Raw genomic sequence first — 57671 nt, 5'->3', positions numbered from 1 at the left:
CGACAACAACGTAACACGCCAGCTACGAGCCCCCGCACCCAGACTCACGGGACTCACGGCCCCCCCTGCACCCGCGTCCCCGCCGCCTAGCTATCGCCCCCGCGCCGGCGTAAACAAACTCAAATCCCACTCCGCAAGCCAGTGCAGCTCCATCTCGCCGTCCTCGGTGATCGTGATGGGCAGCCAGACGTACTCCGACTCCGTGCGGCCGCGGCCGTTCCAGCGGTCGCCCATGTAAAGGTAGGCATTGCGGTAGCCGGGGATCTTGAAGATGAAGCAGGGCTGGGAGTTGAAGCTGTTGTTGCCGGCGTCGCCGACGAAGGGGTGGCCACGCTCGGTGTAGGGGCCCATGACGCTGTCGGTGGCGGTGTAGTAGGTGGCGGGGTTGGGCGTCCAGCCGGAGCACTGGCTGGTGAGGAGGTAGAAGGTGCCGTTCCGCTTCAGGATGCCGGGGCCCTCGCAGTGGGCCTCGATGTCGACGTCGTTCTCGGTGACGCTGAGGTAGTCCTCCGAGAGCTCCACCATGCGGACGGTGCGGTTGACGTGGTCGGCCGCGTAGCCGATGTAGGCCCGCCTGGTATCGGGCTCGAAGTAGAGACCGATGTCGCGGGATTCGTGGCCGTTGGGGCGGTAGTGGTCCACCAGCTCGAAGGGGCCGGTGGGGGAGTCGCTCACCGCCACGCCCAGCTCGGCGATGGAGTAGCGGTCGCCGTCGTAGTGGAACCACATCACGTAGCGGTCGTTGGCCTGGTCGTAGATCACCTTGGGCCGCTCGAAGACCTCGATGTCGCCCTTCTCGATCACCACGCCCTCGAAGGTCCAGTTGTAGAGGTCCTGGCTGGAGTAGCAGGCCGCGCCGCGGGGTTGGGCGTAGTGCTCCCCGTACCAGTAGTAGGTCTCCAGGCTGTCGACGTAGATGATGTTGCCGCCGTGGGCGTCGATGTGGTTGCCGTCGGTATCGAGCCACTGGCCGCCGGGGGTGAAGGAGGTGCGCTGGGCGGTGAGGGGGAGGGAAAGGAGGAGTAGGAGGAGGTAGCGCATAGCAAGGAGAATAGGAGGAAAGTTGAGGTAAAGGAGGTTTACCGCGGAGGAACGGAGGGACGCGAAGGTTCGCGGAGGAAATGATGCACCTGCTTTGCGCACCTCAGCGGTACTCGGTGCCTCTGCGGTTAACCTTTGCGACCTCCCCTCCCTCACTTCTGGGCCTCCAGGAAGGTAACCAGGGAGGCCAGTTCTTCCATACTCAGCGCGTTGACCAGCCCCTCCGGCATCATGGAGGTGGGCAGTTCCTCGCGGTTGGTGATGGATTGCTTCTGGAGGGTCGTGCTCTTTCCGCCGATGTCGCGGAGGGTCAGGGCCTCGGCCGACTCGGCGGTGACGAAGCCGACGTAGGCGTTGTCGCCCGTTTCGATGAGGTAGGAGGAGAAGCCCTGGGAGATGGAGGCGTTCGGCTTGAGGATGGATTCGGTGATCTGGTCGCGGGTCATGATGGAGCCGATCTGGCCCATGAAGGGGCCCTTCATGGCGTCGCCCTTGTCCACGGCGTGGCAGGCGATGCAGCCCTGCTCGGTGAAGAGTTCCTTGCCCCGGGCGGGGTCGCCCGCGTGCTCGGCCATGGCCAGGATGACGTCCTCGATGGAGGCCTTGCCCACCTCGCCCGTCCCCTGGGTGATGGCGGCGAGGTCCACGTCGCTGTTTTCGGCGAGCTGCTGCTCCTCCACCGTGCCGAGTTGGGGCAGGTCCAGGCGGTTCCGTTCGTTCAGCCGGGCAAACAGGGCGCCGCGCCGCCCATCGTCGCTTCCGGCTGCCTCCAGCAGGAAGTCGCGGATCCGCCCGCTACCCCGCCAGTCGACGGCCTTGTAGTAGGGGCCGTGGGTATCGGGGCGGGTGCTCCACCACCAGTCGCCGGCGTAGGGCGCTTCGGTGTGGTAGAGGCGGGCCAGGGTGGCCAGGATCCCGTCCTGCACGGCGCGGTCGTCGGTGGTTTCGTAGGCGGCGATGAGGCCCTCCACGGCCTCGACGTCGTGCAGGTAGCGCAGCGTCCAGAGGGCCAGGTCGGGGTTGGTGGCGATGGCGTCCACGGCCGGACCGACCGCCTCCAGCGCCACCAGGGCGCGCACGGCCAGGTGGGGCAGCACGATCTCCGCATTGGGGGTGGCGTGGGGACCTTCTTCGTCACCCTCCGGGGCTTCGGCCGAGGCGGGTACCTCTACGGTGAGGAGCGTCTCCGCGGCGGCGGGGTCGCCGATCCGGCCCAGGGCCACGACGGCGGCCGCCCGTACCCGCGGATTGGGGTCGTTCACGGCCTGCAGGAAGGGCGCGAGCGGCACCGCCTCCAGGCATTCCTTCCGGTCGGCCAGAGCCCGGAGGGCGAACTCGCGCATGCGGGCCTCGCGGCTCAGTTCGGTCAGTTTCTCCACGCCGTCCGCGCAGCTGAGCTGGGCGTAGGTGTACACCCCGGCCACGCGGGCTTCCAGGGGCCGGGCCGGGTCGTTCGCTACGGTCCAGGCCGCCGCGGCGGCCTCCGCGGCGGGGCGCGTCAGCAGTTCCTGGGAGGCGTGGAAGCGGGCCACCGCGTTGGGGGCCGCGAGCAGCTCGCCGAGCTCCGCCACGGTGGCTTCGGTCAGGTCGGGGAACGGTGCGTACGACCAGCCCTCGGGCACCACCCGCACGACGAAGCCCCGGTCCGGACTGCCCCGGTAGCCGGCGCCGTCCCAGGCGGCGAGGAACATGCGGCCGGAGCCGTCGAGGTCCACGTCGGTGATCTGGGGCAGGGCGATGAATTCCTCCTCCGCCTGCGTGAAGGTGGGCCCGTCGCGCTCGACGCGGTGGATGTAGAGCTGGTTGCGGCCCCAGTCGGCCATCATCGGCACGTGATTGTAGCGGGCGGGCCAGCGGTCGTCGTCCATGAAGTAGCTGCCGACGCCGGAGCCGCCGCCCACGTCGACCAGGGCGGGAATGATCTCGTCGGTGAAGTGCTTGAACAGGGTGGGGTAGCCCAGCTCGCCGCTCTGCAGGTGGTGGATGAAGCGGACGTTCCAGCCGCCGCCGTCGTTGGTGTTGCCGCGGGTATAGACGTTCATGAAGGGGTCGATAGCCACGTCGTAGATGTTGCGGGTACCGTGTGTGTACACCTCCATTCCGGTGCCGTCGGGCCGCACCCGCACGATGCCGCCGCCCAGCATCGTCAGTTGCGTGCCGTCGCGGTCGGTGGCGTTGTGGAAGCCGAAGTCGCCGACGGCCACGTAGATCCAGCCGTCGATGCCCATGCGGATGCCGTTGGTGGCGTGGTCGGTGCCGCGGTCCTGCAGCGGGGCGGGGGAGCTGATGTTCTCGATGAGGGGCTCGGAGGGTCCGTCGGCCACGCCGTCGCCGTCGGCGTCCTCGAATACGACCAGGTCCATGGTGCTGGCCACCTCGGCCCCCTCCTCGAAGCGGGTGTGCAGCACGTACACCTTATCGCCCACCGGCATGATGCCCCGGGGGTTGTCCACGGCGGCGAATTCCGTGTGCGACTCGTAGGTGCCGTCTTGGTCGGCGTCCACCAGCCGCACGATGCTGCCCGCCCCCGGCTCCTTGCCGAGGGAGCCCATCTTGTCTACGCCCACGAATACCTCGCCCGTCGGCAGCGCGGCCAGGCAGGCGGGACTGGGCACGAGCTCCGGACCGGCGATCGTATCCATCACCAGCCCGGTACCCTCGGTGCCCGTGCTGTCCGCGGGCGTGAAGTAGGCATCCAGGGCCTCCAGGTCCGCGCCTGCCGGGTCGGCCCCACCGCCGCAGGCGGAAAGGAGGGCCAGGAGCAACAAAAGGGTAGGGTGGAAGCGGAAAAAACGGGTGCGGGTCATCGGGAAATGTCAGGTTGACAAGAATGACCAAGGTAATAAATTACCCGCGTGCCGCACGGCTACCGCAGCAGGGCGTTCGTATACACTTCGTCCGCCCGCAGCCGGCGGGGTTCCAGGCCGCGCGCGGTGATCCAGTCCAGGAAGGCGTTGACCCGGTCGGCGTCCATCCGGCCCCAGGTATCGGGGTCGCCCAGGTAGGGGCGGGTGCGGTTGAGGGCCTGCTTGAGGTTGATGTTGCGGTCCGCGGCCGGGATCGCCGGTTCCAGCAGCGACAGCGCCTCGCCGGGGTTTTCCTCCGTGAAGAGGTACCCCCGTTTGGTGGCCTCCAGGAAGGCTACGTAGGTGTCCCGGTCGCGCTCCACTGCGGGCTGCCCGGCCGCGATCACGGGCGAGTAGCCGTAGGGGATGGCGGAGTCCCGGAGCGCGAAGGTGCGCAGCTCCACCCCCTGCCCTTCGGCGGCCACGCCCTCCCAGTTCTGGAAGATCCAGGTGGCGTCGTGGGTGCCGTTGACCAGCGTCTCCCAGATGCCGAGCTTCTCCGGGTAGGCCGGTTGCAGGTCGCCGTCGCCGCCATCGGCGCGGATCATCTCCTGCACGATCGCGTCTTCGTAGCGCGCCCGGTAGGAGGCGTAGGAGCGCCCCGCCAGGTCGCGCGGCGACCGGATGTCGCTGTCCGCGCGTACGGCGATGGCGCTCAGGTCCTCCTGCAGCAGGGCAGCGATCGCCAGCAGGGGGAAGGGCTCGGCCTTGGTGCGGTAGCTGATGACGCTCTCCATCGGGCACAGCGCCAGGTCGGCCCGGCCGAGTTCCACGCGCTTGGCCGGGGTGGTGGCGTAGCCGTCGGCGGCGGGGTCGGCCAGCGTCACCTCGAGATCGTGGTCGCGGTAGTAGCCCTGCGCCATGGCTACGTAGAAGCCGATGTGGTTAATGTTCGGGGTCCAGTCGAGGGCAAGGGTCAGGGGCGTCATCGTGTCGGTTTGGGTTCGTCGGAAGAACGGCGGGCGGCGGGCGATGTTTGGGGCGGCGGCGCGCGGGTGCCGGGCTGTCCGGAAGAGTAAGGCACCCCTGGCTTTAGAACAAAATACATATGTTTCAGAACAAAGCGGTACGCTTTAGTACGCTTTTGGTAGTCCGGTGCGCTTTATTGCTGTCACAACGCGGTTACCCGGTTCGTCGCAACCGCGGGCACAGTTTCTTAAGGTTTAGAGAGATGAGAGAGATTTGACCTATCGTGCGTTATTCCAGTATTCACCGGACCGTAGCTGCGCCGGTGACCAAGAATTGAACTTAAGAATAATCATCTTCGATAGGTTTTTGGCCCGGGTTACCCACCCGGGCCTTTTTTGTGCCATGCTCCCGAAGCACCTGCGGCCCCGCCGACGGCTCGTAAAGCGCCCCGATCCACGCCCGGGAGCGGTCGATGGCTTCCAGGTCGACGTCCGCCCGCAGCAAATCCTCTTCCTCTTCCGACCCCCGCGGCAGGATACTCCCGTCCGGATCGACGCGTTTTACTTCCAGGTCCTCGTTCGGTAGAAGCCGTGGTGCTGGGCGACAAAGAATCCGACGTGATGAATGATCGGGGTCCAGTCTGGGGCCAAGGTCAGGGGCGTCATATAACGTGCCGGGTAACCTCCAAGAAATGGGTCGACTGCGGATGTTTATGGCGGGGCATCCCCATACCCATCGTAACCGGGTCAATGCGGACGTGTAGAATCCTAGCATGTTTGGGTTGATACGCCACGCTCTCACCCGGTGGCGGATAGTACCGGGCGACCAATAAAATTGACCAAAGATCAGTCCTCCGCCCTAAATCATTCTTCGGATACCGAATCGCATACCGCCGGCGTACAGCCGTTCTTTCAGCGTTTCATGCTGCATCGGAACGATCTGGTATCGAAAGGTAGGTTGGCCAAACAACTGCCATTCTTCTCCGAGGCGGTAGTTAATGCCCACGGACAGCTGTCCGGAAAGACTGTAAGCATTGAATCGCTCGGGGCAGTTGTCTTCGCGGCGGATGACAATTTCCTCGTCCCCCGTAGTCCGGTAACGGGTGATAAGATACAAACCTGGTAGCAGGTCCGCCGCGACGAAGGGTTGCCATCGGCCGGTACCGAACTCTCTTCGTAGGCCGATAGGAATTTCCAAGAAATGGTGGTTTACCCGCGGCGTGTATTCGTGGGGTAGGCCGGGATTAGGGATCAACACCCCAGTAGCAAATTCGGAGTTCCAATACACGTCGGTCCGCGTCTTTTGGCGATAACCCAAACTGGCCAACTGAATGCCGGCCCGTACTACGTAAGACTTTCCCAGCCGCTGATTGTAGGCTAAACTAAGGTTCCAGTTCAAATCGGGAATGTCCTGATCCTCCCGGTAAAGGAAGAAGTTGTACTCGTCAAGTTCGCCTCCATTACAATCGAGGGTGGGAAAACTGGACAGTAATTCACCGGATAGTTCTACCGATGAACCCGATTGAGCTCCAATCCCCGACACTGCGAGTATGAGAGCAAACGGGACCGCTCCACGCATGAGGATTGTTTATTGAGACAACAGATCTCGTTACTAAGGTGCACCTCAAGCTAGAGTTCTACCGGGCCTTTGCGGTCCGAGCTGTACAGCTCGGGCCGCCGCTCGCCGAGTGCCCCGATGTGGGCGCGGGCGCGATCGATGTCGGCCAGGTCGATGTCGGCCTGCAGCAGGTCTTCCCCGGTGGCGGAACCTTCGGCCAGAACCCGCCCGGTGGGGTCGATGATGAGGCTGTGCCCCGAGAATTGCGTGCCCGCGTCCGTACCGACCCGGCAGGAAGAGACCACGAAAATCTGGTTCTCGATGGCGCGGGCCCGGAGCAGGGTGGTCAGGTGATCCACGCGGCTCAGGGGCCAGGCGGCGGGTACGAAAAGCACCTGTATGCCCCGCAGCGTGAGGGTCCGTGCCACCTCCGGGAAGCGCAGCTCGTAACAGGTCATTACCCCGGCCCGCAGGCCCGACAGCCCGAAGTAGCCCAACGCATCGCCCGGCGTAAGGTGGAGGTGCTCTTCCATGGGCCGGATGGACACGAGGTGGGTCTTGCGGTAGGCATAGCGTAGTGAGCCGTCCGTACCGATGATTGCGGTGGTGTTGTAGATTACCTCACCCACGCGTTCGCTCACTCCGATCACTACGGCCGTACGCAGCTCGCGGGCCAGGGTCCGTATACGGTCGAGGTGGTTGGCTTCCCAGGCGACGGCGTGCTCCACGATGGCGGCCATCCCGTAACCGGTATCGCACATTTCGGGAAAGACCAGAACGTCTGTTTCCCCGGGACGCAGGGCGGCCAGGCGGTCGGCTACCCGGCGCAGGTTGGCCGGGACCTGCCCCAGGTCAGCATCAAACTGGCAGGTGGCGATCCGCATCGGCTACTGGGGCTTCAGCAGGCGGCGCACCTGTGCCTTCAGTTTCCAGTAGTGGATGCGGTTCCGTACCAGGGGGCCGAGGCCATCGGGCAACTTGTACTTCTGGGCCGTCTTTTCGAGCTGGGGAGTAGAGTGGCGGTAGCCTCCGAGTTCTTCGGCAAAGGCGAGGATGTCCGGGTGCTTCTCGTAGTTCCGCCATTCCTCGCCTACGGGGAAGGTTTCCCGCATGAACTGGGCCAGCGGGTTCTGCTCCACCTCGGTGGTCTTGAGCTTGGCGGGGTCGAGTTGCATGAAGGCGAGCACCTCGTCGAGGCGTTCCAGGGAAAAGATTTCTTTGGACTTGACGATCTTGTGGGGCACCTCGGGGTGCTTCTCCAGGAACTCCAGGCCCTCCTGGTAGATGACCCACCACCAGTACATGCAGCGCTCGAAGTGATTCATCTCGGCCCACTGGCCGCGTTTCTGGGGGGCGATGCTGAAGGCATCGAAGGGCGATACCTCGTGGGCGCTATCGTAAAAGGTATGGGGGTGGTAGTTGCCCATGTTGGCGCGGGAGAACGCGAAACTTACCGGGTCGCGGTGCATCACGATGATCTGTAACTGTTCGCCGAAAATCTCCAGCAGTACCGGGCAGAGGTGGTAGGACGTCCAGCCGGTTTCAATTACGGGGTGCTTCTTGAGTTCCGCCTCCCAGCGGGACAGCACGGCACGCAGGGACTTGTCGGCCAGAACCTCTTCCCGCCGTTCCGCCGTATAGGCCCGGTTGTACAGCTTGGGCTTGGAAACCTGTACGGGGATGTCCTCGTGGGCGATGTAGCAGTCCCGGGCAAAGCTGGTGCGCAACAGGTGTTCCAGATAGGTGCTACCGCTCCTCCCGGCGTTGAGGACCAGGGTTATCTTGTTCATAAAGGCCGAATTAGTGTGTGTAAAGCAGTGTGTGAGGATGTCTAAGGGTGTAAACGCTGTGCCGTATGCCAATGGAAGCCCACCGGGTGGCCAGGCGGGGGCAGCTAAACAATCACCTGCGACCCGCAAAACTTTCCAAAGCACAAAAATACAGAAGTTTCTTGTTTCCCCGGGCTCCCGGCCCGATGTAGCGGGGGCCGACGCGAGTCTTCGCGCCGGCCCCCGTACGGTAAACCTGCTCCCGGAAATGGGGGCTAGTTGTCTTTGACGTCGTAGCGGTCGAGCATCATGACCTTGTCCCACACCTTCACGAAGTCGCGCACCAGGCGCTCGTGGCCGTCGTTGGCGGCGTACACCTCGGCGATGTTGCGCAGTTGCACGTTCGAGCCGAAGATGAGGTCGCAGCGGGTGGCGGTGTACTTCGTCTCGCCGCTCTTGCGGTCGACGATATTGAAGATCATCTCCTTCTCGTCGGTGGGTTCCCACTTGTAGTCCATACTGGTGAGTACGCGGAAGAAGTCGTTGGTCAATTGTCCGGGCCGGTCGGTAAACAGCCCGTGCTTGGAGTGGTCGAAGTTCTGGTCGAGCACCCGCAGTCCACCGGTGATGGCCACCCATTCGGGGGCGGTCAGGGTAAGCAGTTGGGCGCGGTCGAGGAAGATCCGCTCGGGCTGCACGCGGTAGCCCACCTTGTCGTTGTGGTAGTTCTTGAAGCCGTCGGAAACGGGCTTCAGCCACTCGAAGCTCTCCACGTCGGTAAGTTCGGCGGTGGTGTCCATGCGACCGGGAGTGAAGGGCACTTCAATGTCGACGCCGGCGTCGCGGGCGGCCTGCTCCACGGCGGCGCAGCCGCCGAGGACGACCAGGTCGGCCAGGCTGGTGCGTACGTTACCGGACTGTGCGTTATTGAAGTTGTTGCAGATGTTGCGCAGGCTGCTGAGCACGCGATTCAGTTCCTCGGGGCGGTTGAGCTCCCAGTTATTCTGGGGCTCCAGGGCGATCCGGGCGCCGTTGGCACCGCCGCGCTTGTCGGTGTCGCGGTAGATGGCGGCGGCCGACCAGGCGGCGTTCACCAGCGCGGAGACGCTGAGGCCGCTGTCGAGGATACGCTTTTTGAGGTCGGCGATTTGCGCGTCGTTGATCACTTCGTGGTCGCGCTTCGGTACGGGGTCTTGCCACATGAGGTCCTCTTCCGCTACTTCGGGGCCGAGGTAGCGGTCCTTAGGTCCCATATCGCGGTGCACGAGCTTGTACCAGGCGCGGGAGAAGGCGTCGGTGAAGTAGTCGAAGTCGTTGAGGAACTTTTCACAGATCTCTCGGTAGGCGGGGTCCTTCTTGAGGGCGATGTCCGAGGTCATCATCATCAGGTCATTCATCTGACCGTCGATGTGGGCGTCGGGCGTCTTGGGGGCGTCGGGGTCGACGGGCGTCCACTGTCCGGCACCGGAGGGGCTCTTCACCTGCTTCCACTCGAAGCGCAGCAGATTCTGGAGGTAGGTGTTGTCCCACTGCGTCGGGTTGGGCGTCCAGGAGCCTTCGATGCCGTTGGTCATGGTATCCTTACCGTTGCCGTTGCCGACGGGGTTATGCCAGCCAAAGCCCTGGGCCTGGATGGGCGCACCCTCGGGGGCGGCACCGATCTTATCGGAGTCGACCATACCGTGGCTCTTGCCGAAGGCGTGGCCACCGGCGACCAGCGCGACGGTTTCCTCGTCGTTCATGGCCATGCGCTTGAAGGATTCGCGGATATCGCGGGCCGAATCCAACGGGTCCATATTTCCTCCCGGTCCTTCGGGGTTCACGTAGATCAGCGACTGGTGGGTGGCCGCAAGCGGGGCCTCGAGGTCGTGGACCTCTTCCTTCACGGTGCCCATCCAGCGCAGCCCGCGGTTGACCATTTCTTCGGGGTGGCCGGGGCGGGTCTGTCCGGCCATGTTCTCATCGTAGGGTTTACCCATCCAGAATTCCGGACCCCAGTAGGTGCTCATGTCGGGTTCCCAGGCGTCGCGGCGACCGCCGCCGTAGCCGAAGGTGGGGAAGCCCATGATCTCCAGCGAGCAGTTGCCCGCCAGGATGATGAGGTCCGCCCAGCTGAGGGAGGCGCCGTACTTCTGCTTGATGGGCCACAGCAGGCGGCGCGTCTTGTCGGTGTTGCCGTTGTCCCACCAGCTGTTGATGGGCGCGAAGCGCTGCATGGCCTGGGCGGCGCCCCCGCGGCCATCGGCGATGCGGTAGGTACCGGCCGAGTGCCAGGCGGTACGGATCACCTGCGGGCCGTAGTTGCCGTAGTCGGCGGGCCACCACTCCTGGGAGGTGGTCAGCATCTCCTTGATGTCGGCCTTGAGCTGCTGAAAGTCCAGGCTCAGAAAGGCCTTTTTATAATCTTCGTCGCTGAGGGGGTTGGCCTGGGGGAGGTCCTGGTGGAGCAGCTCGACCTGGAGGCGGTTCGGCCACCAGTCGTTAGTTTGTGGAGCGGTACCCATGGCTCCGCCTACGCGGTTGCCGCGGAAGGGGCACTGGGTGAGGTTGTCTGGATTTGCTAAGGTCTGCATATAGCGTCTTTTTGGAGTGGGTTAGTGAAAGCCAAAAGGCCGGTGGTGGGTTGTCACTATTCGGTATTTTCTCGCGCCTACCGAATCCTAGAATAGTGAACGACAGCGGCCGGCGGCTACGATGGCTCCGGCTGGGGTGCAAAGCGGGGCGGGAAGTTTCTTTACCATGATGGCCTTCGCGTTACATAGCCAGTTAATAATATGTATGGATGTGCCCTAAATCGGGTACACTCCCGGTGGGTTTGGGCAATACCCTGTTAGGTCTAAAGTTTTTGCAAAAATCCGACATGTGTAATAGTATTGCCCTCAATCATTTACAGCTCGTGATAGGACATCTTCGATTGCTAACGTATGCCCGGTGAATACTACTTTCATACGGGCCGGCCGGGCACCCGCTCACCGGCCGGTAGACGGCGAGGACTGCCACACACGTGGCCCCAACATCGGCCGGCGGGTCGTGTTGTAGTCCCAAACACAATCACCATGCTACGCTACGCCATCATCTTTCTCGTCCTTACGCTGGTTATGGCTTTCCTCGGGTTCGCCGGCATCGCCGTGGCCTTCGCTGAGATTGCCAAGATCCTTTTCTACATCTTCCTGGTCCTGCTGGTGATCAGCCTGGTGAGCCACTTCTTCCGCAAGACTACCTAGTAGGATACTATTCTTTCCCCGGCCGCACCGGGTTAGCTACTGGTTCCGGGCAAGTAAAAATTAACAACCCGGATACCCCCCCCGCCAACGACTGGTTTGGTGCGATGGTACGGTACTATCAGGTTTGGCTCGCGCACCTGAAAACAAGGCCCAGACCTCGAATTACGCTGTTAAAGGCAGCGTTGCACACCTGTAGGGAGTGGGGGCACGGTACTTGGATGGACTACACTCCTTTGATCAATCCAATGCAGGGCGGGGGGCAACAGCTTCCATAGTCTTTCGTAGGGGATGATTTCCGTATCCGGAAAGCGGAAGGTATTCACGGGCAGTAACCGCAACTCCCGAAAGTATTTGTCGCCTGACGATCCGCTTTCCGGTCCCTGACGATACAAATTAAGCAGCGCCTTGAGAAATAATTTGGTTCGCTGGCTATCGTCTTCCCTGAGGTACCGATAGACGTACCGCTCAATGGCTTCCGGGCTTAATGCATGCCCTCCGCTTGAACCCAGGTAGGCGTCCACTAGGGAGATGATGATGAGGTGTACGTTCAGGTGTGCCTTGTCCTTGTTTGCCTCGGTAAAGGTATTCAGGAACTTAGCCATCCGAAAGGCCGGAGCGCCGGTGTCCGGTGCCGGCGCCGGGCTTACCAACCGGCTCAGCAGCTGCAGGTAGCCACGAAAAATATCGTGGCGTTCCCGTGCCCGGGGGGGGAGGGCCAGGAGTTCCGATTCGGGGATTTCCGCAAGAAGTTTACCGGCCTCCGTATAGCGTTGGGCGTGAAATTCGTTGAAGATGCGCAGTTGCCGGACCTGGTCACGAGTAGTGGGGTTGCCCAGCATCAGCGCCTCCATTGCGTTCGCCACTTTTTCTACTTCCCGGAAGTGATGTAGGTGAAGGTGCGCCACGGCGGCTTGCCCGAGGAAGTCCGTGTAGGCATCGGTTGCGCTCTGGGTTACTGGTGGCGGTAATTTTGCCAGGCGCTCGGCCAACTGCAGAGTCTTGGCGTATGCCCCCTGGGTGTTGCAGCGTACGGCGCGTAAGTAGGCGGCGGTGTACGTCAGGTGCCCCTCGAGTCCGGGTCCGCCGCAGTCGGCACATTTTCGAGTGCATCGTCGATATAGGCAAGTAAGCATTGTTTGTCTGGTTCGTCGATGCGCATTCTTTTTACCTCCCAAAGCTTGTCTTGCATATTGGTTATAGCCAGGTAAAGGGATTTGGCTTGCCGGTAGACCTTGGTATAATACGCGTAGTCGCTACCCGATGCTGCCGGTTCCGTACTGCGCCGCCGAAGGATTCGGGCCGCAAGCATGACGACTTGCGGTAGGTGAGCCTGCTCAGCCTGCTTGATGGCCTCGCGGAGGTATTGATCCACTAGCCCGGAATAATGCTGCAATCGGGGCGAGATGGCCAGGTAGTAATACTTCTAAGCTTCCGCCCGTTGCTGTTCCGCTGGCCGACCCTCTCCACGCGGTTGTGCAGTGGCCACCATCAGCCCATTGATGAGGCCGTTCTTTAGCCGTTGTCGGATCTTTCGGTAGTGGGTCCCCGTGCGGTCGACGCCCAGGGTTTGGGCAGCGCCTTCGTCGGTGGGATCCTTAGCGGTGCGGAGGTACTCCGCCAGCTGGAGTGCACGCTGATTCAGTTTGTTGCGCGTATCCAGGGGAAGGTTATCTCGGTAAAGGGCCCGCTGTAGTATTACTAATTCTTTCATGGGCGCTTGACTATCCAATGGGTTGAAGGCGGTGAATCCGGGCCCTAAAGGGGCGGCGGAATAAGGGAAAGCACTACAAATACGTAGGGAAGATACGTACAACACCGGCTTTTACCAGCCTAATGATTTGATGTTCAATCGATAACAGACGTACGAGGAACAAACCCGGTAGTTTGGCGCGGGTCAAAACGGGAAAAACTGTCATTGACCCGCTGCACGTTTGACGGCATCTTTAACGGTAGAAGCACACCACCAACGTTTACCCATTGAATCTTCCGGTTTGAAACACCTGCTTTTTCTGCTTGCGTTCCCCCTCCTGGCCTTTGGGCAGGATACGGGCAAAGACAGCACCAACGTCATCGCTGGTAAAATTACCGATACGGCAACTGGCGAGGGCATCGCCTACGCTACGGTGTACTGCGGCCGCTGCACCTACGGCGGTACGGTGACCAGCGCAGAGGGCGATTACGTCCTGACCTCACCGGTGGTATCGCCCGCGATCCGGGTTGATCACATCATGTATCGCACCCTGGAAACCACGGTCGGCGAAGGCAGGTCCGATCTCCGCCTCGCCGCCGAAGTACACGAACTTCCGGAGGTGGTCGTCGACGGCACCGAGGCGCTCAAACTCGTTGAAGCCGCTTACGCCAGGCTCGCCGGCCGGGCGGACCGCTTCTACCGGGGCGAGGGCTTTTATCGCCAGACTACACGGATGAACGAGGAGTATTCCGAACTCTTCGAATACTTCGTCGACCTCAAGTACTCTAATCAGGGCATCGCCGACTGGAAAGTGAAGACCGGCCGCTACGCCGTAAACCCGATTCCAGACCGCTTGCTCTTCGAAAACCAGTCGTACTTCACCCGCGGGTGGAAGGTGCATAACGACGCCTACGATCCGGCGAAATTTACCATTCCGCTCAACCCGGCCACCTACCGGCTCTACGACTATCGCATCGCCGGTCGCATTCAGAAGGAAAGCGGAGAGGTGATCCTGATCGATGCCTTCCCCACCGACGAAAGCGCCGACGGAGTGATTGGTGCCCGACTCTACATCTTCAAGAAAACGGCTACGCTGTTGCAGGCCGACTACACCCTGACCCACCTGAACATCAGCCAACCCCAACGGGGGGTGTTCGGCCCTGCGGGCCTGACGGCGTCCATCCGCTTCCGTACGGCCAACGCGGGCGACGCGCTCATCCAGTCCATGACCACGCAGACCACCTTCCCTTACCATGCCGACGGAGCCACTTACGCGGTGGAGGTCAAATCACTCTTCCTGAATTTTTCGCCCAAAACCATGAGCGGCACTGTGGATGCCGTGGCGGGCCTGAATTTTGCGGACCTCAAGGAAGTCTCCCGCAAAAAATACCGAGCCAAGTGGTGGGACCGCCACCCCGTCGTGGCCGCTACCCCGGTAGAGCAGGCGGTGATCGACAATTTCAACCGGGCCGACTACTTCGGTAACTACTTCGACGAAACCAAGTAGGTCCCTTCCCAAACGCTGACCGATGAGCTACTTCGACGCCTACTTCACGTGTGCGAACCGGACGGGTATGCAGCGGACGGACTTCCCCGCCGAAACCCTGAACCGCCAACAGTTTTACGTTCGCCTGGTCGACTTCTTCGCCCCCGCTTACTCGCGGCTCTCCAGAGAATCGCTGGCCACCATCGCCGGAGTGGGTTACCTCTACTTCCAGTTCTACTTGAGCGTGGATACGGTGATGGACGAAAAAGAACTGCACGAGGAAGAGAAGCGGATGCTCCTCAAGCGGCTCACCTACTTCGAACAGGCAGTCAGTAACCTGGGCAGGAGCTTTCCGCCCAATTCCCCCTTCTGGACCCGGTTCGGCGACTGCAAGCAACAATTTTATCGCGCCGGAGCGCAGGAGAAAAGAATCTCCCAGATCCGGCCGGGCTTCACCGATGCCTTGTTCCTGGAGCTGGCGGAAGGTAAGTCCGCGCTCTGTTACGCCACCATCCACGCCCTCGACTGCCTGGACGATCGGCGGGAGCCCTCGCTTCCCCTCCTGGAATGCATCCGCGACATCCACCTGGCTTTTCAGTACCGGGACGACCTCGGGGACTTCGGTAAGGATCTGGCCGCCGGCCAGTGGACCCAGGCGCAGGATTGGGTACGTATCTACCTCCAGCAGGAAGGATTACTCCAGGAGGTGACGCCCGCCGAATGGCACAGCGTCTTGTATACCAGTGGCATCGCCCACCGTATGATCGATGCTGCCATCCACCGGTACGAGGATGCCCTCTCCCGGACGGTGACCCTGGGCCTGCACGAGCTGGCCGACTTTATTCGCCGGGAGATAAAGGACTGTACCGGCCAGGCGTTCGAAATCGACCTCTTACTCCGGAAGACCGAAGCGCTATGCCGCCGGGCGGACCTTCCGAGAATCAAGGGGCTAGTACTGGACAGCCAGTACGAAGCGGAGTGTGCCGAAACGGTCGCTACCCGTTTCCTGCTGGAAGGGTTGAACGACCACCCCGGCGGCTGGACAGACTTTATGACCACGGCCGGGGAGGGCACCGGTTGGGTAACGGGATACGTGGCTCTGCAACTGGTAGAAAGTGGGGTGACATCCGCAGCGCTGGACCGCCTGCTCCATGAACTACAAGGGGCTCCCGAACGTGGTACCTACAACCAGAGCATTCAGCGCGACGGAGATTCCTGCACGTTTCTCTATGGTGCACTCACCACCGCGCGGCGGGCGGTAGACCCTTCTTTCGTATCCAGGTGGACGGAATTTCAGGACGGCGACGGGGGGTGGGCCACCTACCGAGACGGGGACAGCCTGGCCGAGCGCCTAGAAATTCCGGTCGCCGCAGGCGTAGCGGGCTGGTTGAGCCCCAAGGCCTGCGTGACCGCCGCGGCGGCCTACGTACTGGCTGGCGGGCGTGCGGGCGGAAATCAGGAACATGGTACCGGAGATCCCCTTGTCTACCCGGTCGGCCACCTCCTTGCGGGGGTAGCGAAGGGTAAGGGCGCGGTTACCTGCCAGTACCAGGTAGACCGTGAATACGCCGATTAGGAACAGGAAGAGATTCTCGTGACCCGGCATCCGGGCGATAACCAGCGACAGCAACGCACTGCCAATCATGCTCCGGGAGAACACGCGGCCCGCCCGGGTATGCCACCTCCCGCCCTTGCGGGCTACGATGCTGACGGCGCCGGTCAGCAGGCCCAGCCCCCCCAGGAAGGCGTGCAGGTAGATCAGAACTTGAATGACTGCTTCCATAGGTGTGGTCGTAAATCGTGGCGGCCGGCGTCGCCGGTTACTCCAGTTCATCGGCTCCGGCATCCAGTTGCTGGCCGTCCCGCGGGTCACCTTCGAAATCTACCGTTGGGAAATCCTCGATGCCCGTAGCCGCTCCGGTGGCCGCGGAGGATGCCGTGATGCGCAAATCCCGGCCGGCAAAGTCCACGAAGCCGATGTCCCCCCCGCCGATCACGTTGCCGGCGGCGGCGTAGGGCAGGGTGGTGTAGACGTAGTTGGTCCCCCCGTCGGTCCGTATCGCCACGTTGCCAAGCCACGCGGCCGCAAGCCCCCGCAGCCGGTCGTCGACGGCGACGGGCGATCGATCGTGGCTTACGATGGTATTGAAGCGGATCCGCGCCGCACCGATGTGGTTGGCCGGCGTACCGTCGCTCGTCAGGTTGATACCCCGCTTGCCGTTGTCGAAGATCATATTGTTCTCGATCAGCAGGCTCTCCCCGTGCCCGGGGTGATCGGAATAGTAGCTTATGCGTGGTCCGCGGCGCGGGAGAGGCGATTCCGGGCGATGGTGCCGTAGGTGCGGATACTGATGTCATTACCACCGTTATTCCGGACGTGGTAGATCACGTTCTCCGCTATCGTCACGTTGGGGCCCTGCCAATAGATGCCGTGGTGGGGCTTCCCGAACCGGCTTGCGGTGGGGTCGGTGGCTACGTCGTAGATCCGGTTTTTCCGAATCACCGCATTGGTGTGGTGCTCCGGTGCCAGGATGCCGTTCTCCCCGATATCGTGAATCACGTTGTAAGTGATCCGCGTCCCGTCGGAGGATCCGCTGTTCCTGAAGCGGATAGCATCGCCCGTAATCGTGGTAAATTCGCAGTCCTCAATGCGGAGATTATCAACGTCGCGAATCTGCAGTCCGTCACCGCTAATGTTTTCAAAGCGGCAGTTGCGCAGGATGGTCCCGTCGTAGTCGTGGCCGTCAATGAGCAGGGTAGTGCGAAAGGTTTGCCCCTCGATTATACCCGGTTGTACGGACTGGCCGATTAGCTCCCGGCTACACCGGGAGAGGATCAGCAGCAGCGGTAAAGTGAGCAAGCAAAGTCGCACGAAGACGGTTTAGTAGCGGAACGAAAACAGTAAGGGCCAAATTACTCCACCTTGCATGGCCGAAGTATTTGGGTGGAGATCCGCGCCATCCACGGTCGAATCCCCCCGGCCTACCGTACGATCACTGGTCCAGTTTCAGCAGCGAGATCCCATGTCGCGGGAGTACCAGCTCCACCGTGGCCCGGCCGTCAACGACCTCCACCCACTGCGGGGATCCGTACAGGTCCAGTTGCCCGGCCGCCTCCAGTTCCGCGGTCTGTGCTTCGCTGGGCGGCTGTGGTTTGCCCATCTCCTTGAACAGGGTATAGGAGTTGCTGTGTTCCTGATCCACCCGGTAGTGGGTGAGCAACGTGGGACCGTCCTCCCCGAAGCCGCCGACCTCCACCCGCACCGGCGTAGCCGGGACGGCCAGGTTGTCGTCGTCGTGGTAGTTCCACACCAGCACGGTAGTCGTGCCGTTGCCCGTACTGGCCAGGGCGTTGACGTCGTCCCGGGCGCCCCGTACGCTGCCCTCCACGATTGCGCGGGCGTCGTAGGCCAGGGCATCCTGCTCCACCGCCACGCGGGTATGGGCCATCATCCCGAACATGCGGAAGGTGTTCAGTACCGGCTTATCCACGCCGTTGGTGGCCATGTCGCGGAAGCCGGCGTACCAGGCCTGCTCCTCGAACTCGAAGCCCCAGGTCACCGCCCCCAGCAGATTGACGCCGTGGTGGGCCGCCAGGTCGTGCTTACGGGCGAAGGAGGCGGCGGTGTAGGCCGCGTACATGGTCCCGTTGCGGTAGGCGTTGTGGGGGTAGTCGGCCTCGGAGCAGGCGGCGCAGCCCTCCGGGTCCGACTCGCCGATGATGATCGGCAGTTCCTTCAGGGTGGGGTAGGAGGCCACGATTTCGAAGCCCTTGTCGATGTCGTTGAGCTGGGCGCCCATATTCATCTGTACCATGTCGCCGTTCGGTCCCTCCACCACCTTGGGGCTGCCCTTCGCGTGGAACGAGATGAAGTCGAGCGGAGAGCCCGTTTCCCCGGTGGCGTAGTTGGTGCCCGAGATGGTGTGGTCCAAAAAGGTACGTAGAAACTCGGCGGCCTTGTCCCAGCCCGGCCCCGTGGTCTCCGGCCCGCCGACGCGGGCGGTAGGCAGGGCGCGTTTCACGGCGTCGGCGCTGTAGTCGTACAGCTTGATGTACTCCTCGGTGGTGCCGCGCCAGTAGCCGATGTTGGGTTCGTTCCAGACCTCCCAGTACCAGCTTTCTACCTCTTCTTTTCCGTAGCGCTCCACGCAGTGGGTCACCCACTGGTACACGAGTTCCGCCCACTTTTCGTAGTCGTTCGGCGGGTAGGCCCAGCCGGTGAAGATCTCGTCGTATTCTGCGCCGGGCTTCCAGTAGTGGCGGTAGGGATCGGGCTTGCTCGAGAGCGCCTCCGGCATGAAACCGATCTGGGCGAAGGGCTTCATGCCGCGGTCCACGTAGGTATCGAAGATGCTGTCTACCAGAGTCCAGTCGTAGACGGGGTTGCCGTCCGCGTCCTCGGTGTAGGCGTTGGTGCTGCCCCACTTCAGGCCGTAGGTGCCCTCGCCGGTCACGAGCAGGCTGTGGGCGCGCACGTACACCGGCACCGGACTGAGCTGCGCGATCTCGGTGAGCAATTTGCGGCCATCCTTCATGTAGGAGTAGTTTGGCTCGTCGTAGCCCCACCACGCCCAGATGGGATCAAGGGGCCCGAGTTCCTGGTCCAGGTCCACGTTGATGGCCACAGTATCGGTGAGCGGCGATTGGGCCGGCAGGGCGGCGGGGCGCAGGTGCAGGGCCAGCAGGAAGAGACAAAAGTGGAGGGGTTTCACGATCGACGTAGTTTTGGGAGGAGCGATTGTCGGGTAAGTTAGGGGTAGTCGAGCTTTGGGTTGCCCCCGGGTTGAGGGCCTCCGGCCCGACGCCCACGCCAGGGCAGCTGTCATTTTCTTCGTTACACCATCATCTCAATCGGACCAGAGGTCATCAAACCGTGGTTTGCGGTGCTACTGCACCGGTTCGATCCCGCCCCCGGGTTGAGGGCCTCCGGCCCGATGCTAGTGGGCGGGCGGCGAGCGGCAACCCATCATTGTTCCACTGCCCCATTTCCTCGGTCGGACCAGAGGTCCTCAACCCGTGGTTTACGGTGTTACTGCACCGGTTCGATCCCGCCCCCGGGTTGAGGGCCTCCGGCCCGACACCTACGCGAGCGTAGCAAGCGGCATAGCATTTCGCACTTCCGAGGCAGAAGCTCCTTTACATTAATCGCTACCTATAGCGCACCTGATTGACGGGGGAAGACCGTAGCCCAAACCTGCACCACCGTCAGCCCAAGTTGCCCTCCTCTGCAGCTGGCGTCAACACGCCGGTGAACATACTGGCGAGTTCAGGGTGGACCCAGGTATTGGGCCAATCGGACCATTGCGGTACCAGCTTAACTTTTACCGGGTTGTTTAGCACGTACCACATCACCCGCAGAAACTTTCCCTGCCTGATTCGTCGGTCGAAATACCCTTCGGCCCAAAACGGATGACCAGTAGTGCCCAGCAAGTTGTTGGCGGTCCGGCTGGTGAAATTTTTGTGACGCCGGACGATCCTACCCATTGGAACAGGGGCCAAGCCTTCCCCCAGGGAAAGCACTACGTGGACATGGTTACTCATGACGCACACCGCCCACAAAGAGATTTCTTTCCGCTTGTGCAGGTAAAGCCAAGCGTTGATTACCTGCTCAGCCAGCAACGGTCGTTGCAGGAGAAAGGGCCCGTTACTGGTGCCATGCAGGGCCTTTTCCATCGCGTATTCATAATCGGCTTGGATAGCCCACCCGCCGGCCTTAAGGTGTTCTTCGCGTAGTCGCGGCGGAAGGTCCAGTGCCTCGGCTTCCAGCCGAGCCAACTGCCGCTTGCGGCGATCGGAGAGTATCGTAAGGTGGTGACGGGGTACGCTGCCGAAGAGGCGATAGGTGAGGTGAAAGGCGGCGTGCGTAAGGTGATCGTGCGGAATTTTGGAAGCCATACCACAATTATAAAACAAATTGTTTTTTTTGTTAAATTCCGTTCTGCATCAATCTGATCGGACCGGAGGTCCTCAGCCCATGGTCGCCGCCGGGATGAGGGCCTCCGGCCCGATGGTCACGTGATCGGCGGGCTGTCACATTCCCTTTCTCGGTGGACCATTCAAATCGGACCGGAGGTCCTCAGCCCGTGGTTGGCACCGGGATGAGGGCCTCCGGCCCGATTGTTACGCGAGCGGCAGCCTGTCGACTTTCTTTCTCAACGCATTATTCTGATCGGACCGGGGGGGCTCAGCCCGTGGTTGTTAGTGGGATGAGGGCCTCCGGCCCGATTGTTACACGAGCGGCAGCCTGTCGACTTTTGACCTCAGTGCATCAATCCGATCGGACCGGAGGTCCTCAGCCCGTGATTGGCGCCGGGATGAGGGCCTCCGTCCCGATTGTTACGTGATCGGCAGCCTGTCGTACTTTCTATTTCGGCGCATCATTTTGATCGGACCGGAGGTCCTCAACCCGGGGTCAGCCCACCCGCCCGTTACCAAGTTACGCACCCATGCACCTGCGGCCCCGCCTCGCGCGTTGTACCTTTGCGCCGTCCCCAAAAACGGGTGCCCTGATATGAGTGAAGCCATCCACCACGAGTGCGGACTAGCGATGATCCGGCTCAAGAAGCCACTGGATTACTACAATAAAAAGTACGGTACCCCCCTGCACGGCCTCAAATGCCTGCAACTGCTCATGCGCAAGATGCGCAACCGCGGGCAGGACGGCGCGGGCATGGCCACCATCAAGCTCGACCACCCGCCGGGCAAGAAGTTTATCAGCCGCAAACGCAGTAACGCCTCCAATTACCTCGACGACCTCTGGGCGGGCGTTTACCGCCGCTTCGATACCCTAACCCCCAAGCAACTCGCCGACGGGCAGTGGCTTAAGGAAAACCTACCCTACACTGGCGAGGTGATGATGGGCCACCTCCGCTACGGTACCCACTCCACCAACGCCATCGAGACCTGCCACCCCTTCCTGCGGCAGAGCAACTGGAAGACGCGCTGCCTCATCGTGGCCGGCAACTTCAACCTGACCAACGTCAATGAGCTCTTCCAGGAACTGGTGGAGCTGGGGCAGTATCCGAAGGAGAAGTCGGATACCGTGACCGTGCTCGAGAAGATCGGCCACTTCCTCGACGACGAGGTGCAGCGGATCCACACCTGGCACAAACCCGACGGCCACACCAACATCGAGATCAACGACATCATCGCCGAGGAACTGGACGTACAGCGGCTGCTGAAGCGCGCCAGTAAGAAATTCGACGGCGGATACGTCATGGGCGGCATGATCGGGCACGGCGACGCCTTCGTGATGCGCGACCCCGCGGGCATCCGCCCCGCGTTCTGGTTCGAGGACGATGAATTCGTGGCCGTAGCCTCCGAGCGGCCCGCCCTGCAGACGGTGTTCAACATCCCCATCGGTGCGATCAAGGAGGTGGAGCCGGGCCACGCCCTCATCATCAAGAAGAGCGGCAAAACCAGCATGGAGCGCTTCACGAAGGAGATGCCCCGCGCCGCCTGCTCCTTCGAGCGCATCTACTTCAGCCGCGGCAACGACCGCGACATCTACCTCGAGCGCAAGGAGCTCGGCCGCCGCCTGGCCGGCCCCGTGGCCGAAGCGGTCAAGTACGACTTTGATAACACCGTCTTCAGCTACGTCCCCAATACCGCCGAGACCGCCTTCCAGGGCATGATCGAAGGACTGGAAGACGAGCTTCGCCACTGGCGCAAGAAGGAGATGAAGAAGCGGAGCAAGGAGGGGAAGAACGGCTTCGGCAAGGTCCTCAAAACCCAGGTCCGCAACGAGAAGATCGTCGTCAAGGATGGGAAAACCCGCACCTTCATCGCCGATACCAGCAGCCGCGACGATATGGTCAGCCACGTCTACGACGTCACCTACGGTATCGTACGCGACAACGTGGACACCCTAGTGCTGCTCGACGACAGCATCGTGCGCGGTACCACCATGCGCGATTCCATTATCAAGATCGTGAGCCGCCTGAAGCCCAAGCGCATCATCATCGTCAGCAGCGCGCCGCAGATCCGCTACCCCGACTGCTACGGCATTGACATGTCGAAGATGGGCGAGTTCGTCGCCTTCAAAGCCATGGAGGCCCTGCTGGAGGAGAAGGGCAAGAAGAAGCTCCTGAAGCAGGTCTACAAAAAGGCCGTCGCCGAGCTGAAGAAGCCGGACAACAAGCAGAAGAACGTCGTCAAGGAACTCTACGACCAGTTTAAGTACGCAGACGTCAGTCGCAAGATCGCCCAGATCATGACCCCCAAAGGTACCAAGCCCCGCGTCGACGTGATCTACCAGACGATCGCCGACCTGCGCGAGTCCTGCCCGAACAACAATGGCGACTGGTACTTCAGTGGCAACTACCCTACACCGGGCGGTTTCCGGGTGGTGAACAAGGCCTTCGTCAATTACATGGAAGGGAGCCTCGACCGGGCCTACTGACCTGCCCCAGTGGGCAATAAGCGGACGTGTTATCGCGGCAATACGTTACATTAGGTGACGTTCAATCCGTGTGTCCCGCTTATGCGGGAGATGCCACTCACCCGTATACACCCCACGCATGTCCAATCATACCCTGGATGGCGGTTTCGTTCGGCCCGCCCGGGAGATTACCGATCCTAAGGAAATCGTCCGCATCAACGACCTCAAACTGGAGGCGAACGAACAGAGCAAGAAAGTCCGCTACGGACGCTACGTACTGTACTTTCTGATGGGAATGAGTCTGCTCTACGGGCTCGGCCTCGGCTATTTTGGTTCGGGAGACGTCGATAGTAGCGATGAAGCCCTCTGGGGCGGCATTATTATGGCCGTGCTATATGGGGGCTTTGCCGGCCTCACATTCCGGTGGCCCGCGGTGGGCATGGGGCTGGGGCTCGCGCTTTACCTCTTCGATCATACGCTGGCGGCACTGGAGGATCCTACCACCGTCCTGAATGGCATCTTTGTCAAGGCGGCCGTCCTGTTCGGACTGGGCATCGCGATCGTGTCGGTGTTCCGTTTGCGCAACCTGCTGGCCTCCCTCGCCGCCCACCGCATCCCGGAGGAGGAGCTCGCCCTGGGTCGCCGGTGGAAGGATATTCCCCGTACGCCCCAGGTGAAGAAGACCGCCGCCCCGCCGGATGCGCCTTTTTCTACCGCTGGGTAACGGAAAGTCGGGCGCAAGTAGGGGAGGGTAGTGGCACCGCGGCGCGACCGCAGGTCTGACCTAATCCGTGTAATCCCGCATCAATCCTGCGGGAATCTGCGGCCATCTGTGCTGAAGCGCAGCGCCTCCGTGTCGTCGCAGGCGATCTGTGGTAAAACTGGTTCTACTGCCAGCCCCCCGTTCTTTTCCCTTGATGGAAAAGAACCAAAAGATCAAGCCTGTGCGCCCGCCTGCTCGGTGTCCAAACCCCTAACCGGCTAAAACCTACAAACTCGCACCAGCCACACCCACTTCGATCAACTGCGTACCCAAATAATGCCATCTCGATAACTCGGCACCTTCACCGGCTCATACAGTGTAGGTTTTTTCACGCCGGTTAGGGGCCCGGCCCCCGGGCGTTCGCAAGGGCGGTCTCCCTAACCCGTCTGACTCTTTGGTCAACTTGGCGTGTTTTGGTAGCTAGGTGGGTGTTGATTCCTCCGGAGCAATGCGCGCCGGTGCCGCGGACAGACCGCAGGTCAGGCCTATCCGTGTAATCCCGCATCAGTAGTACGCGCTATTGCATCAGTCCTGCGCGCCTCCGCATCAGCCCTGCGGGAATCTGTGAAAGTCTGTGCTGAAGCGCAGCGCCTCCGTGTCGCCGCAGGCGATCTGTGGTAAAACAGGTTCTACTGCCACCCTCCGTTCTTTTCCCTTGATGGAAAAGAACCAAAAGATCAAGCCTGTGCACCCGCCTGCTCGGTGTCCAAACCCCGAACCGGCTAAAACCTACAAACTCGCACCAGCCACACCCACTTCGATCAACTGCGTACCCAAATAATGCCATCTCGATAACTCGGCACCTTCACCCGCTCATACAGTGTAGGTTTCTTTACGCCGGTTCGGGGTCCGGCCCCCGGGCGTTCGCAAGGGCGGTCTTCCTAACCCGTCTGACTCTTTGGACAACTTAGCGTGTTTTGGTAGCTAGGTGGGTGTTGATTCCTCCAGAGCAATGCGCGCCGGTGCCGCGGACAGACCGCAGGTTGGGCCTAATCCGTGTAATCTCGCGTCAGTAGTACGCGCTATTGCATCAGTCCTGCGCGCCTCCGCATCAGCCCTGCGGGAATCTGTGAAAGTCTGTGCTGAAGCGCAGCGCCTCCGTGTCGTCGCAGGCGATCTGTGGTAAAACTGGTTCTACTGCCAGCCCCCCGTTCTTTTCCCTTGATGGAAAAGAACCAAAAGATCAAGCCTGTGCGCCCGCCTGCTCGGTGTCCAAACCCCGAACCGGCTAAAACCTACAAACTCGCACCAGCCACACCCACTTCGATCAACTGCGTACCCAAATAATGCCATCTCGATAACTCGGCACCTTCACCGGCTCATACAGTGTAGGTTTTTTCACGCCGGTTAGGGGCCCGGCCCCCGGGCGTTCGCAAGGGCGGTCTTCCTAACCCGTCTGACTCTTTGGACAACTTAGCGTGTTTTGGTAGCTAGGTGGGTGTTGATTCCTCCGGAGCAATGCGCGCCGGTGCCGCGGACAGACCGCAGGTCAGGCCTATCCGTGTAATCTCGCGTCAGTCTTGCGGGCCTCCGCATCATTCCTGCGGGAATCTGCGAAAATCTGTGCTGAAGCGTAGCGCCTCCGTGTTAGCCGCAGGCGATCTGTGTGAAACCTGTCCTACGGATGCCGCGGACAGTCCGCAGGCCATGCTCATCTCTACAGTCCCACTTTCAGTCGTGCGCGCCTCCGCATCAGTACTGCAGGGATCTGTGGCCATCTGTACTGAAACGTAGCGCCTCTGTGTAAGCCGCAGGCGATCTGTGTGAAACTTTCCCCCCCTAAAGCCAACGATCCATCCCGTACCCAATAGGTGCCGGGCAGACGGACGCCGCCGAAATCCCCACCCCACGGTCATACATTGTCCACTACTTCGTTTCTTACAGTCGTCGTATCATGCTGAACCGTAATCACGTGCTGGTGAGCGCCCCCCGTCTGCTGGGGCTGCTGCTGCTTTTAGTGCTCTCCGCTTCGGCGGCGGGGCAGAACTTCCCGTACCACTTCGAGTACCTCACCACCGACGACGGCCTGCCCCAGAATACCGTAGACGCCATCTACCGCGACAGCCGTGGCTTTATGTGGTTCGCTACCTGGAACGGGCTGTGTCGCTACGACGGCTATGAGCTGCGCACCTTCACCGCCCAGCCGTCCGAGGGACCGGGGCTGCCGCACAACTTCGTTCGCACACTCGCCGAAGACCCGCAGGGGACCCTGTGGATCGGTACGGTCGCCGGCATCGCGCTCTACGACCTCGGGCGCGAGCGCTTCGTAAGTACCGCCGACCTGCCCGCGGCCCTCCAGGTGGGCGACATCTCCGTCGTGGTGGGTGATGCCACCGGCGCCATGCGCATCGGAACGCGGGACGGTCAGCTCTTCGTGGTGCCGCCCGGGGGCGGCGCGCCCACTGTATACGCCCTGGGCAGCGGCTCGGTGAATGCTATTGAGCCGGTATCGGACGGGCGCGCCTGGATCGGGACCGACGACGGGCTGTGGACGATCGGTCGCACCGGCAACGAACCCCGCCGCGCGGAGGTCAGTGAGCTCGACCGCCTGCCTACGTCCGAAGTGCTTTCCCTCCACGCCACGACAGACACCCTCTGGATAGGTACCATGCACGGGCTGCTGCGCAAGGTGACCGCCGACGGAGCCGAACGCCTATTTGTGCATGACCCCGCGGATCCCGGTAGTCTGGTACACAACTCGGTGACCGCCATGACCCGCGACGGAAACGGCCGCCTTTTACTGGGTACGTTGGGAGGATTGGCAACCTACCAACCCGGCAGCGAAAGCTTCGGACGAGTGACCCACCGCACCGGCGCTACGCCGCAGCTGAATAACACCTTCGTCAATTCCCTGCTGGCCGACGACGTCGGCAACGTCTGGGTGGGCACCGAGAAGGGTGGGGTAAACCGCTACAACCTGCACCAGCACCGCTTCGGTACGGTAGGCGTCACCGCCCCGCCGGCCGCGGCCGGACTGAACGCGCCTACGGTAAACTCCATCCTGGCGGAAGGCAATACCCTATGGCTGGGTACCGCAGGGGGCGGGCTCAACCGCTATCACCCGGACAGCAGGGTGGTTAGCTATTACCGCCACGATCCCGCCGATCCCAACAGCCTGAGTGGCGACTTCGTGACCTCCCTGTTGCGCGACCGGTCCGAAACGCTGTGGATCGGCACCTGGGGCAACGGGCTGAACCGCATGGTGGACGCCGCTGACGGCAGTCGGTTTGTTTCCGAGCCCAGTGCCCCGGGATTCATTTCTTCCCTTTGGGAAGACCCGCGGGGTTTCCTGCTGGTCGGCGCCCTCAGCGGTCTCTACCTGTTCGACCCAACGAGCGGTACCACCACACCTATCACCGACCCCGACGGCGAGCAAATCCTGTCGGAAGTGGGCTGCCTCCTCCGCGACCGCGGCGGCCGGTACTGGGTAGGCACGCGCAGGGGACTGTATCGCTTTCCCGCCACCGCCATCGGTCCCGGCGACGCCCGGATCGAGGCCGCGGAACTGGAGCACTACCGGGCCGATCCCTCCGATTCATTGAGCCTGCCCGGCGACTACGTCCTGGCCCTGCGGCAGGCCCGCGACGGCCGTATCTGGCTGGGGACGTACGGCCACGGCATCGCCTACACCCAGGAGAACGGTGAAACGGACAGACAATTCCACCGCTTCGACAAGGGCGACGGGCTCTGCAACAACGTGGTCTACAGCATCGAGGAAGACAGCAACGGCCGCCTCTGGCTGGGGACCGATCATGGGCTGGCAGCCTTTGATCCCCGCCACAAAAGCTTTAGGAACTACTTCGTGGGCGATGGCCTGCTGAGCAATCAGTTCTACTGGTCGGCGAGCCACCGGGACGATGATGGCCGCCTGTATTTCGGTACGGTGGCGGGCCTCAACTATTTCCATCCCGAGCAGCTGCGCCCCTATCCCTACCAGCCGCGCGCGATCCTCACCCGGCTCGAAGTACTCAACGAGGGCGTTGTGCCGGGAGAGGTGCGGCACGGGCGGGTGACGCTCGACCGGGCGATCTCCGAAGCTACGGAAGTACACCTTTCCTACCTGGATAACGCCTTCTCGATCGGCTTTTCCTCCCTCGATTATTTCCTCCCGGAACAGGCCCGTTTTGCCTACCGGCTGGAGGGCGTTGACCAGGAGTGGGTGACGGTTTCCTCGGATCGCCGCTTTGCCAGCTATACCAACCTGTCGGGCGGAACGTACACCTTCCGGGTGCGGGCCGCCCACGGCGACGGACAGTGGCAGGATACGCCCACCGCTCTACGGGTGATCGTATACCCGCCCTTCTGGAAGACCCTGCCGTTTCGCCTGCTCGCCGTGGCCCTGCTGGTGCTGCTCGTCATCGGGTACGTGCGGTGGCGGATCCGTTACCTGCGCCGGCAAACGCAGCGGCTGGAACTACAGGTCCGGCAGCGGACCCTCGAGATCGAACGACAGAAAGAGCACCTGCGGTCTACCAACCAGGAACTTGGCGAGCGGCAGAGCCGGATCGAGCAGCAGGCGCGCGAGCTGGCCGTACAGCGCGACCAGCTCATCGACCTCAACGAGCGGGTACGGGCGGTTAACGAACTGCGGCTACGGTTCTTCACCAATATTTCCCACGAGTTCCGTACGCCGCTCACCCTGATCATCGATCCGGTGGCCAGCCTCCTCCGCGACTTTACCGGCTCGGCCGACGACCGCCACACGCTCACCGTCATCAACCGAAATGCCCAGCGGCTGCTGCACCTGATCAATCAGCTGATGACCTTCCGGCAGCTGGAGGAGGGGAAGACCCGCGTCCGGGCGGCCCGAACGGACGTCAACGCCTACCTGCGCGACCTGTTCGCCTCCTTCACGGACCTGGCCGAACACCGGGGGATCGACTTCCGTCTTCGCCTGCCGGACCGGGAAACCCACCCATGGCTGGATACCGGCAAGGTGGAACACATCCTGTACAATCTGCTGGCCAACGCTTTCAAGTATACCGGGGAGGGGGGATCCATTCGCCTGTCGTACCGGCAGGAAACGGTGGATCGGTCCTGCCTCGCGGTTTTCCGGGTGGTGGATACCGGCGCGGGAATGGAACCCGACCACCTGGGTAAGATATTCGAGCACTTTTACCAGTCGCCCACCACCGAGAATGCCACCCTGCCGGGGTCCGGTATCGGCCTGTCCCTGACGCGCGAGCTCGCCGAGCTGCTAGGCGGCACGGTCTCCGCAACGAGCGCGCCGGGGCGTGGCTCGGCCTTTACCGTCAGCCTCCCCTGTTCCCGGTCCGCCTTTCCTCCGGATGCGGTGGTGGAGACGGATACCGTCCGCCCGGGCCGCCTGACCGTGCCGGTAGCCGCCCTGCGCGAGGAATTGCTAGCTGCCCAGGGACCCACCGATAGCCCCGCCCCCGCGCCGGAGCGGGGCGACCAGCCGCTCGTGCTGGTCGTGGAGGACAACCGCGAACTGCGCGAACTGCTGGTACGCAGTCTCCGCCCCCGCTACCGCGTGTTGCAGGCCAGCGACGGCCGCGAAGGCTATGCCCTGGCCCGCGAGCATGCGCCGGACCTGCTGGTGAGCGACATCATGATGCCCCACATGGACGGTCTGGAACTGTGCCGTCGCCTTCGCAGTGATCTGGAAACCTCCCACGTGCCGATCGTGCTCCTCACCGCCCGCGCGCTCGTGGAGAATCAGCTGCAGGGACTGGCCGTGGGGGCGGACGACTACCTGCCCAAGCCCTTCGACCTGCGTATCCTACTGGCGCGTATCGAGTCGCTGATCGCTTCCCGCGAGCGGCTGCGCCGCCGCTTCCTTGCCGATCCGGCCCCCGCACCCGCAGCGGATGACCTCGGGCCGGTCGACGAGGAATTTTTGGAGAAGGTGTACACCATTCTCGGGAGCGAGTACACCGACGCCACCTTCAGCCACGACCAGCTGGCCGCCGGGCTCTGCGTGAGCCGGAGCCTGCTGTACAAGAAGATCAAGTCGCTGACGGGGCTGTCGGTCAGCGATTTCGTCAACGTGTACAAGCTTAAGCGGGCCGCCCAGCAATTGCGGGAGGCCGGCGTGCCGGTGTCCGAGGCCGCCTACGCCTGTGGGTTCAGCGATCCGAAGTACTTCAGCCGGCTGTTCAAAAAGTTCTTCGGGGTATCGCCCAGCGCTTATGCGCGTGGCGAGGCCGCCCGCAATCCCCTGCCGCAGGCCTAGGGCGGCGGATTGCGTCCCGTATCCGACGTCTTCGTAGAGTAATCCCCGCCACTGGTCTAGTAGCGTGCATCCTTCCGTACATTATGTAGTCCTTTGGACTAACCCTTAATCAACCCTTCATATGCGCTATAACCGGACCTTTTCTCTTGCGGCCTGCATTTGTTGCCTCTTCCCCGTCAGCGGGGTAGTGCAGGCACAGGACGCCGCCCCCCCCGAAAAAATTACCACCGTGGAAGGTGTCACCGAGTACCGCCTAGACAACGGCCTGAGCGTGCTGCTGTTCCCCGACCAGTCGGTACCGACCGCCACCGTAAACATCACCTACAAGGTGGGCAGCCGCCACGAGGCCTACGGCGAAACCGGCATGGCTCACTTGCTGGAGCACCTCGTCTTCAAGGGCACGCCCGACCACCCCGATATCCCGCAGGAACTCACCGAGCACGGTGCGCGCCCCAACGGTACCACCTGGTACGACCGCACGAACTACTTCGAGACCTTTTCCGCCACGGACGAAAACCTGGAGTGGGCCCTCGACCTGGAGGCGGATCGTATGGTCAATTCCTTTATCGCCAAGGAGGATTTGGAGAGCGAGATGACCGTCGTCCGCAACGAATTCGAAAGCGGCGAGAACGACCCCGGCGGCGTGCTGATGGAGCGCGTCCTGAGCAGCGCCTACCTCTGGCACAATTACGGTAAGTCGACCATCGGCTCCAAGGCCGACCTGGAGAACGTGCCCATCGAGCGGCTCCAGGGTTTCTACCGCAAGTACTACCAGCCCGACAACGCCGTACTGGTGGTGGCCGGTAAATTCGATCCCGACCGCGTACTCGACCTGGTGCAGGAGAAGTTCGGCAGCATCCCACGGCCCGAGCGTACCCTGTATCCCACCTACACCCGCGAGCCCGTCCAGGACGGTGAGCGGTTCGTGGAACTGAAGCGGGTAGGCGACGTACAGGTGGTACAGGCCGCCTATCACATCCCGGCCGGTCCGCACCCCGATTACGCGGCCATAGCCGTATTGATGAATACGCTGACCGACGAGCCGAACGGAATTCTGTACAAGGCTCTCGTGGAGAACGGCAACGCCAGCATGCTGTGGGGCTTTGCCCCCGCGCTCGCCGAGCCGGGATTCGCCTTCTTTAACGCTAACGTGCTCAAGGAAAACGACCTGGGCGAGGTGGAAACCAAACTGAAGAATACCCTCGATAGCCTCGCCATGAACCCTCCGACCGAGGAGCAGGTCAAGCGGGCCAAGGACGGCATCCTCAAGAACTTCGAACTGGGACAGCGCGATGCCAACCGCGTAGGCCTGCAGATGAGCGGCTATATCGCGCAGGGCGACTGGCGCCTCGGCTACATCTACCGCGACCGCGTGGAGCAGGTGACGCTCGACGACGTCGTTCGGGTCGCCACCCAGTACTTCAAGCCCCAGAACCGGACGGTAGGCCGCTTCTACCCCGTACAGGCCCCCGACCGGGCGACCATCCCGGAGGTGAACGACCTGACCGCCTTCACCGAGGGCTATGAGGGCCGCGAAGCCATTGCCGAGGGGGAGGAATTCGACCCCTCCTACGATAACATCGACAGCCGCACAGTCACCGGCACCCTCGGCGAGGCAGGCAATATCGAGTACATGCTCCTCCCCAAGGAGACCCGGGGCAACAGCGTGAACGCCCAACTGCGCTTCAACCTGGGCAACCTGGAAGCCGCTACCGGCCGCTCCTTTGCCGCCGGCTACATCGGCCGGATGCTCATGATGGGTACCGAAAAATATTCCCGCCAGGAGATCCAGGACAAGCTGGACGAGCTGAAGGCCCGCGTCAACCTGTCCGGTGACGAATCTATGTCCATCGCCTACATCGAGGCGGAGAACGAAAAGCTCCCCGCCGTGATCGATCTCCTGGGTGAGATCATGCGCCACCCCACCTTCCCGGAGGAGGAGTTTGCAAAGATGAAGAAGGAAGGACTGGCCGCTATCGAAGAGAGCCGCAGCGACCCCCAGGCCATCGTCTTTACCGAAATGCAGCGCCGGACGAATGACTACCCGAAGGATCACCCCTTTTACGTACGCACCTTCGACGAGCAGGTAGAGGCCCTCAAGGCCCTGACCGTAGCCGACGTGAAGGCCTACTACGACGACGTATATGGCGGGGCGAATATCATCTTTTCCGCCAGTGGGGATATGGACGCGGACGCCGTTACGGAAGCCCTTGAACGCAACTTCGGCGACTGGACCAGCCCCGTTCCCTTCGAGCGTATCGCCCGGACCTACGAGCCCGTAAAGGCCGAGGCCGTCAAGATCGAAACGCCCGACAAGGCGAACGCCTGGTTCGTGGCCGTACAGACGCTGCCCGTCAGCCAGGACCACCCCGACTATCCCGCCCTCGTACTGGGTAACTACATGCTGGGGGGCGGCTTCCTTAACAGCCGCCTGGCCACCCGCATCCGGCAACAGGACGGCCTCAGCTACGGGGTCGGCAGCCAGTTCGGGGCCAGCGCCCTGGACGAGCGCGCAAGCTTCATGTCCTACGCCATCTACAATCCCGAGAACCGCGAGGCCCTGGAGAAAGCGTTCCGCGAGGAGATCGACAAGGCCCGTACCGAGGGCTTCACCGCCGAGGAGCTGGCGGCCGCCAAGAGCGGTTGGGTACAGGGGCAGGCCGTGAGCCGCTCCCAGGACCGCAGCATGGCCGGCGACCTGGGTAACAATGCTTACCTGGACCGCACCATGCAGTGGGACAAGAAGCTCGAGAAGCAGATGATGTCACTTACCCCCGAGCAGGTCAACGCCGCGCTCAAAAAGTACATCGACGTAGACAAGATGGTCATCCTCCGCGCCGGCGATTTCGCCAAGACGGAATCGGTAAAACGGCCGTAGACCCATCAACTGCCGCACTCTCCATAACCCAATTGGGGGAGGTGACGTTACTTTAGGCGGGATCGCGGGTGCAGTGCGCACCTGCGATCCCGTTTTCTAGTTAACTCCCATCCATGCGCAACCTCCTTTACCTGTTCCTGCCTGTCGTCCTCATTGCTTGCGAGCCCGCCGCCGCCAGTACCGAAGAAAACACTACTACCGCACCCGATCGCGGTGCCGCCGCCGAATCCGCCATGATGCTCACCGCTGCCGGGGTCGAGCCAGAAACGGCTTTCAGCTTCGAGGATATCATCTGGGGATTTACCTGGCTGCCCGACGGCCGGATGCTGGCCACCGTGAAAGATGGGCGGCTGCTGCTTATTGACGGCGACGCCTCCACGGAGGTGTCCGGAGTGCCGGAAGTCCGCGATGCCGGACAGGGTGGCCTGCTCGACGTACTGCTGGATCAGGACTTTGACGATAACCGCTACGTGTACCTCAGCTGGAGCCGGCCCGAAGACGGCGGCGAGAAGGGCTACACCTCCGTCGGCCGCGGTACCCTCAGTGAGGACGGCAGCCGGCTGGAGAACTTTACTTCCCTCTACGATGGCGGTCCGGCCACCGAGAAGGGGCAGCACTACGGCAGCCGGATGGTCTGGGGCCCGGACGACGGTATGCTGTACTTCACCATCGGGGAGCGGGGCAACCGGGAGGAAAACCCCCAGGACACTACGCGCGACGGGGGTAAGGTGTACCGTATCGCCGCCGACGGTACCATCCCCGCCGATAATCCCTTCGTGGGCAATCCGGAAGCCCGGACGGCCATCTGGTCCTACGGTCACCGCAATCCGCAGGGTATGGCCGTCAACCCGAACACCAACGAGATCTGGGAGAACGAGCACGGCCCCCGCGGTGGCGACGAGGTAAACGTGATCGAGCGCGGTAAAAACTACGGGTGGCCCGTGATCACCTACGGCATCAACTACAGCGGCAGCCAGATCACCGAGGAGGTGGCCCGCCCGGGCATGGAGCAACCGCTGCACTACTGGGTGCCCAGCATCGCGCCGAGCGGTATGGCCTTCGTGACCGGCGACCGGTACCCCGGCTGGAACGGGGATATGCTGGTCGGAAGCCTCAAGTTCAGCTACCTGAAGCTGGTCAACCTCGACGGAAAGAAGGTGGTCGGTGAAATGGAGCTGATCCCTAACCTCGGCCGCGTCCGCGACGTACGCATGGGCCCCGACGGGTACATCTACGCAAGCGTGGAGGGTACCGGTATCGTACGGGTAGTGCCCGTGTAGCACCTGATGGCGCCGGGGCCGCTAAAAGGCTCCGCCGAGTAGGAAAAAGAATACGAGCAGCACTACGCAGCCGGCGACGACCATACGGGTCTTCTCCAGCCGGGTCTGACTTTCGCGGTGCGATTGTCGCAGCTTGTTGAGGGGGGTCTGTGCCTCGTGGTTGATGCGGCAGCTGTAATCGTAGTGGTTGCCGCCCGTATGGTCGATGCTGACTTCGCAGAGCTCGTGATCGAGAAAGACGGAGTAGGTCTTGGATTCGCGTACCCCGAAGTCGATCTGTACTACCTTATCGTTACAGTGCAGCACCACGTGCTGGGTCTTGTCGCCGTGAAATAGCCCGAGCGTGTAGCTGGTGCCTTGGTGGCCGGTGATGTTCCAGGAGTATTGTGGCATGGGCGGGGGACCCTCGGGGCGTTTACTTCGTCAATAAGGTACCGAATAAATTTTACGGCGTTACATCTTTAACGTTTGTGAATGCGTCTGCGCGGCCCGCCGTAGCCACCTCCGGAGCGGCAAAATCGGGCCAGCTGCCCTCGCTACGCAGGAGACGAAAGCGGGCGAAAAGCTCCTCCTTGTACCAGTTGCGCTCGCGCGTAAGCCTGACCACTTCCCGGTGGTGATCTCCCCGGTAGGCGAAGTCGGTCATGGCCCGTCCGCTGGACCACACGCTGAACGTAGCCTGCATGAAGACGGGATACTCCCCGATGCCGATGCTCAACAAGCGTTCTTCCCGCTCCTGTACCGAGCGGCTGGTGGCGGGCACGTAGCGCCAGAAATCGGGCAACTTCCGGGGCCTTATCGTAGCGCGGGTAATGACGGCCACAGGGGCTCCGGGGTCGTAGGCTTCGGGGCGGGGGGAGAAGGGGTTGCCGCCGCCCCAGGCACCGTGAGCCATCGTGGCTTCCAGGCGGAAGGTGATGCGCCGGTCGGTACGTGCGATCGCCTCCGCGTACCAGGGGTCGGCGGCGAAGAACCGGTCGGCGTCGGCCGCCCCCCGCCAGTGGGCTACGAGGGCATAAACGCCTAAATTGGGCAGGAGACTGAAGCCGGTACCCCCGCCGCTGCCCATGAGCCGGCTGAAGGTCAGGCCCGGTACCTCCGCCAGGCGCCCCTGGGCAAGTTGCATCTGCGAAAGGGCCCAGAAACGGGAGGCCAGGCCTGGATAATGAAGCAGGGTGACGGTAGTGATGGCAGGTTTATTTACTTGAACAAACTATGCCCGGCGGCCAACCGTTCAGAATTTGTCTCTTTTGAGTGAGGTCAAAATTGTAATTTCCCCTCCATGGATTTGAAGATGAAGAATGAGGGCAAGTTCGACTACCTGGAAACGGGTGGTTCCGGCGAACCCCTTCTGTTGTTGCACGGCCTGTTCGGGGGGCTGAGCAACTTCGGGGCCCAGATCGAGGAGTTTCGTTCCCGCTTCAACGTAGTAGTACCCACCCTTCCCATCTTCGGCCTGCCCCTGCGCAAGGTTTCGCTGGCCGGCCTGGTGGACCACCTCGCCGACTTCATCGTGCATAAGGGGTACCCCGCCGTACATCTGATGGGCAACAGCCTCGGGGGGCACGTCGGCATCCTCTACGCGATCGACCACCCGGACCGTATCGCCTCCGTTATTCTGACGGGCAGCAGCGGGCTCTTCGAGAGCGCCATGGGCAACAGCTTCCCGCCGCGTAATAACTACGAGTTCATCAAGAAGAAGGTGGAAAGCACCTTTTACGACCCGGCCACCTCGAGCCAGGAACTCGTCGACGAGGTATACAATACCGTCAACGACCGCAACAAGGGCATCCGCATCGTGATGACGGCCAAGTCGGCCGTACGCCACAACCTGGCGCACAAGCTCGACAAGGTCACCGCGCCCACCCTCCTCGTGTGGGGCAAGCAGGATACCATTACGCCCCCCTTCGTCGGCGAACAGTTCCACGAACTCATCGCCGATTCCGAACTTCACTTCATCGACGAGTGCGCCCACGCCCCGATGATGGAGCAGCCCGAGGAGTTCAACCACATCATGGGGAACTTTCTGGAGCGGGTTACGGTAGGACAGCCTTCCCCGGCGTAGGTATTATTCGCCGCGGAGTACGCGGAGGGCTTCTCGGATTGATTGGCGGATTGGCGGCTGCATCGTCTACCGTGCGTACAAGGTCCGCGGGTGTCCGCGTCCCACGCTGTTCCGGTGCAGCCGCCCTCCGGTTCATTACAGTGCGTTTCGTGTTGCCAGATCGGCATTCACGATACCCCAACCAAAATTGCCGTCCCGGGAAGGATAGAGGCTGGCCGACCGCTTCAGCCGCTCGTATACCTGGCTGCTGCTCTGCGTGGGGTCCGTAGCCCAGACCAGCGCCGCGATACCGGCCATGGTTGCCGTGGCCGCACTGGAGCCGCCGACGTAACCGGGGGTAGCACCGCTGCGGCTGAGGGTAATGGTGGACCGGCCGTTGTCTTCGCGGCGCTGCATGACGGCCACCAGGTCTACTTCGCTGCCGTCGTGACAGGTGTTGCAGCGGAGGTAGGGCGTACCGGTCTGGATGCCCGTTACGGCGACCGTTTCGGGGAGGTTGGCGGGGAAGATGACACCATACCAACTGGTCCAGGTGAGGCTGGTGCCCGCGGCACAGAAGATGAGCTTGCCACGGTTGCGGGCGTAGTGGATCCCGTCCTCGACGGTACCGCTGCTGAACACGTCGCCGATCGACATACTGACGACGTGAGTACCCGCGTCGTTGCCGGCGAGTACGAGTGCATACTTCACGCCGCGCTTCTCCTTGCTGGCGTTGATGATCACGTCCGAGGTGGCGCGGATGGCCAGCAGGTCGCTGCGGTAGGCTACCCCTACGGAGCTGCCCGTACCTGTCCGGGGAGCGGTGGCCAGGCCGGCCATCTGGGTGCCGTGGCCGCACTGGTCGTCGGGGCCGTCGGTGCGGCTGCTCCACCAGCTGGGCTGGTAAGTGCCGGCACGCGTCAGCTCCCGACCGCTGCCAAACCCGCCGTTGAGCCGGTCCTGCTCGGGATAGGTACCCGAATCGATGATGCAGATGCCGATGTCTTCACCACGGCTGCGGGCCCAGGCGGCGGGGATGCCCATGGGGTCGTAGTTCCAGGCCACCTTGGCACCGGGGCTTACCGTCCGGTAGTCCTCGGCGTCGACGTCGGCGGCGGGCGCCTCGCTGCAGCCGGAGTCGGAGCGGAATTGTACTTCCCCGGCGGTGTAGTTGCTGGGTTCGAGGTAGCGGACATCGGGCCGGTTGCGGAAGGCCGCCAGTACCTCGGGATGCAGGATGCGTACTTCGAGCACCGGCAGGACGCCGTCTTCCGGGGCGACGAAGAGCTCCTCCTCGGTGGGGGCGGTACCCGTAGCCCGCTCGGTGGCCGCGATGAGGTCGCTGACCAACCGGTCGCGCGTCACCCGCCAGGCCGGTTCGGCCACATCGATTTCGTGGATGCGGGCGCGTACGTCGGTGACGCCGGCGGGCCGGTAGCCAAGTACGGCCTGGTGGTCGCTGAGGGAGAGAGCCGACCAGACGACCGCGTCGGGCGCGGCATTCCAGTCGAATACCCGGTCGGTGGTACGCAGGTGATTCGCCACCAGCTCGTCCAGCGCGGCGTGCGTCAGGGGCGGGGCGGAGGTATCGTCCGGGCTGAGGCGCTCGGGGGCACAGGCGGTGACCGCCAGTAACAGGAAAAGGCAGGGTAAGATTCGTAGCATGATCGATGGATTAGGGCTGCAAGACGGTTGATTGCCAACGGGTCTCCAGCGTAACGTAAACCCCGGAAATTACCGCTTCACGCCCAGAATTTCTGACCTGAACCGATAAAAGCTTCCCTTTCACCGGGCTTAATGAAAGATTAAACCGCCCTACGGACTTCAATCATCCGGCCAAAGGGACGTTCTTTGCGTATGGCGCGTACCCAACTTACCCTGCTCCTTACCGTATTGCTCTGCACCTGCGCCACGGCGCAAACGACCTCCGGCCTGCCCGGAACGGACGTACCCGACTACTTCGGCAACCGGGTATTTTCCCACGCCGACAGCCTGCGGGGCAGCCTGCGCCCCGCCCGCTCCAACTACGACGTCACCTACTACGAGCTGCACCTCGACGTGGACGTGGTGGAGCACACCATCGAGGGGCACGTGGACATGGAGTATACCGTGCTGGGACCACTACCCGTGCTGCAGGTAGACCTCTACGATAACCTGCAGATCGACGGGATCGAGCAGGAGGGCCGGGCCCTCAACTTCACGCGGGAGGCCAACGCCGTCTTTGTGACCCTGCCCGAATCCCCGTCGCTCGGCAGCCGCCACCGCATGACGATCCGCTACGGCGGCACGCCCACCGAGGCGAAGAACGCCCCCTGGGACGGCGGCTTCGTCTGGGAACTCGACCAGAAAAACCGCTACTGGGCGGCCGTGGCCTGCGAAGGCGACGGTGCCAGCCTCTGGTGGCCTAACAAGGATCACCTCGGAGACGAGCCCGACAGTATGCTCATCAGCGTCACGGTACCCCAGCGGCTCTTCGCGGCCAGCAACGGCAACCTGCGCGCGGAAACGGAACTGGAGGACGAGCGAAAGATGCGCTACGACTGGTTTGTGAGCTACCCGATCAACAACTACGACGTCTCGATCGCCATCGGCCACTACGAGCACTTCTCGGATACCTACCGGGCCTTCGACGGGGAGGAGCTGGCCCTCGATTACTACGTGCTGGACTACAACGTGCCTAAGGCGCGCAAGCAGTTCAAGCAGGTGCACCCCATGCTGCAGGCCTACGAGCACTACTTCGGCAAGTACCCCTTCTGGGAAGACGGCTTCGCCCTCATCGAGGTGCCCTACCTGGGCATGGAGCACCAGAGTGGGATCGCCTACGGCAATCGCTACATGCGCGGCTACCTGGGCGGACTGATCCCCAGCGACATGGACTGGGACTACATCATCGTCCACGAGGCGGGCCACGAGTACTTCGGCAACTCGATCAGCGTAGCCGACCACGCGGAGATGTGGATCCACGAATCCTTCACCACCTATATGGAGGCCCTGTACGTGGAATACCACTACGGCATCGAGTCGGCCCTGCGCTACCTCACCAGCCAGCTGCGCTACATCACCAACGAGGAGCCGATGCTCGGCCCGCTGGACGTGAACTTCACCGACTTCGCCTCCTCCGACCACTACTACAAGGGGGCCTGGATGCTGCACACCCTGCGGAACGTGCTCTACGACGATCCGCTGTTCTTCGGTATGCTGCGCAGCTTTTACCAGGACCACGCCCGCAGCACGGTCAGTACCCAGCAGGTGATCGACTACTTCAGCCACTACGCCGGCCGCGACCTGCAGCCCTTCTTCGACCAGTACCTGAAGCACCCCGAGCCACCGGTGCTGGAGCTGCGCCGCAACGGCGATCAGCTGCAGTACCGCCTGCAGGCTGACGTGGCCGGGCTGGCCATGCCCGTGGGCATTTACCTCCAGGATGAATACGTGCGCCTGCTGACCACCGCCGACTGGCAACCGCTGGGGACCGGCCTCGAACCTGAGGACGTGCGCATCGACAACCAGCGCTTCCTGGTGGGGCTGCGGGTGGTCACCGAGCAGAAGTAGGTTACTCGCCGCGGGTGACGGCGGCCGCGAGCTCGTCGTACCAGTCCTCGCCGTACTTCCGGACAAGCGCCGGCTTCGCAAATTCGTAGATGCGGATCTTTTCCCGCTCGCCCCGCGTGCAGGCGGCGGAGCAGATGTCCCATACGTCGTAGTTGAGGGCTTCGAAGCCGGTCTGGGGATTCTTCTTGACGCGGATGGGGTAGAGGTGGCAGCTGATCGGCTTCTTCCAGCCGATGGCGCCGTCGTTGTAGGCCTGCTCGATGCCGCACTGGGCGGTACCGGTGCCGTCGAGGGTCATGTACGCGCAGGCGCCGCCGTCGACCAGGGTGGTATCGTGGCCGTTGCCGTTGCGGACGTAACGCCCCTGCTCCGCGATCGCGGCGCGGCCGGCCTCGGTCAGGTAGGGGCTCACGGAGGGGTAGATCTCGTCCATGATCGCGAGCTCGTCCTCCTCCAGGGGGGCACCGTAGTCGCCTTCCCAGCAGCAGGCCCCCTTGCAGGCGTTGAGGTTGCAGGCGAAGGATTCGTCGGTGACGTCGTCGCTGACCAGGATGGATCCGATGATGTACATACGCGGGATAGGGTAGGGGGCGCAAAGGTCGGTAAAAGTAGGGGCTCAGCCACGTCGGCTGCCTACCTTGCGGCGTGTCCCTGAAGAAACTATCCGGCGAAACCCTGGTCTACGGCCTCAGCAGCGTCATGGGGCGCATGCTCAATTTCGTGCTGGTCACCCCCTTCATCACCCGCGTGCTCGACGAGGGAGAGAACGGGGAGGTCGGTAACCTGATGTTCTGGGTGGCCTTCCTGATCGCGCTGCTCGTGTTTCGGATGGATACGGCCGTCTTCCGCTTTGCCAGCCGCGGAGACTACGACCCCGCCGCCGTGGTCCGCCGCTGCCAGCGCCTGGTCTTGGGCTTCACCCTTGTCGTGATCGTGCCGCTGTTGCTGTTCAGTGACCGGATCGCAGGTCTGCTCAACGCGGTTTACGCGACCACCTACGTTCGGCTCGTGCTGATCACCGTCGCCTTCGATGTTCTGAGCGCGGTGCCTCTGGCGCGGCTCCGGCTGCAGCAGCGGGCGTGGTTCTTCCTGACGGTGAACCTCAGCAACGTCGTCCTGAATATCCTGCTGATCTACGGACTGCTGTTCTACCTGCCGGAGTACCTGCCGGACTACTTCAATCCGGGATTCGGGGTGGGGTATTACCTCCTGGCGCTGGCCGTCGCGGCCGGACTGCGGTACGTCATGCTGGTCGTGGACGGCCTGCTGCGGCCCGTCCCCGGCGAGGAAAGCAAAACCGAGCTGGGCGGTCCGGCCCTCGGTAAGCTCTTTTCCTACACCCTGCCGCTGACGGTGGTGTCCGTGGCCGGCATCGCCAACGGGCTGGTGGGGCCTACGGTACTGATCGGCTACGACGCCGACCAGGCGGGCTACTTTAGGGCCGCGCTCAGCATGGCGGTCTTCCTGAATCTCTTCGTGACCGCCTACCAGTACGCGGCCGAGCCCTTCTTCTTCCGGCAGTCGGGCAGCGACCTGGCCACGGCCGACCGCACCATCTACGCCGATGCGATGCGGGCCTACGGGCTGGTGGGGACGCTGGCCAGTGCGGGCATCCTCCTCGGGTTGCCGTGGCTGCAGTACTTCATCGGGGCCGACGTGCGACCCGGACTGGTGGTGCTGCCGCTGCTCCTGGCCGCCAATTTCCTCTTCGGCCTGTACAGCAACCTCAGTATCGCGTACAAGCTCACGGACCAGACCTTCCTCGGCGGTGTCATCGCCCTGGTGGGGTCCATCTTCGCGGTGGGCGGGCCGCTGCTCTTCACGGCGACCTACGGCATCTGGGCTCCGGCCGTGGGCATGGTGGCCTGTTTCCTGGTCATGTGCGGCCTGGCGTACCTGGTGTCGCGGCGGCACTTTCCCGTCGACTATCCCCTCGGGCGCATCCTGCTCTACGTCGGGCTGGCATCGGGCGCCTGCCTGCTCGGCAACGTCTCCGACCACCTCCTCTGGCGGGCGACGCTGCTCATTTTGCTCACGGCCGCCTTCGCCCTGCTCGAGCGGAAGTGGCTGATTCGTACCTTTGGCGGCGGGGCCGCGGGTGCGGCGTAAACCCGGCAACGCATGAAAAATACTGGTTTCCTCCTCTGTTTGCTGATGGCTATGCTGCTGCTTGCGGGCTGCTCCGTGCCCTTCAAGAAGCGCAACGTATTGGTGATCGGCGACAGCAACGGCGCGGCGGGTCGCGGCTGGGTGTACCAGCTGCAGCAGCTGCGGGGCAACGGACCCCTGGTAAATACCGCCCTCAGCGGCAACACCATCGGCTTTACCGACGACGGCAACGTAGAGCGCAATACCCTGGAAAACCTCACCTCCTACCTGCGCCGCGGCTACGCCGAGATGGGGGGCATCGACGATATCCTCATCGGGCTGGGCACCAACGACTGCAAGCAGAAATTCAGCGACCGCCACGGGGAGATCCCCGCCAACTTGGATACCCTGCTGAACCGGACGCAGCGCTTCTTCGCCGAGCGTGGGCAGGACATGCCCCGCATCGTCTTGCTTACCCCGCCCCCGGTGGCGGAAGACGCGGTAGTTAGCGCGGAGTTCCGCGGCGCGCGGGCGTGTACCGAAGAGCTCAGCGCAGCCCTGCGGCGTACGGCTACGCTGCGGGGCTACTGCCTGGTCGACTGGCAGGAACGGCCCGGCGACGAAATCCTGGAGCAGAGCGACGACGGTATCCACTTCAACGAGCGTGGCTACGAGATCCTCGCGCGGCAGGTGGTGCGGAGCTGTTACTAGGCTACCCGCCAGGCGACCCCCCCAACCGCATCTGAGGGGTAAGCAAAAACCACACCTATGTTTACCGCCAAGACGCGCCGGGAATCCCCCGCCGTGAACGCCGGCTCCATGGCCGACATCGCCTTCCTCCTGCTCATCTTCTTTCTCGTTACGACCACCATTCAGGAGGACCGGGGCGTGCTGGTCAAGCTTCCCCGCTGGGATCCGGAGGCGCCCGTCACCCCCACCTCGGAGGTCCTGACGGTCATCCTCGATGCCGACGGCCGGCTGATGGTCGAGGGAGAGCGGGCGACGCCCGGTGCCCTACCTGACTTGCTGCGGGAGTATATCCTATCGCCCGAGCGGACACCCCGGCAGGCTACCGTTAGCCTGATTCACGACCGCAGTACCGGGTACGGGGCCTACGTGGGCGTCTACGATGCCCTGCTGGCCGGCTACCGCGACCTGTGGGATGGGGAGGCGGAGCGTCGGTTCGGCCAGGCCTACGCCGAACTTAGCGACGGCGAGCGGGCGGAGGTGCGGGAGCGCATACCGCTGACGATCAGCGAAGCCGAGCCGAACGATGTTCGTGGGGTAGGGGGCCGCTAGGGGTTGAGCCGCCCGCCGCAGTACTTGCAGTAGACCGCGTCGGCGGCGTGCCCCTCGCGCGAGCAGTAGCGGCAAACCTGCGTGCTCAGTTCCGATTCCTTGTTTTTGGAGTTCATCATCTCGTTGGTCACGATGCCCGTCGGCACGGCGATGATGGCGTAGCCCAGGATCATCACGATTGCCGAGATGAATTGCCCGAAGCGGGTCTGCGGCGTGATGTCGCCGTAGCCCACCGTGGTGATGGTGACGATGGCCCAGTAGACAGCACGCGGGATGGAGGAGAAACCGTCGTTGGAGCCGCCCTCCAGCAGGTACATGAAGGAGCCGATGATGATGACCAGGATGGTCACGGCGAAGAGGAATACGGCGATCTTGTTGCGGCTGGCGACGAGGGCCCGCCCAAGCTGATCGCCTTCGCTGAGGTACTGCCCCAGCTTGAAGATCCGGAAGACCCGCATCAGGCGCAGGATCCGGATGATGAGGAAGTACTGGGCGTTGGCCAGCAGCAACCCTAGGTAGGAGGGGAGGATGGCCAGAATGTCGACGACGCCGTAGAAGCTCAGGGCGTACTTGAGGGGATTGAGCGTCACCCACAGCCGCAGCACGTACTCCACCGTGAAAACGATGGTAAGGACCCACTCGATATAGAAGAATAGCCAGCCGTACTGTTGGTTGAAATCGGAAGAACTCTCCAGCATCACCACCACGATAGAGATACAGATGAGGACCAACAGGGCTATGTCGAAGAACTTTCCCGCCGGGGTGTCGGCCTCGAATATGATCTCGTGTATACGGTGTCGCAGGCTGTTTTCGCGCATATTCGCGGGGCGATTATACCGGTAAGGTAAGCAGCGGTCCCCACACCCGGCCTATACGCCGCCGTCGGCGCGGCGGGGGAGCATCTCGGAAACCGGTATCCGTACCCGTACCCGCGTTCCGGCGGCCGTCCCGTCCGCCGCGTACAGGTCTTCGATCCGTACCCACTCGCGGTCCGCGTCGGAGAGCAGTTGGAGCCTGGATTCGGTAATTTGGGTACCCCGCGATTTGTGGTGCGCCCGGCCCGGATCACGGGCCTGCATTTCGGCCACGCGCACCCGACCGATTCCGTTGTCGGTGACGGTGGCAAGCAGGTGGTCGTCGTCATCCGGCATGAACACAACCTCGATGTGCCCCTCCGCCTGTCCGCGCAGCCCGTGCTCGATGGCATTTTCCACGTAGGGTTGCAGGATCATGGTGGGTACGCCGGTGATGTCCTCTTCCAGGTCGGGGTGCAGGCTTATCCCGTAGGTAAGGGTGCCCTCGTACCGGAGGTGGCGATTGATCTCCAGGTAATCGGTAAGGAATTGCCGTTCCTCCTCCAGGGTGATGTACTCCCGGTTGGCGTATTCCAGGCTCTGGCGCATCAGCATGGCAAACTTGGCCAGGTGCTTGCTGGCGGTAGCGGCGTCGTTCGTGGAGATGAACGACTGGATGCTGTTCAGGGCGTTGTACAGAAAGTGGGGGTTCATCTGCGCCCGCAGCGCCTTGAGCTTAAGCTGGCTGGCGCGCAGCTTGAGTTGGCGGTTTTCCTGTTCGCGCGCTTCCGCGCGGAACTGGGCGGCGAACTGCTCCTGCCGCAGGATATCCACCTGCTGGTGGAAGCGCCGGTTGTAGCGGTCGTAGGTACAGTGGTAGTGGTAGGCGTCCGCGAATTCCTCGAGGCGCGCATGGGCGACGGACAGGTACAGGTAGGCGTCGGCCACCATGCTCAGCAGGCGCGGATCGCTGGTGCTATCGTCGACTTCCGCTACCGGCAGGGCCCGGTTGAGCTCGGTGATGGCCGCTTGCCAGTCGCCGGCGTCCATCAGCTGGGTAGCCCGCATGAATCCTATGCTGGCCAGCTCCACGTGGTCGGGCTCGGCCTCCCCGCGGTACAGCTCCTCCGCCCGGTCGAGGTAGGTAGCCGTGCGGTCGTACTCCCCGAGATGGTACAGGCAGAAGCCCATATTGGCGTAGGCGGCCGCCAGGGCCCGGGAGGAACCGTTGGCCTCACCGTCGATAACGGCCTCGAAGTAGGTGGCGGCACCCGTATAGTCACCTCCGGAGATGAGCTCCTTACCGAGGTTCAGCTGGTGCCAGGGCAGGCGGGCCCGCAGGCCGATCGTCTCGCATCTCCGGATGGCACGTTCGAAGGCCGCTACCGCCCGCTCGCTCTCCCCGCTGTTCTGGTAGATCGTACCCATGCCGGACTGCGCCAGGGAGTACATGTAGTGGTCCTGGGGCGTGAGGGCAAAGGTGCCGCCGCCGAGAAGATTTTCAGCTTCGAGAAATTTGGTGGTGGCCTTGGGATAACTGAAGAAGAGCAGGTACAGGTAGCCGTGCCGGCAGGCGGCGTGGGCCCGCATTCGGTCGCTGGGGTACGAATCGAGCAGGCGCAGCGCGCGATCCAGGTAATCGCTCGCGGACTCGATTTTACCCAGATTGCTGAGGTGACCCGTGTAGGCCAGGTATACTTCCAGGCGGTCGGCAATGTCGCCCCGCTGCTCGGCACTCTCGAGCGCTACGGCGAAGGGACCGGCAGCGGCCTCGTGGCGGTACTCCTGGCTTTCCAGGTTAGCCAGGTGGAGGTGGTAGCTGAGGCGGTAATCCTCCCCCGTCCGGTGTTCGAGAGTAGGTAGCTCGGCGGAAAATCGGTCAAGCAGGCGGCGCTGTCGCTGCAACAACTGCCGCGCCTCCCGGGGATTGGTGTAGACGTACTCATCGAGCAGGTGGCGCAGACGCTCGATCTCCCCGGGGTCGTCTTCGGGGTGGGCACGTTCCGGGCCGTCCGGTCCGGGGGCGATTCCCTGCGGGTGTGACATCTAAGGGGGGTAACCTACGCTACTGGGGCATGATGCCCCCGCACACGCGGCGGAACCAGTGGCCGCGGCGCTTGCCGCCGGTGATCTGGTCCATCGCATCGCGGTCCAGGGCTTTTACCTGCTGGTCGTTGCGGAGTTCCTCAATGGTTTTTTTCCCGTTCTGCGCCATGGGAAGTGTGTCTTTTGTGTGGTTATGTTGCGAACGAACGGCATAGCACCCGTTCGCGAAGGGAGGCCTACTGAGCCAACGCTTCCAAGGTAAGGATTATGCAACAGTTAACTATAATTCTTGCAGCAGGCGCAATTGCATCATAAATGCCGACCGCCGGCGCCGGCTTACCTCGATGTGCTTGTCGTCGTCCATGATCAGGTAGCCCCCTTCCCCCTTCACGAATTTTTTCATGTAGTTCATATTAATGACGTGCCGCTTGTGTACCCGGTAAAAATTAAAGGGGGTGAGTAGGTCCTCGTAGTACTTGATGGTCTTGGCCACGGTTATGCGCTGTCCGCCCCGCAGGTGCACGTGGGTGTAGTTGTCTTCCGCCTCGAAGCGGATGATGTCGCGCATCTCGGCGAATTCCACGCCGTCCACCCCGCCGAAGCCCATCTTAGTGAAGGTATTGGGGTGCTCCTGGTATTGTTGGAGGACCTCCAGCCGCTCGTCGGTGCGGGCCTCCTTGCGCGGACGGATGCGGGATACCGCCTCGACGAGGAGGTCGGGGTCAATGGGTTTCAGGATATAGCCGATACTGGAATAGGCGCAGGCCTTCATCGCGAAGCGATCGTAGGCCGTAACGAAGATGATGTCGAAGTCGACGGGTTGGATACGCTCCAGGAGCTGGAAGACCTTCCCGTCGCCGAGGTTGATGTCGAGGAAGGCGACGTCGGGCTTGAGGTCGTCGCGTTGCAGGAGCTCAACCCCGGAGGCAACGCTGTCGGCATCACCGACTACCTGTACGTCGGGGCAGTGCAGGCTAAGCATCTGGGTGAGGTTGACGAGGCCCTTTCGCTCGTCTTCAATGATTACGGCACTGAGTAGCATGCATGAGAGATGTGGTCTTCAAAGCTACGGCTTTCTCAGTTCCCGGGCCGGCTCACGGGGATGCGCCCATCGACCTGCAGGACCCGGGCGTTGGTAAAGCCAGGGTCGCTTTCCAGGCCATAGCCGGTGATGATGTAGTCCGGCTGCGTGAGTACGACAAACTTGTTGGTGTAGATAAGCTGCCGGCTGTCGTCCCAGTTGAGTTCTTCGGTCTCGAGGCGCTGCAGGTCGCGCGACTCCCATACGACGCTGTCGCGGACCGTGATCAGCTGGTTACGCTGGCGGTAGACGCCGTCGTTCGCGACCAGCGTGCTGGTTGTATCCTGCAGCTCGTCCAGAAAGTAAGCGATGAGGCCCTCCGGAAATTCCTGCCGCGGATCGGCCGGGGTCAGGTAGTTGTACATCACCGGCGCCTCCAGGATGAGGCGCACGCGGGCGGAGTCGCTCCACAGGATTTGGACACCCGTGGCTACCTCCAGCTCGTCATCGAAGGCATCCTGCAACCGCGCCACTTCGGCGGGGTCGTTGATGCAGCCGACAAGCAACAGCACAAACGGTATGGCGTACCGGATCAGGCCCATCGGGCGCTGAGGCCGGCGCGCAGCTGCCCGTACAGGTCGGGGTCCTGGGGCACGAATGCCTGGTTGGCCTTGTAGAGGTAGACGACGAGGATCACGAAGAGGAGGAAGGCGATTACTCCGCCCATGATCAAGTATCCTTTCGTACCCGCATGCTTGATTTCAGACATCTCTTATCAGTTTTCGCCGGCAAAAGTACACATCCTTACCGGTCAGGGGAGAAGTGGGGTTTAGCGGACGCCGCTGCATTCGGTGCTCACGCGCTGGTCTTCGATATCGACCTGGGCCCGCAGTCCCGTCAGGAGCTGCTGCGGTACGCGGTTGCGGCTGGTGGAGTTGATGGCCTGCCGCGCCATGGGGAGGCTGCCGCTGGAGCCCGTAGGCAGGTCGGAGAGGGGCACGACGAGGTACACCCCGTTCTCTCCCACGATGGGGCGGCTCACCTGGTTGGTCGCGGTCGACATGGCCGCGGCGATCACCTTGGGTTCGGTACCGATACCCTGACCGAGGGAGGTCTGGGTGAAGTTTACCGCGTTCAGCGTATCGACGGGCACGTCGTACTGGCTGGCCACGGCGGCCAGATCCATGCCCTGGATGGTCTCGGCGAGCTGTTCGCCCTTACGCTGGTTGCGTACGGTGGGAAGGATGGTTTCGCGAACCGCGGCCACGGGGGCGACGCCCTCGGGGAGGACGTTGTCGACGGCTGCCACCACGTACTTGTTTTCGTAGAAGAAGTTAGGGTCGGTGAAGGTGTACACGAAGCCGCTGACGTCACCTACGTCGGCACCGAAGGCCCAGCAGATCATGTCGCGCACGTCCTGTCCGGATCCCAGTGCGGGAATGTTGAAGGTTCCGATACCGAGGGGGGCGGTGGTACCCACCGTTAGGCCTTCCGACTGAGCGGCGTCCCGTACTTCCTGCAGGCTGCGCTTGCCGGTGAGGAATTCCTCGGCGCGGGCGCGGGCGGCGTCCTCCGTCTCCTTGCTCGGGACCATGGGCTCGGTGGCGTACGCTACTTTGACCCGCTCGGTGGTGGAGGCGCTGCGGCGGACGATCTCTACGAGTTGTACCCCGGAGGCGGTACGCACCTTGTAGAAGCGGCCGGGCTCACCCGTGATGAAGGCAAGGCGGTTGACAGCCGGCTCCAGCTGGCCGGGCGTAATGTTGGTCAGGATGCCATCGGTGGCGATGCTGCGGGGGTCGCGGTTGAACTCCGTGGCCAGCTCCCCGAATTTGCCCGGCTCGGCGTTCAGGACGGTCTGCAGGCTATCGATCAACTGGTTCGCGGTGGTGAACTGGCTGGGAATGGTTGCATTGCGGACGATGCGGCGAAGCGTAACGCTGTCGGCCATCTCGCGGCGGTCGATCAGCTTGACGAGGGCCATAATGGCTCCCTCCGTGAAGGGGCCGTAGACCTCGCCGACTTCCACCTCATTCATCACCACGTCGGCGATGGAGGGGGCCAGCTGATCCTCGGTGAGGAAGGTTCCCGTGTAGGAGCCGTTAGCCGTCAGGGCGAACAGGCTGTCGTCACGGACCGGGGTGTTGCGCCATTCGGAGGCCAGGTCGTTCATAAGGTTGCGCACGGAAGCCGAGTCGGCGTCGGTGGCGTCGACGGGAAAGGATACGTAAGCCAGTTGGCGGGTTTCCTCCAGGTTATTGAAGGCGCTGCGGTTGGCGTCGATGTAGTTCTGCAGGTCGGCGTCCGATACCTCGACGGCATCGTTGTCGAGCTCGTCAAAGGGGACGCGGACGATGGCGACCCGGCGATTGCCGGTCATGCCGTCGGCGTAGTCCTGGGCCATCCAGCTGGGGGCGTACATGGCCTTGGTGACCAGGGCGCTCAGCTTTTCCTGTAGGCGCTGGGTGCTCACGCGCCGGTTCTGGTACTTCCACAGATCCACGAAGTTGGGGGGCAGCTCGCCCGCCTCGATGGCGTCGTTGATGCTGTTCTCCTGGATGCGGGTTCGGACGCTGTTGAGCAGCTGCGCGTTCACCTGGCCGGTCTGGGGGTCGCCGTAGGTCTGGCGGATGACGGGGCTGTACCGGGGGCCGTAGGTCAGCTCCTCGAGCTCCGGCCGGGATACCTCGAGGCCGAGACGGTCAGTCTCGTTGGCTACCAGGCTTTCCGTGAGGTAGTAGCGCCAGAGGTTGTCGCGGCTCTGGTAGGCATCGTTGCTGGTGCCGGCCACGGAGAGGGTACGCTCGAAGTCGTTGCGCTCGATCTCCACCTCGCCCACGCGGGCCATCATGGCTTCGGCCGGGCCGATAGGACCGCTGTTGCCGCTGTTCATGATGTCGGAGAGCACGAACAGGAGGATGCCGCCGCCGATGAAGAGAAGGACCAGGATGGGGTTATTTCTAATCTTGCCAATCAGTGCCATAAATCGGATGTACGTTTAGCCCACCTAGTACGGATGGGGCCGCGAAGATACTATAATTTGTCTGGTCAAAAGTGGTCGGCCGCCTTACGCCATACGTCACCACCCGTCAAAAGGTGAGTAACTGGTGGTACACCTGGTCCACCGGCAGGCCCATCACGGTCGGGTAGGTGCCTACGATCCGGCGGATCTTGGCCAGGCCGATCCATTCCTGGATGGCGTACGAACCGGCTTTGTCGTAGGGCGCGCAGGTATCCACGTAGGTGCCGGTTTCCTCGGCGGTCAGGGTATGCATCTGCACCTGCGCCGCGCCGCTGAAGACCACTTCTTTTTCCCGGCTGCGCAGGCAGCACCCCGTGACCACGGTGTGCTCGCGGCCCGAGAGCCGCCCCAGCATTTCCAGGGCGTGGTCCCGGTCGCGGGGTTTGCCGAAGATTTCCCCGTCGAGGATCACCACGCTGTCGGCGGTAAGCAGCACTTCGTGGGCTGCGGCGAGCAGGTGCAGCGATCCTTCCGCCTTCAGCCGAGCCAGGTAGGGGGCTACGTCGCTGGCCGGGGTTTCGGGCGGATACACTTCCTCCACTTCGGCGGTCCGCAGGGTGAAGGGGATACCGGCCTGCGTGAGCAGCTGACTGCGGCGCGGCGATTTGCTGGCCAGGATCAGGGAGAGGTCGGGACGAAAATTCATGAGGGCAGTGGGGTTCCGAAGAGTTCGCGCTCCACGTCCTCGCAGAGGATATGGCCGAGCAGGAGGTGGCCCTCCTGGATGCGGGGCGTGTCGTGGCTTGGGATGTTGATGAGCACGTCGACCAGCGGGCCCAGTTCGCCCCCGCCGGCCCCGGTGAAGGCGACCAGGGTGCAACCGGCGCGTTTGCCGGCCACGGCGGCGGCGAGTACGTTGCGGCTGTTGCCGCTGGTGCTGAGGAGGAATACTACGTCTCCTGGGCGGGCCATGGCCGTGGTCAGCCGTGAAAAGGCGTGATCGTAGCCGTAGTCGTTGGCGACGGCGGTGAGGAAGCTGGTGTTGACGTGCATGGCTTCGGCGAAGAGGGGCGGGCGGTCCAGGTAGAAGCGTCCGCTCAGTTCGGCCGCCAGGTGCTGGGCGTCGGCCGCCGAGCCGCCGTTGCCGCAGAAGAGAACCTTGCCCCCCGCACGGAAGGTGGCGATGCAGGCTGCGGTCGCCCGGTCGAGCCGGTCCAGCAGGTCCGCGTCGCGGAGGATGGCTTGCTTGACGGCAATCGCCGCTTCGATACGTGCGCGGGGCATAGGCAGGGATTAAAATGCCGTAGGGCCAGGTGACTACCTGGCCCTACGGACTACAAAGCTACGACACGGTGGGCGTAGCCCTACTGCTTGACAAAGGTTTGCACCTTATGCTCGTCGCCCTCGATGATGCGGAGGCGGTAGAGGCCACTGGGCAGGTCACCGACGTTGAAGTCGGCACTCAGCTGCTCGCCGGCCTTGTCGAAGGTCAGTCGCTGCAGTTCGCGGCCGGCCACGTCGAGGATGGTGATATCCACCTGCCCGCTGTATGCGTCGTTCAGCGACAGGTTCAGGGTCGTGACGACCGGGTTGGGAAAGAGGGTCACGCCCTCGGCCATGTCCACCTCCGACGGGGTCTCCTCCTCCGTCGTGGAAGATTTCAGCGTGGAGGCACCGTTCATGGTGAACGTCGAGGACTGGGGGGAACAGCTGCCGACCGAGGGGCCCTTGCCGGTGGGGGCAATGGGGGACTGGGAGAGCAGGACCTTGTCGAGCAGCGTCCCGGTTTCCCGGTTGCCGATGTAGATATCGTGCCGGCCGGCCTTCAGGGATACCAGAACGACTTCTCCATCGTCGTTGACCTTTTCCCATTCGAACCCGCTGGTAATGATGTTCCTGCCGTTTTCGTCGGACCAGAATTCGATCCACTTGCCGTTGTCGATCTTCACCCAGAAGGAGTTACTGCCGGCATCGGGAGCATACATGCGCAGGTACAGGTAGTAGTCGCCGGCGGTCCCGGCGGTGTATTGGAAATGAATGATTTCGCTGCCCGAGCTCGGTGGCGTCATGGACGCCGTGCCGGTGGGCTCGAGGTAGGCACCGTTGGACGCTGAGGACGAGCGGCCCTCGTGCCAGGAGGCGCCGGCCGTGGCGCACTCCGCCTCCAGGTAATCGCTCTGGGGCACGTTGCTGGCGCCGCAGTTGATGGCGGTGCCGCCCTTGCCTTTAGGGGTGACTTTGGTGGTGGTCAGGTACAGCTTGTCGAGCATAGTACCGTCTTCACGGTAGGCGAATTCCAGCAGGTTATTGCCCTTTTTCAGGCTGAGGGATTTCTTGAACTTGTTCCACGTAAAGCCGGAGCCCGTAGAGATTCCCTCGCTCCACTTCTGCCAGGAGCCGCCGTTGATCCGGAACCAGTAGGAGTCGTCGGAGGCCGTCGGGGCATCCACCCGCGCGAAGAGGTTGTAATTGCCGTTTTCGGTCACGTTGAACGTCCAGCCGATCCGGTTCGCCGGTACGTCAGCGGGGGCCTTGTTGTGCGCGTTGCGGCCGAGCGCGACCACGTACGAACCCCCGGAGGCGGCGCTGGAACGTTTGGTCACCCAGTTGCTGCCGACGGTGGCGCATTCGGCCTCGAGCCAGAGCGCGTCGCCGCTTGCGGCAGCCCGGTCCTCCACTTCAATGGTGACTTCGCTGGAGTGGCTGGCGCCGTCGTCGTCCATGACGGTCAGGGTAACGTTGTAGGTCCCTGCGGACAGGGTGGTGCGCCCTTTCGATCCCGTGGCACCGCCGCCGTCCCATTTCCACTGGAAATTGGTGATGTCACCGTCGGGGTCGGAGGACTGGCTTCCGTCGAAGGTCACGTCCAGGGGAGCGAAACCCGACATCGGGGAGGCCAGGGCCAGGGCTACGGGGGGCAGGTTGGCGGGAGCGTAGCAGTTAGTAGCCGGCTCTCCATTTCCGGACGGGACGGTTTTGCCCTGGGTCAGGTAGATCTTGTCGAGCCGCGTGCCCGATTCCCGCAGGGCGATATCAATGGTATTGGTTCCCTCGCGGAGGTAGGGGGGCGCCTGCGTGAACTCGCTCCAGTTGAAGCCGCTGTTGCGGTTGATGTTACCCGTCCAGGCCACCCACTTCTGGTTGTTTACGCGGACCCAGTAGGAATCCGTCTGTCCGTCGCGTGCGTCGATGCGTCCGAAGAGGTTGTACTCTCCCTGGGTAACGTTATTAAGCGTGAATCGGATATAGCCATCTCCACCCTCGCCCGGGGCCGAACCGATCGAGCTGTGCCGGGAAACCACGTAGCCGTCGCCGCTGGCCGTGACCGAAGGGTTCGTTTGCCACATGCTGCCGACTTCGGCGCATTCGGCTTCCAGCCAGTACTCGTCGTAGCGAACGTAGTCGGAGGCGTTGACCTCGATGGTCACGAAGTCGGAGGATTTGGCTCCGGTATTGTCGGTTACCGTAAGCATTATCTTGTGGCTGCCTTCCGAAAACGTGACCGAAGGCGTCGGGCCGGTCGCGGTCACGTCATCCCAGGTCCAGACGTAGTCGATGATCTTACCATCGGGATCCTCGGAAAACAGGGCGTCAAAGTCAACGGCAAAGGGGGCCGTGCCGGTGAAGCTTTCGGCGTCGATGCGGGCAATGGGCAGCTTGTTGTTGTCTACTGTTTTGCATCCGCCGTCGTTCGCAAGTACCTCGATGATCCGCTGCCGAGCGCAATCCTTGGTGGACAGAATGTACACGCCCGGTACGGTGACCGAGGGTTCTTTCTTGTCTGAGGTGAATCCGTAGGGTCCGCTCCACCGGTAGTTCTTAGTGGAAACGTAGCCACGGAGCTTGGTTTTCTTCTTGCCGCAGTCCAGGACCCGGGCCAGGCCGTCGTTGTTGGCATCGACGGTACATCCCAGGCTAACGTCATCGACCGCCAGCGAAAACTCGGCGGAATCTTCCTTTCCTTTCGGATCTTTTCCCGTCACCTTGATCTGCAGAAAGCTGCCCCGGGCGTTTGAAGGGGCGTTGATGGTGAAGGCGCCGGTCTTGGCGTCGACGGTGATCCATTTGGGAAGCGCTTTGCCGTTGGTCAGGGTCGCGGAGAAGGTGAGGTCGGCCCGGTCGAAGGAGCCGTTGATCACGTACACGTGTTGGCGTTCCGCGGAAACCGTCAGCGCGGCGATTCCGTACTTGGTCTTTCCGAAAGCGGTGAGCGTAGAAGAACTCGTGAGTATTACGGCAAGAAGAATGAGCAGGGTAAGAAGGTTTCCGCCAAAGCGGGTAGGGCGAACCCGGGGGGTCCGCAGTGAATCAACTAATGCCATCCTTATAATCCTTTTTGTTATTCCAGTAGTGAAAGCGCCCCAAAGATAGTAGCTAGGTAGGTACAAAACCCGATGCCAAGGGCACGAATCCTCCGCGCACCGGATCACCCGGCCACATCCGCCGCGGCAGATATTGCGACTCCGCATCCCCCGATCACCGCGCATTGCTGTATATACAGGGGTTTCAGCTACACCAAACGTGTTTTAGATTCACTGCGGTGAATTTTAACTTGACAGTTCCATGACATTCTCAGATGTGTTAATGGTTTGGCACCGGCCGGTAGCTCCCCAACAAAGAACGGGGCCGCGTCGTAGACGCGGCCCCGTTCGGTGGCGAAAGGATAGTCCGGAAGCTACCTGAGCTTGACAAACGGGCGCACGATGCGACTGTCGCCTTCGATCACTTCCAGGCGGTAGGTGCCGGGAGCCAACTCGCGGACGTCTACCTGGGTGTTCCAGCTTCCAACGCTCTTCTCGAGCAACAGCTGCCGAACCGCACGGCCGGCCAAGTCGAAGACCCGGACGCGTACCGTACCGCTGTATTCACTATTGAGGAGGAACGAGAGGTCCCCCTGCGTCGGGTTGGGATACAGCGAGAGCGTGGTCGCCGTTACCGGGGTGACCGCCGAGGATGCCGGCCGCGCGGCTGCCGTCAGGGCCCGCGCCGTGCTGCCGCTGCAGTTGGTGGCCGCGGCACCTTCCCCGCCGGGGAGGGTACGGTTCAGCGACAGGTACAGCTTGTCGATGGCCGTACCGGGTTCGCGGTTCGCGATCCGGATGAGGTGGCTGCCGGCCGAGAGCGCGAAGGAGAGATCTACACCGTCGTTGTTGACCTTGAACCACTCAAAAGCATTCGTGAGGAACTGCCGGCCGTTCAGGTCGACCCACATCCGGGCCCAGTTGCCGTCGTCGATGCGTACCCACACCGAGTTGCTGGCGGGATCGGGAGCATCGAGGCGCAGGAAAAGGTGGTAGTTACCACGCTCGCTGATCTCCACCTGGTAGGTGACTTGCTGGACGGGGTCGTTCACCAGGGGTTCCTTCGTTTGCCGGTCGCCGGTGAACGTCACGTACTGGTCGTTCGAGGCGTCGGAAGCTCCGAACGTTTCCCATTGGCCGCCCGCGCTGCCGCATTCGGCTTCGAGCCAGAAATCGGTAGTTCCGCTGCCGACCGCTTCGCAGTTGGTGGCGGCTACCCCGGTTCCGGTGGGTACGGTGTTCTGACCGGTGACGAGGATCTTGTCGAGTTCCGCTCCGTCTTCGCGAAAGGCGAAGTCGACCGTATTGGTGCCGTCCTTCAGGGGCAGCAGGGTACCCGGCAGCTCATTCCAGAAAAAGCTGGTACCCCGCTCGATACCGGTGTACCACCGGTACCAGGCACCGTTGTTGACGCGCACCCAGAAGGAGTCGTCGCCGGCGTCGGCCGCGCGGATACGGGCAAAGAGGCGGTACTCCCCGGCCTTGCTGTTACTCAGGACGAAGCGTACCAGGTTCTCGGCATCGGCGGCAGGGGGATTGCGCAGTGCGTTAATTCCCTCCACGACGACGTAGCTACCGCCGGAAGCGGCGGCATCCGTTTCCTCGAGCCAGTTCGTGCCTACGCGGGCGCATTCGGCCTCCAGCCAGAAGTCCTGTCCGGTGGGAGAAGGAGGATCGGTGGGTTCCGGCTCGGGCTCGGGCTCGGGCTCGGGCTCCGGCTCCGGGTCCGTCGGATCGGTTGCGTCGGAACTTTCGACGGTCAGCGTAAAGCTTGAGGTGGTCTTCAGGTTGTTGTAGTCGGTAGCCGTCACCGCGATGGTGTACGAACGCCCGGCGGCGGCGTCGGGGGCAACGATGCGGAGGCTTCCGGTAGCGGCGTCGATAGAAATCCAGGACGGCAGGTTAGCGCCACCGGCCAGACGGGCCGAGTAGGTAAGCTTATTACCTGCATACCCCCGGTCAAAAAAAGCATCGACCGGGTAGACCTTGGTGACATTATCCGCGACCGAAATATCGCCAATCGGCTTGGAAGTAGGAACGGCCAGGGGCCGTACGTTGGTGATATAGAGCACGTTGTCGTTCCAGTCGCAGTTGCTGGATCCGGCTCCGCAGCCCGTGTTGATGTAGTCCATCAGTATGATGTACTCATTCGGAATATTTCGCCCCCGATTGTCGATGGCGCGGTAGGTCCGTACTCCGAGCAGGTCGGGGCTGACGCCCCCGAGGTAGCCACCGCCCTTGGTCGAATATCCGCCAACGATGATCTGAACGGGTTCGCCGAGCTTCGGGGCGCTTACTCCCGCGAGTTTACTGACGTTGCCGTCCAGGCGCGGCAGGATAGTCTGGTGCCATAGCCTGTCGTGGCTGAACGTTGCCCCGGCCGGGATCCGGGCCAGGTCGTCGCTGCGTAGTGCAACTCTAACGCCGCCGGGGGAGTGGAACGCCGCCAGCTGGAAAATTTGCATGTCCTTGGTAGGGTCTGCCTGTACGAACAGTTTGGAGAGCACAAGGTCACCTTCGCGGCCCGAATTGACCCGGCTGTCGGAGGGGTAGTCGGAGCTGGGGCGCGTCTGCACGTTGCCGTTGGCATCGAGGCCCATCATCGTCCCGAACCCGAACGTTTCGAGTATCTGCTGGGCGTTGATTTCGCTACCTCCTTCCAGGCCGCGCATGAAGCCCCCACGGAACGTGACGTTGACCGAGTTTGCATTGTCCGCGTTGCTGGTCAATACCAGCTTCTCCGTGTGGAGGGTGCGGGCCGTAACACCGGTGGTCACGAAATTCACGGTAACGTCAACGTAAGACTTGGCCGCCACCGACAGGCCGCCGGAACCGATACTGACGCCGGTAATGGTGAAGTTTTCGGTGCCGGTGGTGGTCAGCTTCGTAATCACCAGGGTACCCGTCCCGTCGTTGTGAATCCGCATTCGCTGGGATTCGGTGAATTTAACAATCTGCCCCTTGGAGTTGAGGCTGCGGTCGCTGCGGTGGAAAGCAAACCAGTCGTCGGCGGGAAAGCCGCGATTGGTGCCAGGCACCTTTGTCATGTTCTCAATTCGGACGATCGCTCCGCTGGCGGCACGGGGCGCGGCGGTGACGGGCGCCGCGAACCCGCAAAACAGTAAGACGAACATGAGGGGCACGGACAGCCAGGCCCGCCCCGGGGAACTAGACGTAATAGTCCAAAACATATGACTTTCAGGTTGGGGGGTCTAGTCGCTTACCCCGCAAAGCTACATTGTTCGATTGGTTTGGCAAGATTATTGCCAAACGTTAAAATTTAACGGTTCCCCCCGGCGGGGCCGTCGCTTGGACGAAGATCATCGCTATGAAAAATATATTGCATAATAAATCAGGTTATAGCGATTATAATTATAATGGTCCCTGTTTATTCGGCATAAAGTATTGTTCGCCAACGGTGAAATAGCGCCGGCGTATCCATCGCGACGTAGTAAATTCTCCCGCGAAGTTTTCTCAAGAAAAGCGGGGAAGCGGTCCCCCGCCCCGCGTTTCCCGCCGCGCTGCAGCCCGTGGGTGGGTACCTA

Annotated in this window: 44 protein-coding genes (1 of these 44 only partly in view); 14 read left to right on the top strand and 30 right to left on the bottom strand. The window is 62.4% G+C overall.

The window, feature by feature from the left end:
* Positions 1-90: 90 nt before the first annotated feature.
* The 3 genes from DQG19_RS05275 to DQG19_RS05265 form a co-directional block, all read right to left on the bottom strand.
* A complete protein-coding gene (locus tag DQG19_RS05275; protein ID WP_116125137.1) occupies positions 91-1041 on the bottom strand; it encodes a family 43 glycosylhydrolase in 951 nt (316 codons plus the stop codon).
* A 152-nt stretch (positions 1042-1193) separates the two neighbouring features.
* Positions 1194-3848, bottom strand: coding sequence for a HEAT repeat domain-containing protein (locus tag DQG19_RS05270; protein WP_198661654.1), 2655 nt, complete (start codon positions 3846-3848; stop codon positions 1194-1196).
* Between the two features lie 59 nt (positions 3849-3907).
* Complete coding sequence (locus DQG19_RS05265; protein WP_116125136.1) at positions 3908-4816, bottom strand: ABC transporter substrate-binding protein; 909 nt, start codon at positions 4814-4816, stop codon at positions 3908-3910.
* A 382-nt stretch (positions 4817-5198) separates the two neighbouring features.
* Here DQG19_RS05265 and DQG19_RS20790 point away from each other — a divergent pair, with 382 nt between their 5' ends.
* Positions 5199-5381: a hypothetical protein gene (locus tag DQG19_RS20790; protein WP_157974334.1), complete on the top strand. Its 183-nt coding sequence runs from the start codon at positions 5199-5201 to the stop codon at positions 5379-5381.
* A gap of 273 nt (positions 5382-5654) precedes the next feature.
* Here the strand turns inward: DQG19_RS20790 and DQG19_RS05255 are convergent, their stop codons facing one another.
* From DQG19_RS05255 to katG, 4 genes are all read right to left on the bottom strand, one after another.
* Positions 5655-6374, bottom strand: a complete 720-nt coding sequence (locus DQG19_RS05255) for an outer membrane beta-barrel protein (protein WP_116125134.1) — start codon at positions 6372-6374, stop codon at positions 5655-5657.
* A gap of 50 nt (positions 6375-6424) precedes the next feature.
* Entirely contained in the window at positions 6425-7237 is an 813-nt protein-coding gene (locus tag DQG19_RS05250; protein ID WP_116125133.1) for a nitrilase-related carbon-nitrogen hydrolase, read from the bottom strand.
* Between the two features lie 3 nt (positions 7238-7240).
* Complete coding sequence (locus DQG19_RS05245; RefSeq protein ID WP_116125132.1) at positions 7241-8143, bottom strand: hypothetical protein; 903 nt, start codon at positions 8141-8143, stop codon at positions 7241-7243.
* A 254-nt stretch (positions 8144-8397) separates the two neighbouring features.
* Entirely contained in the window at positions 8398-10695 is a 2298-nt protein-coding gene (katG, locus tag DQG19_RS05240) for a catalase/peroxidase HPI (RefSeq protein WP_116125131.1), read from the bottom strand.
* A gap of 483 nt (positions 10696-11178) precedes the next feature.
* Here katG and DQG19_RS05235 point away from each other — a divergent pair, with 483 nt between their 5' ends.
* Positions 11179-11346 (top strand): DUF1328 domain-containing protein, encoded by a 168-nt coding sequence (locus DQG19_RS05235; protein ID WP_116125130.1) that lies wholly within the window; start codon positions 11179-11181, stop codon positions 11344-11346.
* Between the two features lie 170 nt (positions 11347-11516).
* On the opposite strand, the gene DQG19_RS05230 is transcribed toward DQG19_RS05235, so the two are convergent.
* From DQG19_RS05230 to DQG19_RS20785, 3 genes are all read right to left on the bottom strand, one after another.
* A complete protein-coding gene (locus DQG19_RS05230) occupies positions 11517-12335 on the bottom strand; it encodes a hypothetical protein (protein ID WP_116125129.1) in 819 nt (272 codons plus the stop codon).
* Positions 12336-12403: 68 nt separating this feature from the next.
* Positions 12404-12718, bottom strand: a complete 315-nt coding sequence (locus DQG19_RS05225) for a hypothetical protein (protein WP_116125128.1) — start codon at positions 12716-12718, stop codon at positions 12404-12406.
* Positions 12719-12769: 51 nt separating this feature from the next.
* Positions 12770-13057, bottom strand: coding sequence for a hypothetical protein (locus tag DQG19_RS20785; RefSeq protein ID WP_157974333.1), 288 nt, complete (start codon positions 13055-13057; stop codon positions 12770-12772).
* 280 nt (positions 13058-13337) lie between these two features.
* Here DQG19_RS20785 and DQG19_RS05220 point away from each other — a divergent pair, with 280 nt between their 5' ends.
* Positions 13338-14543 carry a carboxypeptidase-like regulatory domain-containing protein gene (locus tag DQG19_RS05220; RefSeq protein WP_157974332.1) on the top strand — a complete coding sequence of 402 codons (1206 nt, stop codon included), beginning with the start codon at positions 13338-13340 and terminating at the stop codon, positions 14541-14543.
* A gap of 22 nt (positions 14544-14565) precedes the next feature.
* Positions 14566-16098 carry a hypothetical protein gene (locus DQG19_RS05215; protein ID WP_116125126.1) on the top strand — a complete coding sequence of 511 codons (1533 nt, stop codon included), beginning with the start codon at positions 14566-14568 and terminating at the stop codon, positions 16096-16098.
* Between the two features lie 244 nt (positions 16099-16342).
* On the opposite strand, the gene DQG19_RS05210 is transcribed toward DQG19_RS05215, so the two are convergent.
* From DQG19_RS05210 to DQG19_RS05195, 4 genes are all read right to left on the bottom strand, one after another.
* A complete protein-coding gene (locus DQG19_RS05210) occupies positions 16343-16756 on the bottom strand; it encodes a hypothetical protein (RefSeq protein WP_116125125.1) in 414 nt (137 codons plus the stop codon).
* A gap of 53 nt (positions 16757-16809) precedes the next feature.
* Positions 16810-17394, bottom strand: a complete 585-nt coding sequence (locus tag DQG19_RS05205; RefSeq protein ID WP_157974331.1) for a right-handed parallel beta-helix repeat-containing protein — start codon at positions 17392-17394, stop codon at positions 16810-16812.
* Between the two features lie 121 nt (positions 17395-17515).
* Positions 17516-19234, bottom strand: coding sequence for a GH39 family glycosyl hydrolase (locus DQG19_RS05200; RefSeq protein WP_232826441.1), 1719 nt, complete (start codon positions 19232-19234; stop codon positions 17516-17518).
* A gap of 493 nt (positions 19235-19727) precedes the next feature.
* Positions 19728-20417, bottom strand: a complete 690-nt coding sequence (locus DQG19_RS05195; protein WP_116125122.1) for a transposase — start codon at positions 20415-20417, stop codon at positions 19728-19730.
* Between the two features lie 616 nt (positions 20418-21033).
* Between DQG19_RS05195 and DQG19_RS05190 the strand changes: the two genes are divergently transcribed.
* From DQG19_RS05190 to DQG19_RS05170, 5 genes are all read left to right on the top strand, one after another.
* Complete coding sequence (locus DQG19_RS05190; protein ID WP_116125121.1) at positions 21034-22923, top strand: amidophosphoribosyltransferase; 1890 nt, start codon at positions 21034-21036, stop codon at positions 22921-22923.
* A 118-nt stretch (positions 22924-23041) separates the two neighbouring features.
* Positions 23042-23626, top strand: coding sequence for a hypothetical protein (locus DQG19_RS05185; protein ID WP_116125120.1), 585 nt, complete (start codon positions 23042-23044; stop codon positions 23624-23626).
* A 1933-nt stretch (positions 23627-25559) separates the two neighbouring features.
* Positions 25560-29861: a two-component regulator propeller domain-containing protein gene (locus DQG19_RS05180; protein ID WP_116125119.1), complete on the top strand. Its 4302-nt coding sequence runs from the start codon at positions 25560-25562 to the stop codon at positions 29859-29861.
* A 121-nt stretch (positions 29862-29982) separates the two neighbouring features.
* Entirely contained in the window at positions 29983-32739 is a 2757-nt protein-coding gene (locus DQG19_RS05175; protein ID WP_116125118.1) for a M16 family metallopeptidase, read from the top strand.
* Between the two features lie 113 nt (positions 32740-32852).
* Positions 32853-34019: a PQQ-dependent sugar dehydrogenase gene (locus DQG19_RS05170; protein ID WP_116125117.1), complete on the top strand. Its 1167-nt coding sequence runs from the start codon at positions 32853-32855 to the stop codon at positions 34017-34019.
* Between the two features lie 21 nt (positions 34020-34040).
* On the opposite strand, the gene DQG19_RS05165 is transcribed toward DQG19_RS05170, so the two are convergent.
* Both DQG19_RS05165 and DQG19_RS05160 read right to left on the bottom strand, forming a co-directional pair.
* A complete protein-coding gene (locus tag DQG19_RS05165; protein ID WP_116125116.1) occupies positions 34041-34412 on the bottom strand; it encodes a hypothetical protein in 372 nt (123 codons plus the stop codon).
* 52 nt (positions 34413-34464) lie between these two features.
* Positions 34465-35145, bottom strand: coding sequence for a hypothetical protein (locus DQG19_RS05160; RefSeq protein WP_198661653.1), 681 nt, complete (start codon positions 35143-35145; stop codon positions 34465-34467).
* Between the two features lie 156 nt (positions 35146-35301).
* Between DQG19_RS05160 and DQG19_RS05155 the strand changes: the two genes are divergently transcribed.
* Entirely contained in the window at positions 35302-36084 is a 783-nt protein-coding gene (locus DQG19_RS05155; RefSeq protein ID WP_116125115.1) for an alpha/beta fold hydrolase, read from the top strand.
* Positions 36085-36219: 135 nt separating this feature from the next.
* Here DQG19_RS05155 and DQG19_RS05150 read toward each other — a convergent pair whose 3' ends face one another.
* Complete coding sequence (locus DQG19_RS05150) at positions 36220-37728, bottom strand: S8 family peptidase (RefSeq protein ID WP_116125114.1); 1509 nt, start codon at positions 37726-37728, stop codon at positions 36220-36222.
* 192 nt (positions 37729-37920) lie between these two features.
* Between DQG19_RS05150 and DQG19_RS05145 the strand changes: the two genes are divergently transcribed.
* Positions 37921-39615 carry a M1 family metallopeptidase gene (locus DQG19_RS05145; protein ID WP_116125113.1) on the top strand — a complete coding sequence of 565 codons (1695 nt, stop codon included), beginning with the start codon at positions 37921-37923 and terminating at the stop codon, positions 39613-39615.
* Between the two features lies 1 nt (position 39616).
* On the opposite strand, the gene DQG19_RS05140 is transcribed toward DQG19_RS05145, so the two are convergent.
* The gene (locus DQG19_RS05140) at positions 39617-40186 is read right to left on the bottom strand and encodes a DUF3109 family protein (protein ID WP_116125112.1); all 570 of its coding nucleotides are present in this window, start codon (positions 40184-40186) and stop codon (positions 39617-39619) included.
* A 74-nt stretch (positions 40187-40260) separates the two neighbouring features.
* Between DQG19_RS05140 and DQG19_RS05135 the strand changes: the two genes are divergently transcribed.
* Genes DQG19_RS05135 through DQG19_RS05125 form a run of 3 tightly spaced genes read left to right on the top strand, consistent with a single transcriptional unit; the run spans position 40261 to position 43002 of the window.
* Positions 40261-41724, top strand: a complete 1464-nt coding sequence (locus tag DQG19_RS05135; protein ID WP_116125111.1) for a lipopolysaccharide biosynthesis protein — start codon at positions 40261-40263, stop codon at positions 41722-41724.
* A gap of 12 nt (positions 41725-41736) precedes the next feature.
* On the top strand, positions 41737-42414 hold the full coding sequence (locus DQG19_RS05130) for an SGNH/GDSL hydrolase family protein (RefSeq protein ID WP_116125110.1): 678 nt from the start codon (positions 41737-41739) through the stop codon (positions 42412-42414).
* Positions 42415-42471: 57 nt separating this feature from the next.
* Positions 42472-43002, top strand: a complete 531-nt coding sequence (locus DQG19_RS05125; RefSeq protein ID WP_116125109.1) for an ExbD/TolR family protein — start codon at positions 42472-42474, stop codon at positions 43000-43002.
* Here DQG19_RS05125 and DQG19_RS05120 read toward each other — a convergent pair.
* The 12 genes from DQG19_RS05120 to tyrS all read right to left on the bottom strand — a co-directional run.
* Complete coding sequence (locus tag DQG19_RS05120) at positions 42999-43820, bottom strand: ion transporter (protein ID WP_116125108.1); 822 nt, start codon at positions 43818-43820, stop codon at positions 42999-43001. The genes DQG19_RS05125 and DQG19_RS05120 overlap by 4 nt on opposite strands.
* Before the next feature lie 51 nt (positions 43821-43871).
* The gene (locus DQG19_RS05115; RefSeq protein WP_116125107.1) at positions 43872-45842 is read right to left on the bottom strand and encodes a histidine kinase; all 1971 of its coding nucleotides are present in this window, start codon (positions 45840-45842) and stop codon (positions 43872-43874) included.
* 19 nt (positions 45843-45861) lie between these two features.
* Positions 45862-46011 carry a hypothetical protein gene (locus DQG19_RS20780; RefSeq protein WP_157974330.1) on the bottom strand — a complete coding sequence of 50 codons (150 nt, stop codon included), beginning with the start codon at positions 46009-46011 and terminating at the stop codon, positions 45862-45864.
* A 111-nt stretch (positions 46012-46122) separates the two neighbouring features.
* On the bottom strand, positions 46123-46884 hold the full coding sequence (locus DQG19_RS05110) for a LytR/AlgR family response regulator transcription factor (protein ID WP_116125106.1): 762 nt from the start codon (positions 46882-46884) through the stop codon (positions 46123-46125).
* A gap of 35 nt (positions 46885-46919) precedes the next feature.
* Positions 46920-47435, bottom strand: coding sequence for an LPS export ABC transporter periplasmic protein LptC (lptC, locus tag DQG19_RS05105; protein ID WP_157974329.1), 516 nt, complete (start codon positions 47433-47435; stop codon positions 46920-46922).
* 20 nt (positions 47436-47455) lie between these two features.
* Complete coding sequence (locus DQG19_RS20775) at positions 47456-47632, bottom strand: hypothetical protein (protein ID WP_157974328.1); 177 nt, start codon at positions 47630-47632, stop codon at positions 47456-47458.
* 60 nt (positions 47633-47692) lie between these two features.
* Entirely contained in the window at positions 47693-49846 is a 2154-nt protein-coding gene (locus DQG19_RS05100) for a SurA N-terminal domain-containing protein (RefSeq protein WP_116125104.1), read from the bottom strand.
* Positions 49847-49952: 106 nt separating this feature from the next.
* Positions 49953-50531, bottom strand: a complete 579-nt coding sequence (locus DQG19_RS05095; protein WP_116125103.1) for a Maf family protein — start codon at positions 50529-50531, stop codon at positions 49953-49955.
* Positions 50528-51109, bottom strand: a complete 582-nt coding sequence (locus DQG19_RS05090) for an SIS domain-containing protein (RefSeq protein ID WP_116125102.1) — start codon at positions 51107-51109, stop codon at positions 50528-50530. Before DQG19_RS05090 ends, DQG19_RS05095 begins: the two co-directional genes overlap by 4 nt.
* Before the next feature lie 80 nt (positions 51110-51189).
* The gene (locus tag DQG19_RS05085) at positions 51190-54147 is read right to left on the bottom strand and encodes a PKD domain-containing protein (RefSeq protein ID WP_116125101.1); all 2958 of its coding nucleotides are present in this window, start codon (positions 54145-54147) and stop codon (positions 51190-51192) included.
* Between the two features lie 353 nt (positions 54148-54500).
* On the bottom strand, positions 54501-57317 hold the full coding sequence (locus DQG19_RS05080) for a putative Ig domain-containing protein (RefSeq protein ID WP_116125100.1): 2817 nt from the start codon (positions 57315-57317) through the stop codon (positions 54501-54503).
* A gap of 351 nt (positions 57318-57668) precedes the next feature.
* A protein-coding gene (gene tyrS, locus DQG19_RS05075; RefSeq protein WP_116125099.1) for a tyrosine--tRNA ligase crosses the window boundary here: on the bottom strand, positions 57669-57671 show its 3' portion. The gene runs 1323 nt beyond the window's last position; 3 of the gene's 1326 nt are visible here — the last part of the coding sequence; the start codon falls outside the window, past its right edge — the gene reads right to left on this strand; it ends in the stop codon at positions 57669-57671.

The organism is Lewinella sp. IMCC34183 (genome assembly GCF_003390915.1).
In the GTDB taxonomy this organism is placed as follows: domain Bacteria; phylum Bacteroidota; class Bacteroidia; order Chitinophagales; family Saprospiraceae; genus Neolewinella.
This window is presented reverse-complemented; position numbering and strand designations above follow the sequence as displayed.

Excerpts from the sequence above, each read along its gene's own strand:
- DQG19_RS05275 (WP_116125137.1), bottom strand. The coding sequence starts at position 1,041 with ATGCGCTACCTCCTCCTACTCCTCCTTTCCCTCCCCCTCACCGCCCAG.
- DQG19_RS05270 (WP_198661654.1), bottom strand. The coding sequence starts at position 3,848 with ATGACCCGCACCCGTTTTTTCCGCTTCCACCCTACCCTTTTGTTGCTC.
- DQG19_RS05265 (WP_116125136.1), bottom strand. The coding sequence starts at position 4,816 with ATGACGCCCCTGACCCTTGCCCTCGACTGGACCCCGAACATTAACCAC.
- DQG19_RS20790 (WP_157974334.1), top strand. The coding sequence starts at position 5,199 with ATGCTCCCGAAGCACCTGCGGCCCCGCCGACGGCTCGTAAAGCGCCCC.
- DQG19_RS05255 (WP_116125134.1), bottom strand. The coding sequence starts at position 6,374 with ATGCGTGGAGCGGTCCCGTTTGCTCTCATACTCGCAGTGTCGGGGATT.
- DQG19_RS05250 (WP_116125133.1), bottom strand. The coding sequence starts at position 7,237 with ATGCGGATCGCCACCTGCCAGTTTGATGCTGACCTGGGGCAGGTCCCG.
- DQG19_RS05245 (WP_116125132.1), bottom strand. The coding sequence starts at position 8,143 with ATGAACAAGATAACCCTGGTCCTCAACGCCGGGAGGAGCGGTAGCACC.
- katG (WP_116125131.1), bottom strand. The coding sequence starts at position 10,695 with ATGCAGACCTTAGCAAATCCAGACAACCTCACCCAGTGCCCCTTCCGC.
- DQG19_RS05235 (WP_116125130.1), top strand. The coding sequence starts at position 11,179 with ATGCTACGCTACGCCATCATCTTTCTCGTCCTTACGCTGGTTATGGCT.
- DQG19_RS20785 (WP_157974333.1), bottom strand. The coding sequence starts at position 13,057 with ATGAAAGAATTAGTAATACTACAGCGGGCCCTTTACCGAGATAACCTT.
- DQG19_RS05215 (WP_116125126.1), top strand. The coding sequence starts at position 14,566 with ATGAGCTACTTCGACGCCTACTTCACGTGTGCGAACCGGACGGGTATG.
- DQG19_RS05210 (WP_116125125.1), bottom strand. The coding sequence starts at position 16,756 with ATGATCTTCGACAACGGCAAGCGGGGTATCAACCTGACGAGCGACGGT.
- DQG19_RS05195 (WP_116125122.1), bottom strand. The coding sequence starts at position 20,417 with ATGGCTTCCAAAATTCCGCACGATCACCTTACGCACGCCGCCTTTCAC.
- DQG19_RS05190 (WP_116125121.1), top strand. The coding sequence starts at position 21,034 with ATGAGTGAAGCCATCCACCACGAGTGCGGACTAGCGATGATCCGGCTC.
- DQG19_RS05185 (WP_116125120.1), top strand. The coding sequence starts at position 23,042 with ATGTCCAATCATACCCTGGATGGCGGTTTCGTTCGGCCCGCCCGGGAG.
- DQG19_RS05180 (WP_116125119.1), top strand. The coding sequence starts at position 25,560 with ATGCTGAACCGTAATCACGTGCTGGTGAGCGCCCCCCGTCTGCTGGGG.
- DQG19_RS05175 (WP_116125118.1), top strand. The coding sequence starts at position 29,983 with ATGCGCTATAACCGGACCTTTTCTCTTGCGGCCTGCATTTGTTGCCTC.
- DQG19_RS05170 (WP_116125117.1), top strand. The coding sequence starts at position 32,853 with ATGCGCAACCTCCTTTACCTGTTCCTGCCTGTCGTCCTCATTGCTTGC.
- DQG19_RS05165 (WP_116125116.1), bottom strand. The coding sequence starts at position 34,412 with ATGCCACAATACTCCTGGAACATCACCGGCCACCAAGGCACCAGCTAC.
- DQG19_RS05160 (WP_198661653.1), bottom strand. The coding sequence starts at position 35,145 with ATGCAACTTGCCCAGGGGCGCCTGGCGGAGGTACCGGGCCTGACCTTC.
- DQG19_RS05155 (WP_116125115.1), top strand. The coding sequence starts at position 35,302 with ATGGATTTGAAGATGAAGAATGAGGGCAAGTTCGACTACCTGGAAACG.
- DQG19_RS05150 (WP_116125114.1), bottom strand. The coding sequence starts at position 37,728 with ATGCTACGAATCTTACCCTGCCTTTTCCTGTTACTGGCGGTCACCGCC.
- DQG19_RS05145 (WP_116125113.1), top strand. The coding sequence starts at position 37,921 with ATGGCGCGTACCCAACTTACCCTGCTCCTTACCGTATTGCTCTGCACC.
- DQG19_RS05140 (WP_116125112.1), bottom strand. The coding sequence starts at position 40,186 with ATGTACATCATCGGATCCATCCTGGTCAGCGACGACGTCACCGACGAA.
- DQG19_RS05130 (WP_116125110.1), top strand. The coding sequence starts at position 41,737 with ATGAAAAATACTGGTTTCCTCCTCTGTTTGCTGATGGCTATGCTGCTG.
- DQG19_RS05125 (WP_116125109.1), top strand. The coding sequence starts at position 42,472 with ATGTTTACCGCCAAGACGCGCCGGGAATCCCCCGCCGTGAACGCCGGC.
- DQG19_RS05120 (WP_116125108.1), bottom strand. The coding sequence starts at position 43,820 with ATGCGCGAAAACAGCCTGCGACACCGTATACACGAGATCATATTCGAG.
- DQG19_RS05115 (WP_116125107.1), bottom strand. The coding sequence starts at position 45,842 with ATGTCACACCCGCAGGGAATCGCCCCCGGACCGGACGGCCCGGAACGT.
- DQG19_RS20780 (WP_157974330.1), bottom strand. The coding sequence starts at position 46,011 with ATGGCGCAGAACGGGAAAAAAACCATTGAGGAACTCCGCAACGACCAG.
- DQG19_RS05110 (WP_116125106.1), bottom strand. The coding sequence starts at position 46,884 with ATGCTACTCAGTGCCGTAATCATTGAAGACGAGCGAAAGGGCCTCGTC.
- DQG19_RS20775 (WP_157974328.1), bottom strand. The coding sequence starts at position 47,632 with ATGTCTGAAATCAAGCATGCGGGTACGAAAGGATACTTGATCATGGGC.
- DQG19_RS05100 (WP_116125104.1), bottom strand. The coding sequence starts at position 49,846 with ATGGCACTGATTGGCAAGATTAGAAATAACCCCATCCTGGTCCTTCTC.
- DQG19_RS05095 (WP_116125103.1), bottom strand. The coding sequence starts at position 50,531 with ATGAATTTTCGTCCCGACCTCTCCCTGATCCTGGCCAGCAAATCGCCG.
- DQG19_RS05090 (WP_116125102.1), bottom strand. The coding sequence starts at position 51,109 with ATGCCCCGCGCACGTATCGAAGCGGCGATTGCCGTCAAGCAAGCCATC.
- DQG19_RS05085 (WP_116125101.1), bottom strand. The coding sequence starts at position 54,147 with ATGGCATTAGTTGATTCACTGCGGACCCCCCGGGTTCGCCCTACCCGC.
- DQG19_RS05080 (WP_116125100.1), bottom strand. The coding sequence starts at position 57,317 with ATGTTTTGGACTATTACGTCTAGTTCCCCGGGGCGGGCCTGGCTGTCC.